The 57,671-nt window shown below is 45.8% G+C and carries 52 protein-coding genes, 1 tRNA gene and 2 pseudogenes (1 of these 55 running past the window's edge); 25 read left to right on the top strand and 30 right to left on the bottom strand.

Features of this window, described 5'->3' with window-relative positions; translation table 11 throughout:
• Together QUB52_RS15605 and QUB52_RS15600 are read right to left on the bottom strand one after the other, a co-directional pair.
• A protein-coding gene (locus QUB52_RS15605; protein WP_332973342.1) for a beta strand repeat-containing protein crosses the window boundary here: on the bottom strand, nucleotides 1-1,233 show its beginning. 1,878 nt of this gene lie to the left of the window's left edge; only the first 1,233 of its 3,111 coding nucleotides appear in the window; the start codon lies at nucleotides 1,231-1,233; its stop codon lies off the left edge, out of view.
• A gap of 1,143 nt (nucleotides 1,234-2,376) precedes the next feature.
• Complete coding sequence (locus tag QUB52_RS15600; RefSeq protein WP_265235312.1) at nucleotides 2,377-2,724, bottom strand: hypothetical protein; 348 nt, start codon at nucleotides 2,722-2,724, stop codon at nucleotides 2,377-2,379.
• Between the two features lie 540 nt (nucleotides 2,725-3,264).
• On the opposite strand from QUB52_RS15600, the gene lpdA reads away from it, so the two are divergent.
• The 3 genes from lpdA (at nucleotide 3,265) to QUB52_RS15585 (ending at nucleotide 6,098) form a co-directional block, all read left to right on the top strand.
• Complete coding sequence (lpdA, locus tag QUB52_RS15595; protein ID WP_332973341.1) at nucleotides 3,265-4,704, top strand: dihydrolipoyl dehydrogenase; 1,440 nt, start codon at nucleotides 3,265-3,267, stop codon at nucleotides 4,702-4,704.
• 345 nt (nucleotides 4,705-5,049) lie between these two features.
• The gene (locus QUB52_RS15590; protein WP_265235314.1) at nucleotides 5,050-5,541 is read left to right on the top strand and encodes a DUF4365 domain-containing protein; all 492 of its coding nucleotides are present in this window, start codon (nucleotides 5,050-5,052) and stop codon (nucleotides 5,539-5,541) included.
• Complete coding sequence (locus QUB52_RS15585; protein ID WP_332973340.1) at nucleotides 5,538-6,098, top strand: hypothetical protein; 561 nt, start codon at nucleotides 5,538-5,540, stop codon at nucleotides 6,096-6,098. The genes QUB52_RS15590 and QUB52_RS15585 overlap by 4 nt, the downstream gene beginning before the upstream one ends.
• Nucleotides 6,099-6,141: 43 nt before the next feature.
• Here QUB52_RS15585 and QUB52_RS15580 read toward each other — a convergent pair whose 3' ends face one another.
• The 4 genes from QUB52_RS15580 to QUB52_RS15565 form a co-directional block, all read right to left on the bottom strand.
• Complete coding sequence (locus QUB52_RS15580; protein WP_332973339.1) at nucleotides 6,142-7,488, bottom strand: DUF2254 domain-containing protein; 1,347 nt, start codon at nucleotides 7,486-7,488, stop codon at nucleotides 6,142-6,144.
• On the bottom strand, nucleotides 7,485-8,519 hold the full coding sequence (locus QUB52_RS15575; RefSeq protein WP_332973338.1) for a mechanosensitive ion channel family protein: 1,035 nt from the start codon (nucleotides 8,517-8,519) through the stop codon (nucleotides 7,485-7,487). Before QUB52_RS15575 ends, QUB52_RS15580 begins: the two co-directional genes overlap by 4 nt.
• 226 nt (nucleotides 8,520-8,745) lie before the next feature.
• The gene (locus tag QUB52_RS15570; RefSeq protein WP_332973337.1) at nucleotides 8,746-9,087 is read right to left on the bottom strand and encodes a helix-turn-helix transcriptional regulator; all 342 of its coding nucleotides are present in this window, start codon (nucleotides 9,085-9,087) and stop codon (nucleotides 8,746-8,748) included.
• Nucleotides 9,088-9,110: 23 nt separating this feature from the next.
• Complete coding sequence (locus QUB52_RS15565) at nucleotides 9,111-9,452, bottom strand: type II toxin-antitoxin system RelE/ParE family toxin (RefSeq protein ID WP_332973335.1); 342 nt, start codon at nucleotides 9,450-9,452, stop codon at nucleotides 9,111-9,113.
• 159 nt (nucleotides 9,453-9,611) lie between these two features.
• Here QUB52_RS15565 and QUB52_RS15560 point away from each other — a divergent pair, with 159 nt between their 5' ends.
• The gene (locus QUB52_RS15560) at nucleotides 9,612-10,001 is read left to right on the top strand and encodes an SCO4402 family protein (protein ID WP_332973334.1); all 390 of its coding nucleotides are present in this window, start codon (nucleotides 9,612-9,614) and stop codon (nucleotides 9,999-10,001) included.
• Nucleotides 10,002-10,065: 64 nt separating this feature from the next.
• On the opposite strand, the gene QUB52_RS15555 is transcribed toward QUB52_RS15560, so the two are convergent.
• The 5 genes from QUB52_RS15555 to QUB52_RS15535 all read right to left on the bottom strand — a co-directional run bounded on the left by QUB52_RS15555 (nucleotide 10,066) and on the right by QUB52_RS15535 (nucleotide 13,172).
• Nucleotides 10,066-10,512 (bottom strand): DUF7689 domain-containing protein, encoded by a 447-nt coding sequence (locus QUB52_RS15555; protein WP_332973332.1) that lies wholly within the window; start codon nucleotides 10,510-10,512, stop codon nucleotides 10,066-10,068.
• Entirely contained in the window at nucleotides 10,513-10,791 is a 279-nt protein-coding gene (locus QUB52_RS15550) for a hypothetical protein (RefSeq protein ID WP_332973331.1), read from the bottom strand.
• Between the two features lie 146 nt (nucleotides 10,792-10,937).
• The gene (locus QUB52_RS15545) at nucleotides 10,938-11,381 is read right to left on the bottom strand and encodes a hypothetical protein (protein WP_332973330.1); all 444 of its coding nucleotides are present in this window, start codon (nucleotides 11,379-11,381) and stop codon (nucleotides 10,938-10,940) included.
• Between the two features lie 982 nt (nucleotides 11,382-12,363).
• A complete protein-coding gene (locus tag QUB52_RS15540; RefSeq protein ID WP_332973329.1) occupies nucleotides 12,364-12,768 on the bottom strand; it encodes a XisI protein in 405 nt (134 codons plus the stop codon).
• Entirely contained in the window at nucleotides 12,753-13,172 is a 420-nt protein-coding gene (locus tag QUB52_RS15535) for an element excision factor XisH family protein (RefSeq protein WP_332973328.1), read from the bottom strand. Before QUB52_RS15535 ends, QUB52_RS15540 begins: the two co-directional genes overlap by 16 nt.
• Before the next feature lie 86 nt (nucleotides 13,173-13,258).
• Here QUB52_RS15535 and trpC point away from each other — a divergent pair, with 86 nt between their 5' ends.
• From trpC to QUB52_RS15515, 4 genes are all read left to right on the top strand, one after another.
• Nucleotides 13,259-14,158: an indole-3-glycerol phosphate synthase TrpC gene (gene trpC / locus QUB52_RS15530; RefSeq protein ID WP_332973327.1), complete on the top strand. Its 900-nt coding sequence runs from the start codon at nucleotides 13,259-13,261 to the stop codon at nucleotides 14,156-14,158.
• A 347-nt stretch (nucleotides 14,159-14,505) separates the two neighbouring features.
• A complete protein-coding gene (locus tag QUB52_RS15525; protein WP_106333603.1) occupies nucleotides 14,506-14,751 on the top strand; it encodes a DUF5340 domain-containing protein in 246 nt (81 codons plus the stop codon).
• 373 nt (nucleotides 14,752-15,124) lie between these two features.
• Nucleotides 15,125-16,354, top strand: coding sequence for an RNA-guided endonuclease InsQ/TnpB family protein (locus QUB52_RS15520; RefSeq protein ID WP_332976208.1), 1,230 nt, complete (start codon nucleotides 15,125-15,127; stop codon nucleotides 16,352-16,354).
• An 81-nt stretch (nucleotides 16,355-16,435) separates the two neighbouring features.
• A complete protein-coding gene (locus QUB52_RS15515; RefSeq protein WP_332973325.1) occupies nucleotides 16,436-17,593 on the top strand; it encodes a pyridoxal-phosphate-dependent aminotransferase family protein in 1,158 nt (385 codons plus the stop codon).
• A gap of 58 nt (nucleotides 17,594-17,651) precedes the next feature.
• Here the strand turns inward: QUB52_RS15515 and QUB52_RS15510 are convergent, their stop codons facing one another.
• From QUB52_RS15510 to nblR, 4 genes are all read right to left on the bottom strand, one after another.
• Nucleotides 17,652-17,864: a DUF2949 domain-containing protein gene (locus QUB52_RS15510; RefSeq protein WP_265239307.1), complete on the bottom strand. Its 213-nt coding sequence runs from the start codon at nucleotides 17,862-17,864 to the stop codon at nucleotides 17,652-17,654.
• A 449-nt stretch (nucleotides 17,865-18,313) separates the two neighbouring features.
• Entirely contained in the window at nucleotides 18,314-18,436 is a 123-nt protein-coding gene (locus QUB52_RS15505; RefSeq protein WP_332965794.1) for a hypothetical protein, read from the bottom strand.
• 302 nt (nucleotides 18,437-18,738) lie between these two features.
• Entirely contained in the window at nucleotides 18,739-19,251 is a 513-nt protein-coding gene (locus QUB52_RS15500) for a DUF192 domain-containing protein (RefSeq protein WP_332973324.1), read from the bottom strand.
• 182 nt (nucleotides 19,252-19,433) lie between these two features.
• Nucleotides 19,434-20,129, bottom strand: a complete 696-nt coding sequence (gene nblR, locus QUB52_RS15495) for a response regulator transcription factor NblR (protein ID WP_265239304.1) — start codon at nucleotides 20,127-20,129, stop codon at nucleotides 19,434-19,436.
• 206 nt (nucleotides 20,130-20,335) lie between these two features.
• Between nblR and rbsK the strand changes: the two genes are divergently transcribed.
• Nucleotides 20,336-21,304, top strand: a complete 969-nt coding sequence (gene rbsK / locus QUB52_RS15490) for a ribokinase (protein WP_332973323.1) — start codon at nucleotides 20,336-20,338, stop codon at nucleotides 21,302-21,304.
• 92 nt (nucleotides 21,305-21,396) lie between these two features.
• Here rbsK and QUB52_RS15485 read toward each other — a convergent pair whose 3' ends face one another.
• The gene (locus QUB52_RS15485; RefSeq protein ID WP_265239302.1) at nucleotides 21,397-22,668 is read right to left on the bottom strand and encodes a ribulose bisphosphate carboxylase small subunit; all 1,272 of its coding nucleotides are present in this window, start codon (nucleotides 22,666-22,668) and stop codon (nucleotides 21,397-21,399) included.
• A gap of 128 nt (nucleotides 22,669-22,796) precedes the next feature.
• Here QUB52_RS15485 and QUB52_RS15480 point away from each other — a divergent pair, with 128 nt between their 5' ends.
• Nucleotides 22,797-24,068, top strand: a complete 1,272-nt coding sequence (locus QUB52_RS15480; protein WP_265239301.1) for an aspartate aminotransferase family protein — start codon at nucleotides 22,797-22,799, stop codon at nucleotides 24,066-24,068.
• 405 nt (nucleotides 24,069-24,473) lie between these two features.
• On the top strand, nucleotides 24,474-28,103 hold the full coding sequence (locus tag QUB52_RS15475) for a CHAT domain-containing protein (RefSeq protein ID WP_332973322.1): 3,630 nt from the start codon (nucleotides 24,474-24,476) through the stop codon (nucleotides 28,101-28,103).
• A gap of 237 nt (nucleotides 28,104-28,340) precedes the next feature.
• Here the strand turns inward: QUB52_RS15475 and QUB52_RS15470 are convergent, their stop codons facing one another.
• Nucleotides 28,341-28,775, bottom strand: coding sequence for a CAAD domain-containing protein (locus tag QUB52_RS15470; protein WP_321161653.1), 435 nt, complete (start codon nucleotides 28,773-28,775; stop codon nucleotides 28,341-28,343).
• A 303-nt stretch (nucleotides 28,776-29,078) separates the two neighbouring features.
• Nucleotides 29,079-30,500, bottom strand: a pseudogene (gltX, locus tag QUB52_RS15465) (glutamate--tRNA ligase); the annotation flags it as partial.
• Between the two features lie 100 nt (nucleotides 30,501-30,600).
• On the opposite strand from gltX, the gene QUB52_RS15460 reads away from it, so the two are divergent.
• The 3 genes from QUB52_RS15460 (at nucleotide 30,601) to QUB52_RS15450 (ending at nucleotide 31,634) form a co-directional block, all read left to right on the top strand.
• Nucleotides 30,601-30,789 (top strand): hypothetical protein, encoded by a 189-nt coding sequence (locus QUB52_RS15460; protein WP_332973320.1) that lies wholly within the window; start codon nucleotides 30,601-30,603, stop codon nucleotides 30,787-30,789.
• 54 nt (nucleotides 30,790-30,843) lie between these two features.
• Nucleotides 30,844-31,320 (top strand): thiol-disulfide oxidoreductase DCC family protein, encoded by a 477-nt coding sequence (locus tag QUB52_RS15455; RefSeq protein ID WP_332973319.1) that lies wholly within the window; start codon nucleotides 30,844-30,846, stop codon nucleotides 31,318-31,320.
• Between the two features lie 104 nt (nucleotides 31,321-31,424).
• A complete protein-coding gene (locus QUB52_RS15450) occupies nucleotides 31,425-31,634 on the top strand; it encodes a hypothetical protein (protein WP_332973318.1) in 210 nt (69 codons plus the stop codon).
• Nucleotides 31,635-31,732: 98 nt separating this feature from the next.
• Here the strand turns inward: QUB52_RS15450 and QUB52_RS15445 are convergent, their stop codons facing one another.
• From QUB52_RS15445 to QUB52_RS15430, 4 genes are all read right to left on the bottom strand, one after another.
• Complete coding sequence (locus tag QUB52_RS15445; RefSeq protein ID WP_332973317.1) at nucleotides 31,733-32,419, bottom strand: Uma2 family endonuclease; 687 nt, start codon at nucleotides 32,417-32,419, stop codon at nucleotides 31,733-31,735.
• Between the two features lie 141 nt (nucleotides 32,420-32,560).
• Nucleotides 32,561-32,634, bottom strand: a tRNA-Asp gene (locus tag QUB52_RS15440).
• A gap of 56 nt (nucleotides 32,635-32,690) precedes the next feature.
• Nucleotides 32,691-33,818 carry an esterase-like activity of phytase family protein gene (locus tag QUB52_RS15435; RefSeq protein WP_332973316.1) on the bottom strand — a complete coding sequence of 376 codons (1,128 nt, stop codon included), beginning with the start codon at nucleotides 33,816-33,818 and terminating at the stop codon, nucleotides 32,691-32,693.
• A gap of 66 nt (nucleotides 33,819-33,884) precedes the next feature.
• On the bottom strand, nucleotides 33,885-35,639 hold the full coding sequence (locus tag QUB52_RS15430) for a TM0106 family RecB-like putative nuclease (RefSeq protein ID WP_332973314.1): 1,755 nt from the start codon (nucleotides 35,637-35,639) through the stop codon (nucleotides 33,885-33,887).
• Between the two features lie 228 nt (nucleotides 35,640-35,867).
• Between QUB52_RS15430 and QUB52_RS15425 the strand changes: the two genes are divergently transcribed.
• The 4 genes from QUB52_RS15425 (at nucleotide 35,868) to QUB52_RS15410 (ending at nucleotide 41,051) form a co-directional block, all read left to right on the top strand.
• The gene (locus QUB52_RS15425; protein WP_332973313.1) at nucleotides 35,868-37,082 is read left to right on the top strand and encodes an aminotransferase class V-fold PLP-dependent enzyme; all 1,215 of its coding nucleotides are present in this window, start codon (nucleotides 35,868-35,870) and stop codon (nucleotides 37,080-37,082) included.
• 127 nt (nucleotides 37,083-37,209) lie between these two features.
• Entirely contained in the window at nucleotides 37,210-37,500 is a 291-nt protein-coding gene (locus QUB52_RS15420; protein ID WP_332973312.1) for a hypothetical protein, read from the top strand.
• A gap of 137 nt (nucleotides 37,501-37,637) precedes the next feature.
• On the top strand, nucleotides 37,638-38,969 hold the full coding sequence (locus tag QUB52_RS15415) for an ATP-binding protein (protein WP_332973311.1): 1,332 nt from the start codon (nucleotides 37,638-37,640) through the stop codon (nucleotides 38,967-38,969).
• Nucleotides 38,970-41,051: a tetratricopeptide repeat protein gene (locus tag QUB52_RS15410; protein WP_332973309.1), complete on the top strand. Its 2,082-nt coding sequence runs from the start codon at nucleotides 38,970-38,972 to the stop codon at nucleotides 41,049-41,051. It begins immediately after the preceding gene.
• Nucleotides 41,052-41,237: 186 nt separating this feature from the next.
• Here the strand turns inward: QUB52_RS15410 and QUB52_RS15405 are convergent, their stop codons facing one another.
• On the bottom strand, nucleotides 41,238-42,434 hold the full coding sequence (locus tag QUB52_RS15405) for a ferrochelatase (RefSeq protein WP_332973307.1): 1,197 nt from the start codon (nucleotides 42,432-42,434) through the stop codon (nucleotides 41,238-41,240).
• Between the two features lie 294 nt (nucleotides 42,435-42,728).
• Here QUB52_RS15405 and QUB52_RS15400 point away from each other — a divergent pair, with 294 nt between their 5' ends.
• Together QUB52_RS15400 and QUB52_RS15395 are read left to right on the top strand one after the other, a co-directional pair.
• Nucleotides 42,729-43,313, top strand: coding sequence for a hypothetical protein (locus QUB52_RS15400; RefSeq protein ID WP_332973306.1), 585 nt, complete (start codon nucleotides 42,729-42,731; stop codon nucleotides 43,311-43,313).
• Nucleotides 43,306-44,031, top strand: a complete 726-nt coding sequence (locus QUB52_RS15395; RefSeq protein ID WP_265238896.1) for a DUF3120 domain-containing protein — start codon at nucleotides 43,306-43,308, stop codon at nucleotides 44,029-44,031. Before QUB52_RS15400 ends, QUB52_RS15395 begins: the two co-directional genes overlap by 8 nt.
• Before the next feature lie 176 nt (nucleotides 44,032-44,207).
• Here QUB52_RS15395 and QUB52_RS15390 read toward each other — a convergent pair whose 3' ends face one another.
• Nucleotides 44,208-44,675, bottom strand: a complete 468-nt coding sequence (locus tag QUB52_RS15390; RefSeq protein WP_332965818.1) for an aspartyl protease family protein — start codon at nucleotides 44,673-44,675, stop codon at nucleotides 44,208-44,210.
• 168 nt (nucleotides 44,676-44,843) lie between these two features.
• On the opposite strand from QUB52_RS15390, the gene QUB52_RS15385 reads away from it, so the two are divergent.
• The 3 genes from QUB52_RS15385 (at nucleotide 44,844) to QUB52_RS15375 (ending at nucleotide 48,070) form a co-directional block, all read left to right on the top strand.
• Entirely contained in the window at nucleotides 44,844-45,692 is an 849-nt protein-coding gene (locus QUB52_RS15385) for an alpha/beta fold hydrolase (protein ID WP_332965819.1), read from the top strand.
• A gap of 108 nt (nucleotides 45,693-45,800) precedes the next feature.
• Entirely contained in the window at nucleotides 45,801-46,907 is a 1,107-nt protein-coding gene (locus tag QUB52_RS15380) for a pentapeptide repeat-containing protein (RefSeq protein WP_332973304.1), read from the top strand.
• A 323-nt stretch (nucleotides 46,908-47,230) separates the two neighbouring features.
• A complete protein-coding gene (locus QUB52_RS15375; protein WP_265238900.1) occupies nucleotides 47,231-48,070 on the top strand; it encodes a Tab2/Atab2 family RNA-binding protein in 840 nt (279 codons plus the stop codon).
• A gap of 194 nt (nucleotides 48,071-48,264) precedes the next feature.
• Here the strand turns inward: QUB52_RS15375 and QUB52_RS15370 are convergent, their stop codons facing one another.
• Nucleotides 48,265-48,471 carry a hypothetical protein gene (locus QUB52_RS15370; RefSeq protein ID WP_265238901.1) on the bottom strand — a complete coding sequence of 69 codons (207 nt, stop codon included), beginning with the start codon at nucleotides 48,469-48,471 and terminating at the stop codon, nucleotides 48,265-48,267.
• Nucleotides 48,472-48,677: 206 nt separating this feature from the next.
• On the opposite strand from QUB52_RS15370, the gene QUB52_RS15365 reads away from it, so the two are divergent.
• A complete protein-coding gene (locus tag QUB52_RS15365; protein ID WP_265238902.1) occupies nucleotides 48,678-49,550 on the top strand; it encodes an S-methyl-5'-thioadenosine phosphorylase in 873 nt (290 codons plus the stop codon).
• Between the two features lie 273 nt (nucleotides 49,551-49,823).
• On the opposite strand, the gene QUB52_RS15360 is transcribed toward QUB52_RS15365, so the two are convergent.
• Nucleotides 49,824-51,029 (bottom strand): tetratricopeptide repeat protein, encoded by a 1,206-nt coding sequence (locus tag QUB52_RS15360; RefSeq protein ID WP_332973303.1) that lies wholly within the window; start codon nucleotides 51,027-51,029, stop codon nucleotides 49,824-49,826.
• Between the two features lie 96 nt (nucleotides 51,030-51,125).
• Between QUB52_RS15360 and QUB52_RS15355 the strand changes: the two genes are divergently transcribed.
• On the top strand, nucleotides 51,126-51,614 hold the full coding sequence (locus QUB52_RS15355) for a WbuC family cupin fold metalloprotein (protein ID WP_265238904.1): 489 nt from the start codon (nucleotides 51,126-51,128) through the stop codon (nucleotides 51,612-51,614).
• A gap of 134 nt (nucleotides 51,615-51,748) precedes the next feature.
• Here QUB52_RS15355 and QUB52_RS15350 read toward each other — a convergent pair whose 3' ends face one another.
• The 4 genes and pseudogenes from QUB52_RS15350 to QUB52_RS15335 all read right to left on the bottom strand — a co-directional run.
• Nucleotides 51,749-52,252 carry a hypothetical protein gene (locus QUB52_RS15350; protein ID WP_332973301.1) on the bottom strand — a complete coding sequence of 168 codons (504 nt, stop codon included), beginning with the start codon at nucleotides 52,250-52,252 and terminating at the stop codon, nucleotides 51,749-51,751.
• 223 nt (nucleotides 52,253-52,475) lie between these two features.
• A complete protein-coding gene (locus QUB52_RS15345) occupies nucleotides 52,476-54,308 on the bottom strand; it encodes a PAS domain-containing sensor histidine kinase (protein WP_332973299.1) in 1,833 nt (610 codons plus the stop codon).
• A gap of 31 nt (nucleotides 54,309-54,339) precedes the next feature.
• Nucleotides 54,340-57,354: a sensor histidine kinase gene (locus QUB52_RS15340; RefSeq protein ID WP_442923190.1), complete on the bottom strand. Its 3,015-nt coding sequence runs from the start codon at nucleotides 57,352-57,354 to the stop codon at nucleotides 54,340-54,342.
• A gap of 33 nt (nucleotides 57,355-57,387) precedes the next feature.
• Nucleotides 57,388-57,671 (bottom strand): annotated as a pseudogene (locus QUB52_RS15335) (hypothetical protein); the annotation flags it as partial.

Raw genomic sequence — 57,671 nt, 5'->3', positions numbered from 1 at the left:
GGCTGTAGCAGTACCATTGGTGAGGTTCACCGTAGCTGAGGCGGCAGCCGTGCTGCTACCTGTGCGAGTGACTGTCACGGCTGCAACCGGAGTCCCATCTTCGTTGACGCTGAAGGTGGGGGCGCTAAATTGCAGGGTGCCGACAGGGAGAGTGTCATTGTCCACTATGCTCAAACTGGCAGTACCTTGCGTCCCAATCGTTGCACCACCTGTAGGGCTTGCCAAAGTTAAGTTGACAGTTTCGTTACCTTCGACCAAGGTGTCATCGACAATGGGAATGGTAATAGTCTTGGGTGCTGTGTCCCCATCAGCAAAATTGACAGGGATGGCAGCATTGTTGTAATCACCAGGGGCTGTAGCAGTACCATTGGTCAAGTTCACTGTGGCTGAGACTGCGCCAGCGCTGCCACCCGTGCGCGTCACGGTTACGGCTGCAACCGCTGTCCCGTTTTCGTTGACGCTGAAGGTTGGGGCGCTAAACTGAAGGCTAGGTGGATTTGAAGTCCCTTGATAGTCAATCTTCCGTACCAGGTAGTCGGAACTATCGTCTTTGAAAGAGGTGGCGACGTAGGCAGCGGTGGGGCTGTCGTAGGCTTTGGTGGAGAACCGCAGTTCGTCAAAAGCAGTGTTGGTGGCAGATTCTATCTTGAATTGGAAACTGCCATCTGTGCGATCGCCAATGAAAGTCACTCCATCTGCACCGGCAGTAATCGGTTTTGGAGCGGTCGGAGCGTTGAGACGAGTGATAGTAAAATTGCTTGTCGGTACCAGAGTCCCATTATTAAAGATTTGCAGCAAACCAACTTCATTACCTTGATCGCCGACTCCTGGGCTGGTTTTGGGACTCAAGGCGCTAAGGTCGATCGTCGCGCTAGTAATGTCTTGGTTATCTGCCCATTTCAGCTTTAGCGCCTGAGATTGATTGGTATTGGGATTATAGTTGATTTCCGCCCGAATTTTAGTGGTGTCGGTGAACCAACCATCATAGGAAGATGGGACACCAATACCAGGGCTACTGCCATAACTCAACCAGCTTTTAGGATTTTCATTCGTTGGTAAGGTGAGGTTGGCGATCGCTTGAGGATTAAGGTAATCAGTTTCCACGCCATCAAAAGCTATCCCAGACAGTTTGATACCTTGATTCTGGGCAGCAGTCGGCCATTTTGTGATTAGGTCATTGACGCTGGTGAAATTAGTGGTTTGACCCAAAGAACCATTGAAAGAAGTAGGCATAGCTTTTCTTTTGCTAGTAATTAAGGATTGGAAGTGACTTAAATTTCAGCGTTGGGCTATAGTTCTCTGTCACTGTAAGAAACATTTCACGGTCAATAACTTCGATCCGGAAAAAAATCTGATATTTTTTTTATTCCTGGACGCACTCCGACAAAAAAACCGCGTTTTTTACCTTATTTGCCGATAACAACGGGTATTTTCGTAAAAACCCGGTTTCTGGCGATCAATGCGTAAGTTTTAATTTTTTTATTCCTGTAAAAAGCGGTTTTCCACATCCGTATAGGAGAGCTTAAATAATTGTCGCAATCCGTAAATTTACTGATAAGAATCATCAAAATATGTGAAGCAATACGGTGCAGATACAGACGGCGGTTGAAACCAGGTTTACACAAACGATGTCCGCCGGAGGGGACTGAATAAAATAACGTAATTTTAACTGCCCGGTTTTCAACCCGGACTCCTCGGCTGCAAGCTTGTACAGACGAGGTTTCAACCGCTTTTGTGTTATTAGCCCAAGCGTATTGATATGTGAAGGTGCAGTTGCACGCTAGCAGGGCTATTTTTCTTGCACCCTAAAGCTTTGAGGCGTTGCAGAGTAGAGGGATGAATTAAGCAGGTAAAGTAAGATCCCACAATTTGAGATAGTTAAGTAACAATCGAATAGAATGCTTTTACATTTCCTCAGATTTGGAATAATCTCGTTTCCGGTCGATTGACAACAATAAGATTAGTTCGTAGTGCGGACTTCAGTCCGCAACATGAAAGCGGACTAAAGTCCGCACTACGAACCGTTTTTGTGATTGTAATCTACGGGACATGATATTAGTGATAAAAATGCTTTGAAAAAAATTCACTATCTGTGTCTATTTTTATCACCAGTTAGATAGTTGAATGTGTTGTAGGACATTTGATCGCTAATAATAGCTGTCAGCTACTAATTCACTATCTCAAATAATAAATTATGTCGGTTGAGCCGCATTCACCGCACTCGATCGCCTATCCAAACAATTCACAGACAAAGACTAACCACAGTATAACCGCTGGCCCGATCGCACTTGAACGGCAAAATCCAACCGGGGCGATCGCCCGCCAGCATATATCATCCGTCATTTGCCGGACACGATCAATTAAAAATGTGTCGAACTATTGATTAGATTCCGGGCGTTTCTGGCGCTTATTCTGGATAAACTGTTCTAAATCTGCGATCGCATCTTCAAAATCCGACAAATTAATCTTCGTAGATTTAGCCTTCTGCGGCGGACTCGAAGGCTGACTCGCAGACTTAGCTTGAGGCTGCGGAGACTGAGGCTGTGCCACATCAGGGTTGGAAGCTTCTATATAATCAAACAATTCATCCAGGGACTGAAAAAAAGATTGAGCCGAGGCCCGGCGTGAATCTTTCAAATCATCGTCTTCCATCATAAGCCACTCCATAGACTTCAAAACTTGCCGAGAAACTCTGTCCGCCCGCGCGTGCAGATATTTAGACATCAAAACCCCAATCAGCTAAAACCCTTGAGAAATTTTGCCTTGATCCGAGGCCAGATCCCCCTAAATCCCCCTTAAGAAGGGGGACTTTGACCGCCTCTTGTTCCCCCCTTCTTAAGGGGGAGTAGGGGGGATCAGGCTTAAGAAGGGCTTAACAAGGGGAACTTTGAGCACTTCCGGTTCCCCCCTTCTTAAGGGGGGCTAGGGGGGATCAGGGACTATAGCATCAAACAGTAAACCCGCACTGCATTTGACGTGGTTGTTGACATCAATCGGCATTGTCAGCCCTCAAAGTCTATCTAACTTTACCGGCCCAGTCAGTGATTTGAAACTTGGGGCGCACCGAGATCGAAATCGTTGACGCTAAAAAAATCTCAGTTACTGTCTAATTAACCCTAGTCTAGTCGAGAATAAGGACACAGGACTTATGCAACGATTACCGCTGTTCTAAGGTTGCGATCGCAACCTACAAGCTTAAAATCACGGACAGACGGTGTTTTTTGCTTGAGTCCTAAGATTTCAAAGGCATTAGGAGATTTTAAGGTGACTCAGGGATTTGATTACGATTTAGCAATTATCGGCGCTGGCGTGGGCGGACACGGCGCGGCCATACACGCGGTTAGCTGCGGGCTGAAAGTGGCAATTATCGAAGCGGGCGATATGGGCGGAACTTGCGTCAATCGCGGCTGCATTCCCTCTAAGGCGCTGTTGGCCGCTTCCGGGCGGGTGCGGGATTTGCGAAATGCCCATCACCTCAAGATGCTGGGTATTCAGTTGGGAAGCGTGGATTTCGATCGCGGGGCGATCGCAAATCACGCTAACACAATCGTTAGCAAACTTCGCGGCGACTTAACCAACAGCCTCAAACGTTTAAACGTGGATATCATCCAAGGTTGGGGCAAAATTGCCGCTGCTCAAAAAATTACTGTCGAAACAGATAAAGGCGAGAAAACTATTACCGCCAAGGATATTATTCTCGCTCCCGGTTCGATTCCCTTCGTCCCTCCAGGGATAGAAATTGACGGCAAAACTGTATTTACTAGCGACGATGCTGTCAGATTGGAATCGCTACCGAAGTGGATCGCAATTATTGGCAGCGGTTATATCGGTTTAGAGTTTTCGGATATTTACACAGCATTAGGCTGCGAAGTTACGATGATTGAAGCTCTCGATCAATTGATGCCGACTTTTGATCCAGACATTGCTAAATTAGCAGAACGAGTGTTAATTGCACCCCGCGATATTGAAACAAAAGTGGGTTTGTTGGCTAAGAAAATTATTCCCGGTTCCCCGGTAATTATTGAATTAGCTGATTTCAAAACTAAGGAAGTTGTCGAAACTTTGGAAGTTGATGCTTGTTTGGTGGCGACTGGCCGAGTTCCGGTAAGCAAAAATTTGGGGTTAGAAACTGTTGGCGTAGAAACAATGCGCGGTTATATCCCTGTTAACGATAAGATGCAGGTTTTGGCGGCGGGAGAACCGATCGCGAATTTGTGGGCGATCGGCGATGTTAATGGCAAAATGATGTTAGCACACGCTGCATCTGCCCAGGGAATTGCAGCAGTCGAAAACATTTGCGGCCGCACTCGCGAAGTTGACTATTTGAGCATTCCGGCGGCGGCTTTTACTCACCCGGAAATTAGCTATGTGGGAATGAATGAACCTGCGGCGAAGGAGTTAGGAAAAGCCGAAGGGTTTGAGGTCGCTTCTGTCAAGAGTTATTTTAAGGGAAATTCTAAGGCTATTGCGGAGGGTGAAACCGACGGTATGGCGAAGGTGATTTACCGGAAAGATACTGGGGAATTGTTGGGAGTTCACATTTTTGGTTTGCACGCTTCGGATTTGATTCAAGAGGCGGCAAATGCGATCGCCCAGCGCGATTCTGTGAACTCTTTAGCATTCCGAGTTCACACTCACCCGACGCTTTCGGAAGTGCTGGATGAGGCTTTCAAACGGGCGGCTGGGGCGGCGGGCGGTCATTAATTTGGGCGGTGGCTTCCGAAGGCTGTCAACTCAAGTTTTAACCCTTGATACATTTCGTTTGTAGTCGAGTCTCGATCCCCCTAAATCCCCCTTAAAAAGGGGAGTAGGGGTTGACTTTGAATGTTTTGTCCCTCCCCGTAGTCCTAGGGCAACCCCCCGTGGTTGCCCGAATTCGGGGGGATGGAGGGGTTTATTGGAGCGACAGGAGGCTGATAGTTTGATGTGTTTGTTGGGAGCATCTCATTTTTGCAAAAACCATTTTTTTACAGTGCGAGCGTCCCCGCTCGCGAGCTGTATAATACTCGCTAGCGATCGCGATCGCCCCTTTTTGATAATTGTGTTTAAATGGAACTAAATCAGCGAAAAGAACAATTTAGTAAAGCTTACGTCCGCGCTGTGGCAGCAGTCGCTGGCTGTTCGGTAGATCAACCAGAAAATGATTATGATAGTGTTGACCTCTGTATCAAGGCTGTCGATCGCGATCCAGTACAGCCACACCGTCTCGAATTGCAGTTAAAATGTACGTCAAGAGATGTACTCAATGCCCAATGTGTTCGATATCCGCTCAATGTCAAAAATTATAACGACTTGAGAGTAACTGCCTTTATTCCCCGCCTGTTAGTTGTGGTGTTAGTACCGGAAAATATCGGGGAATGGATACAACAGTCAGAACAGGAAATGTTGCTCAGGCATTGTGCCTACTGGTTATCTTTGCGGGGAATGCCGGAAACTCAAAATACCAGTCGCGTGACTGTTGAGTTGCCCCGCAACAATCAGTTTACAGCAGAGGCTCTACAGTCCATTATGCAGCGCATTAGCCAAGGAGATATCCCATGAAAGTAACTGTACGGGATTTTGAAGTTTTTAAGAATTTAGATGTCAATGTAATCATAGCATATTTACAAAAACATGGCTGGCAAGAACACAGCCGAATTTATGACAATAAAGGGGCGATTTGGGTCAAGAAAAATGAGGCGGGAGAGTTGTTTGATATCGGATTGCCTCTGACGCGGGATTTTGCGGATTATCCAGCTAGGATGGGAGATGCTGTCAAAAAGCTGGAACTGACAGAAAAGCGTTCTCAATTAGAGATTTTAAGCGATTTAATTACTTGTTTAGAAAATACTGAAATTCAAGGATTTATTGTCAAAGTCGATCGCCAAGCAGGAGAGGAAATTGGTAAAGTTGCAATGATGGGATTTGTGGTGGGTAAGTTGCAGAAAATCTATCTCGAATTGCAAGACAATGATTTGATTTTGGCGCTGAAAGCTTATCAGGAAAGAATTCCGGTGACTTGCGGCGGCGATTTTGTCAAAGAAAGTGGATATTTTGTTGGGGAAAATCTGCGGAATTTTGCTTTGATGGCAGAGGAAGAAGGGAAAGTGGTAATTTGAAGGGCTTGTCATAATTACAAATTACCAAATTTTTTCTCCTAGCTTATTCCTGCTTAATAGCTTTTAATGCTGCTAAATATCGCTCTTGAATATCTTTGTGATCTAATTCATCAAAATTTGCCTGCTGGCTGGCGCGATCGGTCAAATCTGCGTGTCGCCTGAGCGCTTTTCGGTGTGTGGTTCGATCGGTGAAACGCGCCACAACTGCGATCGCCTCTAGCAAGCGCATGGTGACAGCTACATTCGATTTTCCATTCTGTCGAATTTGGTTAAAGGCTGCATCCATCACATCTGCAAAGGCGATGGGTTCAGCAATCATCCGCAACTGGTTGCTGTCGTCGTAGCGGTAGGGAGAGGGAATCTCTCTTTGGGTTAAACGACAAAGGGCTGCACTAAGTTGGTCAATACAGCGGATAGCCGTAAACGGATCGTTGATTCCTGGGGAAAGAGCCCGTACTGCAATCTCAACGAGTTGGTCGATCGAAAACTCCACATCCTGCATTTCTGTACGCTGTGAGCCAATCAGAAAGGCATCGTTAATCTTGGATACAAGTTGCTCGTTTACCTCTTTTCCGGGAAAGACTTGTGCGAGCTCAATTCCTTCGACAATAAAGCGACCGGGGCGTTGGAGAATTTGTAGCAACAGGTTATGCTCGCTCGCAATTTGCATTAGTTCGTAATTATTAATGGCTTGAATGTAACCGCCATTGATTGCTTTAATTGGACGGGCATCTCGATCGAAATTAGCTGGAATGTCAGCGGCAATATCCGATTGGTTGTCTGGCTGTTTGTTTTGGGATTTGCTGGCACCAATATTTTTGGGAAACAGTCGATCGATCGCGCGATCGAGTTCGTCACCAACTAATTTAATTACGTGATCTACCTGAATCGATGAGGCAGAATGATGAATAAAGTAAATTAATACGCCAATGCTGGCGATCGCCAAACCGATGCCGCAAGTTACCGCCAAGTGGGGGACAAACTCATTTTTTTCTGACCCATTGATGGTTCGCAGCACCATCAAGCTATACACAAATGTAGAAATGAAAGTTCCCAGGACAATTTGGTTTCCTTTGTCTTGCATGAAGTTACGCAGCAAGCGAGGGCCAAACTGGGAAGATGCAAGCTGAAGGGCAACGATCGTAATTGAAAAAGCAGTGGTTGCAACGCTCATCATTGAACTGGCGATCGCAGAAAGAATGGCGCGCGATCCGCTAGGGCCGAGAGTATAGGCCCAACCCAATTCTCCAATCAGGTTGGTTTTTTGATTTTGGTCAATCCCGATGGTGAGAAACGAAAGTGCGATCGCCAAAAAAACCATGACGGTTGGCACAAACCAGAAACTCGAATTTAAGGAATCCCAATAGTTGCTGAACTTCGTATTTTTCACCGATCGTTCCCCTCAGTATATTTATTGTTGGAAATTACTTGGCCATCCTCAGATTTATTGCGTTTAGACTCGATTGCGGCAAGTTGTCTGAGGGCGTAGCTGATACTGCGGGATTTGGGAACTTCAGCTTGTCCGGCGGGCCAGCCTTCTCGTTGACGTTTGCGATCGCCATCTGTGTCTTCTGTCTGATCGTGGAACAAAATCTGCTGAGTTGGGAAGGGCAGATCGATCCCATTTGCTACTAGCTTATTTTTAATCTTAGTTAATACGCGGTCTTGAAAATCTAAGAGTTCGGCACGGCGAGGCGGCTGCACCCACCAGCGGGCTCGAATGTTAACACTGCTACCGGCTAATTCTACGACGATCGCATCGGGAGCCGGATCTTTCAGCACTCCATCGACTTCATGAATTGCCTCTAAAATTAATTGTTTGGCAGTATCAATATCATCGCCATAGCCAATGCCAATGTCATACTGCAAACGGCGATTTTCAAAGGCTGTGTTCACGATTACAGAGTTAGTAAATAGTTCCGAGTTCGGAATTACAATCCGCCTACCATCATAGGTTTTTATTATCGTCGCCCGCGTTTGAATATTTTCTACAGTTCCCTCAAAGTCTTTGAATACAATTTGATCGTCAATGTGGAAAGGTTCAGTCAGCAGGATCAAAACACCCGCCAGAAAATTTTGCAGGATATCGCGAAACGCAAACCCGATCGCCACACCACTAATTCCCAATAGCTGAATAAGATCGTTGGCTTTGATGGAGGGAATGACCACCGACAGAGCAATAAACAATCCTGTAAGAACGGTTGCTCCTTGTGCTAGTCGTCCCAGCACTAATCCTAAATTGCGAGCTTGACGGTGAGCGCTGGTTAGTTTTCTGACTGCCCGTTTCAGGGTTCTGCCAATAAAAAAGAAAATTGCGAAAACAATCAGTGCTAGTACAATATTCGGTAATAAAATCAGGAAATCATTGGCCATTGCCTGGATTTTACTCCAAACATCGGTGATTTTTTCTGTTGTATTCACAATAGTTTTAGTCAATAGGTCAAGTCAGATTATATGTCAAAGGGATGGAATCTGCATCTACCAAAGGTTAGGAATTTGCGGAAGTGGAGCGCCCTGAATGCCTGCTATCTTGGTTGGGGGGCTGGTAGATGGGCGGCGGTTAAGGTTTAAGTTAAAGTGCAATTCCCGACGGGATAGCTACCCTAGGGGAACGCGAAAGCGAACGCTGGTGCGTACTTTTAGTAATTCAGTTAACATGAGATATTTGTGAGGAACCACTGTTAAGAATTACCTCAGCAATGTCTTGGCGTGTAGCACCGAAGGTAAGCAAGGTGCGAATCAGGAGATCGAGGGAAGCGGAAGGATCGCCAGCTTCTATTTTAGCAACTCTTGACTGGCTAGACTTTATTTTTTGGGCAAGATCGTGCTGAGTCATCTGTTGGTTAATCCGGTTTTGTTTGATGGCTTTACTCAGTGCAAGTTTCATTTCTATGAAGGCTGTTTCTTCTGCTGAAAGTCCTAGAAATTCCTCTGCTGTTCCGATAGTCCATCCTGCTGCTTGTAGGCGTTGGCGTTTAGCTGTGTCCATAAAAATACCTTCCTGATATCAATTCAAATTTGGTCGTATTGTTTCAACCGTTTTTTACATTTTTCAATGATAAAATCCGGTGTTTTGTTCGTAGTTTTGTTAAAGACATCGAGTATAATGATAGCATCTACGTCTATTCGATAAATGATGCGCCAATCCTTGCTTGTCCCTGAATCGGCTAGACGGATCTCGTGACAATGAGCTCCGATGCTTGGCATAGGGCGAGAGAAAGGCATGGATAGGCTTTCGCCATCCTGTAGCTTTCGCAGGAAAAATCCGGCTTGAATACGCGCCTCACTAGAAAAAGGCGGTGTTTTTACTTCCCCACTAAGCCAGACAAGGGGTGTGCTTTCCAAATCTACCATCTATATTTTAGGTTTTTTTAGATTATATGTCAAATCAGACATATGGATAATATAGCTTGTCTTATCAAAAAATATTAAGGTGATAAAAATTACCTATGGTCTTAGATGAATGGTTGCAGTGGCAAACCTGGTACGCACCTTAGTACAGGAGAAAGTTGTATGGTACAATATCCGAAAATGAGAGAAGAGTTATTAGATACTCTCCGCAGTTTGAGCGATCGAGAATATCAGCATAAAGCTTGGCTAGAGGGCGATTATCCGCCAGGAATCGAGTACGATAGTTTTGATGAGGCGGTTCATTTTCTGTATGACGATACAGTATTGGCAGAAAATCCTGATGCGGCAATCGGAGTAATTATTGAAAATGAAAAAGAAGCCCGTTTGATGGCAGCAGTTTGTCAGGCTATAGATTTAGTTTTTGAGGTGTTGGGGACAGAAGCTTCTGATGAGGATTATATTAACTCTTCTGGGTGGATAAGCGTAGTTGAGGCGGCATCGAAAGCGTGGCAGGCTATGGAAACTAAATCGCAGCAAGCGGTTAAGGTTTAAGTGAGAGGGCGATTCCTTGCGGGATAGCTACAGCGCGTACTTTATAGTAATTCAGTAATAACTACTATTTTACCAATATTGGTCTTTTCATTACACAAGCCACTTTTCCATAGGCTTGATATGAACCCTCTAGCCCTTCTAGAGTATGAATGATGTCCTCCAAATCTCCACATTTACTTGTCCAATCTCCCGAAGAAATCTGCCTAGCCATGTGTGTTGGGATTTCATCTTCATCTACATAAATTGCTACTTTTTCAAAAGCGACTTCGGGATTACTGCTCTCACAAATCTGATATCCTAAAGTTTGAAAAGCACTTATGAAAGCTGGTAAAGATTCAATTGGCGGTTCTTCAGGCCAGTAATAAGGACGTTGAGAGATGGGCCACCAAGGGCGATCGCACACGCCAGCAGCCCAAGCAACACAGTTATAATCAGGTGTTCTTGGACTTTCTACGCTGTATGTAGTGTTTCGGAGGTTGGGGAAACGGATTTCTAATGAAACAGACTGCATCTAAATTAATTTTTGCTCCCTACCCCACTGCAACCAAGCTTCAACGGCTTGTTTAAAGTTATCTTCAGGGCCAACTGGATCTTGCTTTGCGATCGCGGTAAGGGCCATAAACCAATGATCGGGTTGTCGCTCAAGTTCACGCAGAATCAGCGGGATAACGGGTTTACCGATGCTAATAATTTTTTGGTAAGCAGGATGATTTAATTTTTTGGTGGGTGAAGAGAACATTTCTGTGTCATAACGCCATTTTTCTGCAAGTTCTAAAAATGTTTCTTCCAATGGCTGCTGAGTTTGTAAGTCGGAATGCTCTAGTTTATCCATGAGCTGTAATCGCGCTGTTGATTGGCTTTATGGGATTATAGCATTGTATTGGGATCTGGTGAAAAGGGCGATTAATGCTCAGGATAGCTTCCCTCGCGCGTACTTTAAGCAGAATGCTGCAAATCCGGCTGACTTTTGGCAACAACAAAGGGAGATTCGACATCAATCAGCCAGTTTTCATCAATAACTGTCTGATTCGTATCTAAAATCAGAGTTAATTCGCCAATTTCCTCATCGTCATCATCGCTAACTAAGTTGTTTTCGCCAGCAGATAAATCAGCTTTGAGTAAAAATTTAAGCTTGATCCAGTGAGAAGTGGAATGGTTGTCGATCATGTTTGTGCCGAGCGATCGCCCGATCAACTCAGCACAGATGGGATAAATAAAAGCAATCTCTTCATAGAACTTATTATTGTTATCCCAGTAGCCTTTTATTTTGTAATTACAGGATTCTAAATGTTGGGTGACGAGGTGATTTATATCAATCGGTGCTAATAGTTTGTCGATCTCATCCCCAACTTGGTGATTTTCCCAATTGACTACACTCATCTGCCATAACTAAACATTACTAGGATAAGCCCGATCTCTGCTTTTCTGGGCTAACCGTAAAAACTTATATATTCCTCTTCACATTTCCCCGTACTAATGGGGCTTTTTTTATTTTTATTTTTATTTAATAACTAATTAAAAAACTTAACCATCAAAGTTGGTTTTTTATTTACAGCTTTTTATCTCATTTAAAACTTAGGCTTTCTCCACTCACAAAAGCCTCGAAGTTTTTAATTTATTTCTGCGGTGCGGGTGGAAGTCGGAGCCCTCGTTCTGATTTCCGCATTAGTAGAAAGCTCCAACTAGGTTTGCTTTAGTTCCTATTTGCCTTAGATCCTATTTCTAGGAATTGCCGTTAACCCTGCGGCGCGGTGGTGGAATGCCTTTGCTGCACAAGCAGCAAGCTTGACTTAATTCTTGCGGTTAGAATGGTCTCCCAATCATCTAAGACAGGAATACTTAGCGCCCTTAACCTTGCGGCGCGGGGGGTGAGGGTTTTGCCTTTGCTGCTGGAACGTCATGCAATGACGTTATCCAAGCGGGAGGCATCTCCCAAAAATAGTCTAGGAAAAATCTGCTCTTTTGTCAAGGGCTAAAATTCAAGGTTTCCCGGTGACTGGTTCATTAATAGAAAGCTCCAACTAATTTTGCTTTGGCGTTTCCATTCAATTGGTTTCCCCACAAGTGGGAAGATGTACCGTTTTGATTATAGCTGGGACTATATCACAAATCTAGAAATCTCTCTACATTCTCAAATAAATTGTAAATACGCTATTAAAAGTCGGTTGAGAAATTGCCCGATCGCCATTTACGCACTCCCACGCCTAGAAACCGGGTTTTTATCAATGTTAAACGCATCAACCTAGAAATTTCTGAAAAAACCCGGTTTCTGCCTCAGCGCCCGATCGCCCGTTAAGCGCCCTAAAAGACGCACAAGCCAGAATTGTCAAACCTCAGACTGTCAGAGAATTAGGCCAAGAAGTCAACGAGTAACTGAGACTGACTCCACAGCAGCCGATTCAGCAAAATTTCCTTCATCTTTGTCACTAAAACCCGTTCCAAATTCAGTATATTCACGTATTCTAGGATGGCGAAAACCGAGTACAATATCTTCTTTCGGAATTCCTGCTGCTAGTAAATCGGTAGCCACTCCTTCTTCGGTATCATCATATTGAATCCAGATTTTACCATCGATTAAATTGATGTGGATTGGTGTAGCGTGAAGGTACTTGTTCTCATTCCAACCAATATCCAAGACTAAGTAGCCTCCTCGTTCATCATCAAATAAAAGTTGAGATTGATATCCGTCAGGTATAGTATTGCGAAAGTTAGCGTGTTCTTGAAGTATGGTTTTGATGATTTTTTGGTATCTCAATCGGGTATCCATTGAAGTATTGCCTCACTTTTTTTATCAAAAACAAGCAGTTTAACAAGATTATTTTTTAATAATACTTGCCCTAATTCTATGGTAAATACGCTATTAAAAATTTCCTCAGAAATGGCTAGATATAAATTTCGATTTATCTGCATTTCATTAAGCACTTGGCGGTAAAGAATGTACTGTCCTAAAGCCTGCTCCAAATCTTTTACATCCGATCGCCCTACAAAACTCTTAACCTCAACAACAATTTTTTCCGTTCCTTTTTCAGCATTAATTAGACGTTCTGCACCCAAGTCGGCCGATAAACGCTTGCGACCAATTTGAAGGGGAAATGGATCGTGAGTAATCGTCCAGCCATCCTTTTGTAGGGCACGCTTAACTGTATCGTGATAAATATCTTTAGCTGACACGCATTAGCACTCAGATTAGGAGGATTCACTGCAACCATTATATAATACGTTGAAACTTGTTGCGATCGCCCTTTATCCCCCTTACCATGCTTCAAATCCGCCGCCGTCCGCCCAGCACCTCAGTCTCCGTACTCTACCTCAGCTACGAAATCGCCGTACCCGACTCCGAGCCCCGCCACATCCTCGAAGAAATCGTCTGGCAAAAAGAAGCAGAAGTGGCCCAAAAGCGCGATCGCACGCCCTTAGCCGAACTTCACAAAAGACTCCCCTTTGCACCGCCCATCCGCGACTTCCTCGGCGCGCTCAAAAACGGTAAAACTACACCCGCAATCATCGCCGAAGTCAAAAAAGCTTCCCCCAGCAAAGGCGTAATTCGTGAAGATTTCGACCCCGTGGCGATCGCCCAAGCATACGAACAAAACGGCGCTAGCTGCATCTCCGTACTCACCGATGAAAAGTTCTTTCAAGGTAGCTTCGACAACCTCTCTAAAATCCGTGCCGCCGTCGAATTGCCGCTACTTTGCAAAGAGTTTATTATCTATCCCTACCAAATCTATCTCGCTCGGATTCACGGCGCAGATGCTGTATTATTAATTGCCAGCATTCTATCTGACAAAGACTTACAATACTTTGTAAAAATTGTCAAGACATTGGGCATGACTGCTTTAATCGAAGTTCACACACTCGAAGAACTCGATCGAGTATTAACCCTACAAGGCGTCGAACTAATCGGCATCAACAACCGCAACCTAGAAAACTTTTCCGTCAGCCTAGAAACCACCGGTCAACTATTAGCCGATCGCCAAACCGACATCCAAGGAAAAAATATCCTCACCGTCAGCGAGTCAGGAATCCACACAGCAGACGACCTCAACCGAGTGGCCAGCGCCGGAGTCCAAGCCGTCCTCATCGGCGAATCCCTAGTCAAACAGCCAGATCCGGGCGCTGCTTTAGCCTCCCTAGCCAAGGCTCATCCGCAAATCTAAAAGGCCAGACCGCTTGACAAATACCCCTGAATTCTGATAGAAATTGATTAAGTATGTAAATAATCAGCATTTCTAGCCTGTATCGACTCAGGCGCTTAATTTATGAAAAATTAGCGTCCCCAGCTAGATTTCATAGAAATAGCTGGCAAAAAACCAATTAAATCTACTCACTCTGGTTAGTCGATCGCCAAATTTAGCGCTACCAACGCACCCAGCCCCGAAAAATCGGCAAAGCTGGGGTTTTTGTACGGCTAGCAAACCGATAAAAAATCAGGCATCTAATGTCCACCTGTGATGCCCCATGCAATTGCAATGGGGTGTCTATTCGCTGAGGTATGTTAGCTTTCATGGAGCCAATTCCCCTGCCTTCCTACATTCATTATGAATTGCTACTTCAATTGTTAGAACGCAAAACAATGTTTGCTGTCAGTCCACAATCACCGCAGCAGCAACAAGTTCACCAACTTATTATTACACTGCGTAAAGCCCTTGCCATTCAAAAGCAATTAGAACAAAGCTGCCAGCGATCGAACTTAGCGGTAGAATACCGCTGGTCTCTAAATGAAACTAACTCTACGGGAGTTAAAAATTAAAAGTTAAAAAACTTAGCTAGCCAGACGGGAATCCCCACACGCTTGTCGCTTCGATTAGTGTGGGATGAAAGGCGCGGTGACGCGCTTGATTCCACTCGTCAACCAATTCAAAACTATGTTTTGATTGGTGAACGGGTGGATGACGAGACGAACAAATTATTTTATTCGACGGGTCTATTTTGTTTTTAAATAGACTTTTTTAAACATTTCTGTCACCAGTTGAGATTTGGCAATAAAAATTGAAACTTGAGGATAGAAACCTCGCTACTTGTATGAATAAAATATTCACTCAGGCACTTGACATCAAGTAACGTATTCAAGTATATTAACACTAATTAATAAATGGCGACTGCGATTAAATATTTATCACGCAATGAGAACTTCTTACCAGTATCGATTACGTCCAACAAAGTTACAAGCCATTGAGATTGACAGATGGTTGTCAATGTTATGTGCACAATACAACTATTTGTTGGCAGATCGATTCAACTGGTACGAACAAAATCGGTGTTCCATCAATGCGTGTCCGCTAATTTGCTATTTGCCCCAAGTGCGGGACAATCCAGATTACTACACCCAGAAAAAAACGTTACCTCAACTCAAGAAAACTCATCCTTGGTATGCCGAGATTTATTCTCAAGTCCTCCAAGATGCAGTTAAGCGAGTCAAGGTAACGTTTGAGCGTTTTTTAAAAGGTGATAGCAATGGAAAGCGTAGTGGTAGACCTAGATTTAAACCAGGTAGTCGTTACCGCACATTTACTTATCCTCAAGTTAAAGACGGCTGTCTACAAAATAACTTAATCAACTTGCCGATGCTCGGAAAAGTTAAAGTTGTTTTACACCGTTCGATACCTGATGGATTCAAGATTAAAACCGTCTCTGTTACCAAAAAAGCTGATGGGTACTATGTGACTCTCAGCTTGGAAGATTCCACAGTCCCTGAGATCAAACCAGATTTCAATCCTCAAAAGATTGTTGGAATTGATGTTGGGCTGAAGGATTTTTTGACAACATCAGAAAACGAGACTGTGGCAATTCCTCAACATTACCGCAAAGCTCAAAAGCGCCTGCGAACCATTCAGAAGCGAGTCTCGCGTCGCAAAAACGGCAGCAACCGCAGGCAAAAAGCGGTTAAACAGCTAGGGAATTGTCACAAAAAAGTAGCTGATAAACGTAAAGACTTTCATTTTAAAACTGCCAACAATCTCTTGAAAAAATATGACGTTGTTGCGGTTGAAGATTTGAATATTAAAGGACTTGCTCGTACAAAGCTAGCTAAATCTGTGTTAGACGCTGGGTGGTCAAGCTTTCTGTCGATTCTAACAAATAAAGCCGTAAATGCTGGTTTGTTGGTAGTCCCAGTAAGCGCTCATAACACTTCACAAGATTGTTCTAGTTGCGGTGAAAAAGTACCAAAAAAACTGCATGAAAGATGGCACGACTGTCCGAATTGTGGATGCAGTCTTGACCGCGACCATAATGCAGCTATCGTGATTAAAAATAGGGCGGTGGGTCATCCCGTCTTTAAAGCTCAGTTAATGTCCGAAGCAATAGCTGGAGTCGCTGAGAAGCCTACACCATACTGTACTCAGTTGGCGTAGGAGTATGTCACAGTGCAGACTTTAAAGTTTCAATTTTTGATTTATTCTATTAACTCCCACCGAAAAAGTTAGGACAGAATTATGGACAACAAATTAATGCTGATGATTCCCGGCCCGACACCGGTGCCCGAAGCGGCTTTGCTGGCGATGGCTAAACACCCGATGGGCCACCGCAGCAAGGAATTTGACGCGATTTTTGCAGAATGTACCGAAAACCTCAAATGGCTGCACCAAACCAAAAGTGACGTGTTGAGTTTGACCGTTTCTGGTACCGGCGCGATGGAAGCTGGGATAATTAATTTCTTGAGTGCGGGCGATCGAGTTTTAGTCGGCACCAATGGTAAATTTGGCGAACGCTGGGCCGAAGTCGCAGAAGCCTACGGTTTAAATGTCGAAATCATCAAAGCCGAGTGGGGCCAACAATTAGACCCCGAAAATTTCCGCGAAAAACTGGAAGCTGATAAAGAGAAGCAAATCAAAGCTGTCATCATCACCCACTCGGAAACCTCCACGGGCGTTCTCAACGACCTCGAAACCATCAACCGCCATGTCAAAGCCCACGGCGAAGCTTTAATCATGGTCGATGCTGTCACCAGTTTAGGTGCTGCGAATGTACCGATGGACGCTTGGGGAATTGACGTGATTGCTTCTGGTTCTCAGAAAGCTTACATGATTCCCCCTGGTTTGGGTTTTGTGGCCGTCAGCCCGAAAGCTTGGAAAGCTTACAAAACTGCGACGCTACCTCGCTATTATTTGGATTTGGGCAAATATAGCAAAGACGCTGCCAAAAATACCACTCCTTTTACTCCGCCGGTCAATATGTTTTTTGGACTGCAAGTAACTTTGCAGATGATGAAAGCCGAAGGGTTAGAAAACGTTTTCGCGCGGCACAAACGGTTGATGACAACTACTCGCGCGGCAATGAAAGCTTTAGGTTTGCCATTATTCGCTGCTGACGGTTGCGCCAGCCCTGCGATTACTTCGGTGATGCCGCCTGAATCTGTAGATGCTCAAAAAGTGCGGACTTTGATGAGTAAGAAGTTTGATATTGCTCTAGCCGACGGACAAGACCATTTGAAAGGTAAAATCTTCCGAATCGGTCATTTGGGCTTTGTGTGCGATCGCGATATTCTAGCAGCTATTTCCGCCTTGGAAGTCGTATTGCAAGAATTGGGCCATGAAGGCTATACTCCTAGTGCCGGCGTTGCCGCTGCTGCGAAACTTTTGGCTGGATCTTAATCTAAGTTATTAAAGGATTTTGGATTTTGGATTTTATTATCTAAAATCTAAAATCCTTTTAATATGCTTCGGACAACCAATCAAAGATTTTATCCAACTGGTCTAGAGTGACTAAACCGTACTGCCACAGAACCATCGGCAACGAATTCGGGTCTTTATCGCGCTGCCGCTGTTTGTCGCCGCGACGTTCGGCTACGGCTATTGAAGCGGGAGAAATTGCCAAATCTTCTTGTAAAAATCGAATTAATTTAGTGTAAGTAGCGGGTGCCATGTCATTTTGTCTCCAAGTATAGGACACCATTTTCTGATGTGAACCTGATGTTTGTGATTAGTAATAAGCCAGTTTTAAATCTGTCTTTTAACCGTGGATAGCTGTTAAAACAGTATTAGCGGTTGTTGAAAATGTGAACTTAGTGCTGGGTGGGACTTGAAAGCCCACCTTTCCCAAAAAGCGAAAGGTTTTGCACTTTTGCGGATGGCCCGATCGCTCGATAGATCGCGATCAAAACCTAAACTGAATACCTCGGCATCTGTGCAGCGCGAATCTGAAATAAATTCTGCTACTTAAAACTAATAAACCAGGTTCAGAGTTTAGCTTCATCTGCGAAAATGCAGAATCCGCAAATTTACTGCTGCAATATTGGTCAGATATTTTGCTCGAACCCGAATCTGCTACCTTAGATCAACTTTGCCAATTAATTTAGCGCGTCGCATCTTACTTCAGATAGGTTTAGTAGATAGAGGTCGATCGCCTAAAGTTCCAGAAAATTGCCTTTCGCGATCGAGGTCTTGGAGACCACCACCGTCTCTCAGGATTGATAACGAGTCGCTGACTCGTCTCATACCTGCGACCCACAATTTACAGATTCTGCAAACAAGCTCAAGCCCAGCCTGACTGAGATTGACATCGTAGCAAATCTTTTCCTGTTTGTGCTGAATCTTACATTAATAATCTAACAAATTTTGTAAATTTTTGTAAACTTTATTAATTTTTGCGGGTTTTGCGAATCCGAACTCAACCGGATCTGAAGAGGGGAGTTACCTCAGAAACCCGGTTGCTAGGAAATTTTGCGTTTCATTAGAGAAATATGGGAAGAAACCGGGTTTCTAGTCCCGATGGGTAAGCCATGAAAATATCCGAAGTTTTAGTTTAAAAACTCGATTTCAATCCGATCGCCCACTTTGACACCGAGTTCAGCAGCCCGCCCGCCACGAAGTTCAATCACTCGATCGACAGGAGTATCAGGCCCGTAGGTAGGACAAGGATCGGCTGTACAGGGAGGCGCCTCGGCTGCGATAGCTGTGACTACTCCATCCCGCAGAAAAATCATATCCAGAGAAATCTGGCAATTTTTCATCCAAAAATTGACCCACCGCGCCGGTTTAAACTCAAACAGCATTCCTCTGTCATCGGCCAGAGAAGTTCTGTACATTAAACCCATAGCCTGTTGTTCCGGTGTTTTAGCGACTTCGAGTTCGATTGGGCGATCGGCTATCCGAGATCTAGCAGAAACAGGCAAAACTTGACCGGATGTTGTCGCCGTTGGAGACTGCGAGGCCAAAATGCCAGTAACAGCATTCGCGACAGGTAAAGCCGGCGAACATCCCAGCAAAAATATAATTACCCCAATATTTAGGAAAGTAGCGAAATAACTCATAATGATTTAAGATTTTAGATTGGCAATGGGAAATTGGTAATGGGGAATTGGTAATTTTTAACCAATGTCAACTCACAACTGTCAACCGTCAACTGACAACCGTCAACTGACAACCGTCAACCGTCAACTGTCAACTGACAACTGTCAACTGACAACTGTCAACTGTCAACTGTCAACTGACTTCAAGCTTCGCGCATCACGTAGCCAACACCTCGCACCGTCTGAATCAAGCGCTTTTCGCCTTCATCTTCAATCTTGAGGCGCAGATAGCGGATGTAAACCTCAATCACATTCGACTCGCCCAGAAAGTCGTAACCCCAAACATTCTCTAGAATTTGTTCCCGAGTCAAAACCTCGCGGGGATGTTCCATCAAATACTTTAGCAGCTCAAATTCTTTCATCGTCAGGTCGATCGTCCGTCCGTTGCGCAGGGCCCGCCTAGAGGCTAAATCCAAGACTAAATCGCCAAACCTCAATTGCTGGTTGCTGCTAGTATCGGGCTGCAAATACAAGCGCACCAACTGCAAAAACTCCTCAGTGCGATAAGGTTTGAGAAAATAATCATCCGCCCCAGCTTCCAGACAAGCCACGCGATCGTCCACTGTATCACGACCGATCAATAGTAGCACGGGCGATCGATTGCCGATACTTCTGAGATGAGAACATAGCGTCAGTCCCGACTCAGAGCCAAGTATGCGATCGATTACAATCAAAGCTGGCTGCAATTCATGGGCTAAATGTTGGCCGGTGGCGATATTAGATGCTATTACCGGTTCGTAGCCGGAGGATTTTAAGTCTAGACTCAAGTGTCCGGCGAGAACTTCGTCTGTTTCTACTAGCAGAACACAGGGATTGCGATCGAGAGAAATTGCAGCCATTGAATTGACCGGTGAATGACCATAACTGTTCTAGCACGTATCGAGGGACAGTTGACAGTTGTCAGTTGACAGTTGACAGTTGACGGTTGTCAGTTGACAGTTGACAGTTGTCAGTTGACAGTTGTCAGTTGTCAGTTGTCAGTTGTCATTGGTTGAAAATTCCCAATTCCCCATTACCGATTACCAATTACCAAATTCAATAATCCATGACCATAATCGTATTCGGCAGTATCAACATCGACCTAGTAGCAAGAACTCCCAGATTGCCACAGCCAGGGGAAACTATCATCGGTAGCAATTTTTTCACGGCCGGCGGTGGTAAAGGAGCAAATCAAGCAGTTGCGGCCGCCCGTCTCGGCACTTTTACCAACATCATCGGCCGCGTTGGTAATGATAAATTTGCTGAAGAATTATTGACAAATTTACAATTTTATGGTTTAAATACAAACAATATATTAATTGATAAAAGCACTCATTCAGGTGTGGCAATTATCGCCGTAGACGAGACTGGTCAAAATAATATTATTGTGATTCCTGGTGCAAATCACAATGTCGGTGAAGCAGAGATAGAACGTCTCAAAAAACTGTTGCTGTCAGCTACATCGTTGCTGTTACAGTTAGAAATTCCCCTGGAAGTTGTGATCAAAGCCGCCCAAGCTGCGGGTGAAGCGGGGGTGCGAGTGATTCTCGATCCAGCGCCTATGGCGGATTTGCCACTCGCACTTTATCCATTAATCGACATCATCACGCCGAATGAAGTGGAGGCCAGTCAGCTAGTGGGTTTTCGGGTGCATGATACTGAAACAGCGATTATGGCTGCTAAACAGTTGCAGCAGCGCGGTGTCCAGAATGTTATTGTCAAATTGGGCGATCGCGGGGCTGTTGCTGTGACTGAGGATGAGAGCTTTTTTGTGCCGGCTTTTGCTGTGGAAGCGATCGACACTGTAGCTGCTGGTGATGCTTTTAACGGCGGGTTGGCTGCTGCGTTAGATGGCGGGCGATCGCTGTCAGAGGCAGTGGTGTGGGGCTGTGCAGCGGGCGCTCTGTGTACAACTAAGGTGGGTGCTCAGGTTGCTATGTGCGATCGGGCAACCTTTGATAATTTTTTGCAGAATTTAGATCAGACGGCCGTTGAAACCGCGCCTACACAAACGATGTCCGCCTCCGCGGACTAAGAGAGGATCACGTAATTTTCACCGCCTGTGTCTTCAACCCGCGGAGGCGGGTTTTGCTTGTATAGACGCGGTTTCAACCGCCCGGTCTTCTTTTATGGCCGCTGAATAATTGTTTCAACTACTCGGCGCTTGACTTTTGGATCGATACCAATCAGCCGCACGTATTCCCCGCCATGTTCGGATAAACAAGTTTCCAAAGATGCAACTACATCTTTTTCCTGTGTTGTTTTAATTGTCGCACAACTTTGCCAAGAACCAGTCTTAAATCGGCGATTGTCTGCATATTCCATGCCAATTTTGCAGCCTCTTGCTAACAACTGCTGCACTTGTTCCAATACCTCGGAACTTAGCCGCGCCGCATGACCGTTACCACCTTCAGAACCTGGCTCGACGTAAGCCTTATAATATTTGGATGACGGATCGTTTAACTGATTTTGCGTTGGGGCGGCTGCGGGAACATTGGCGGTTCCTTGAACGTTGAAAAGTCGCGATTGGTTGTATTCATCCACTAAGCGCATTTCCTGAATCCGCTTTTGTTGACCCACCATCAAACCGCCCATTTCTACTAAACGAGCGAGGCTGAAATCTGGGTTATGGAAATCGGGCGGTGCTTCTGTACTGTTTACCAAACGTTTGGAAACTCGCTCGATTCCTATTTTGTGAATGAATGTGCGGACTTGTTCGTCGTAAATGCGCGATCGCAAAGCGCTAAAAAAGTCGAGCGACTGATCGGGAAAATTATCTACCAAAGCGACAATTTCGGTTTTGGACAATTTGTCCGAATCAAAAATTCCGCCGACAACCCCAATTTTATCATCGCGGCTGGGTTCCCAATAAAACTTTTCCATCCGCCCGTCGCGAATCAGCGGCGCGTACAGCGTTGAAAAGTCATTTCCGGTGACAATAATCGGCACTCGGTGCAGCGGCGTGCTGTCATAACTTCCCGGTAACTGCACGTTAGTTGGATTGTCGGCAATATTCATCAGAGTGGCATTCACCATCTGAGTATTGACGGTATATTGAGTATTAGAATCGAACCGGCCAGCACCGGCATCCAAATCGTTAATAAAAATGGCGCACATCTCGCCCCGCACCCGAATTTGCTCCGCAGCTTCCCGGTAGCGCAAGCGAATTAAACGCGACGGATCTCCCGCATCTGGACTTTCTAATTCTCCGCCAGAGATCATCACGGGTTCAAAGCCCATCCGCCGAAAAACCAGTTCGGTTTGAAAAGTTTTACCTTCTCCTTTGCGGCCGTGAATTCCCAAAATTAAGGGAACTCTTATCCCAGGCAAATTTAAAAAGTTTTTAGTGATGTGTACTGCAACTCGATCGAGAAAGCTAGGAGAAATGTAATAACTCATCAGTAGATTTTTGAGGGATTAATTGATGTTACTGTTATGATTTTATGACAAAACTAACAGCCTGCACCGCTAACCTGGATTTTTACCGTACAATCGAGGTCTACATATGATCTTTTAAGGAGCGATGCGTGAGTCAAGAAACCTTACTAAAAGAACCAACCGTGCAAGCCGAAGCCAGTCCCTTCAGTTCTGAGAGCTTCGACAGCTATGTAATGTCAACCTACGGGCGTTTTGCGATCGCCCTAGAACGAGGCCTCGGCTGCCGCGTTTGGGATACCGAGGGCCGCGAATATCTCGATTTTGTGGCGGGTATTGCTACCTGCACTCTGGGACACGCTCACCCGGCGATGATTGCAGCGGTAACTCAGCAAATTCAGACGCTGCACCACGTTTCTAATCTTTATTACATCCCCGTACAGGGCGAGCTGGCAAAGTGGCTTGTAGACCATTCTTGCGCGGACAGAGCTTTCTTTTGCAACTCCGGCGCGGAAGCTAATGAAGCGGCAATTAAACTAGCGCGCAAGTACGCTCACGAAAAATTAAATATCTCGAATCCGACAATTATCACCGCTGTTGCTAGTTTCCACGGGCGGACTTTGGCGACGATTACGGCGACGGGACAGCCTAAATATCAGAAGGGTTTTAGTCCGTTGGTTCCCGGATTTCACTATGTGCCCTATAACGATATCAGTGCGATCGAACTTGCGATCGACGAACTCGACAAAGATGAACGCCAAGTAGCTGCAATTATGATGGAAGCGCTGCAAGGTGAAGGCGGAGTTCGCCCCGGAGATATCGCCTATTTCCAACGGATTCGGGAAATTTGCGACGAAAAAGGCATTTTGCTGATTCTCGACGAAGTGCAAGTCGGGATGGGACGCAGTGGCAAATATTGGGGTTACGAAAACCTCGGTATTGAACCGGATATCTTTACCTCTGCGAAGGGCTTGGGCGGTGGTATCCCGATCGGCGCTATGTTGTGTAAGTCGAACTGCGATGTATTTGAACCGGGAAGTCACGCTAGCACTTTCGGTGGTAATCCTTTTGTCTGCGCTGTTGCTTTGTGCGTGTGCCAAACTTTGGAACGGGAAAACCTGCTGGAAAACGTCCAGCAGCGCGGGGAACAGTTGAAAGCTGGCCTCAACAAGCTGGCGGCCACATTTCCGCATTTGATTGCTGAGGTGCGCGGCTGGGGCTTGATTGTCGGGCTGGAATTGCAGGCTGACATCGAACTGACATCGGCTGATATTGTCAAATCTGCGATCGCCGCTGGTGTGCTTTTGGTTCCCGCCGGGCCGAAAGTGCTGAGGTTTGTGCCGCCTCTGATTGTTTCTGCGGCTGAAGTCGATCGGGCTTTGTTGGCAGTTGAGTCAGCGCTGCGTTCTCAAGCGTTACACTAAAATCGACTGAGTTGATTTTAGTTCGCTTTAGGGCTGCAACTGGCGATCGCAATACTGTAGACGTGCTATTGCTCAGAAACCCGGTTTCTTATCGAGATTTCTCGTTACCAAACCCCGTAGTTTGCAAGAAACTGGGTTTCTGAGTCTAAAATCTATCAGGGTAAAAATTAAACCCGCCCCGCTGCAAATCTGTGGGGGCGGGTTTGTCAAGTTTTAGGACTTGCGCGGAAACCTGTTTTTTTAGGCAAATACGTTGTGGCGATAGTTATGGTAGAAAAAGCTAGTTTCTTTAATCTCCCTCGGCGACTCCTACCTCCGGTTAGAGATTGAAATTTAAACCAGGAAGTGATTTAATTGCTGCACAGAAGCAGTGATCGTATCGTTAATAGTTCGGCGGAATGCACGATGGACGAACAGCGTCGCGAAACTGATGTTAATATGCTCCGAGCGCTGCTGGAACATCCTGTGGACTCAGGAATAGATTTGATTTTGAGGGCTGACTCAAAGTTGATCGACTTTGGGTTCGTACAAACGCTTTATTTGGAAGATCCCGCACTGACGCGAGACAGTTTGCTCAGGGCTGCCAAATTCTTCCAAAAAGTGATCGCACCCTTAGAGTCTGCAAAGGGCAATTCTCAATTATCCGTAACTGGGCTATCATATCTCACTTTTTTAGCAGAAGTATTGCAGGCGGTGGCGCGCAGCACTGATTCGCAGCATCTATACTCGCTGCTGAGAACCAATTTAGACAAACTTGACCATAATTTTGCAGAACTGCTGCGCCGCTGGGGAAGTTTGGTAATCCCTGCTGTTAAAGAATCGGAGACGACACGCATTGCAGCCCTCATCGGCAATCTGAGCAACAAAATTGGGGGGTTTCCCCTCGGTAGCAAGGCGAATAACTTAGAAATCGAAATTGCCGGTTACGAAACAGTTGCTAAGGTTTTTACCCGCAAAGACTTTCCGCAAGAGTGGGCGGTGATGCAAAACAATCTGGGCAACGCTTACAGCGGTTATCCTAAAGGTGATAAGGCTCACAATCTCGAACAGGCGATAGCTTGCTTTGAAAATGCCCTGCAAGTGCGCACTCGCCAACAGTACCCATCCCAGTGGGCGACACTACAAAATAATCTCGGAAGCGCTTACAGCGATCGCCTCAGAGGAGATCCGGCAGACAATCTCGAACAGGCGATCGCTTGCTATCAAAACGCGCTGGAAGTGCGTACCCGCGAGGCTTTCGGGGGAGATTGGGCGAGCACTCAACACAATCTCGGCCGCGCTTACAGCCGCCGACTGCGGGGCGACAAAGCCCAAAATCTCGAACTGGCAGTCGCTTGCTACCAAAATGCTTTGCAAGTCTACAACCGCAAGGCGTTTCCCCGACGCTGGGCCACGACTCAAAATAATTTGGCAAATGCTTACTATGAGTTCCTGCGGGGCAATCGAGCCGCAAATCTCGAATACGCTGTCAACTGCTACCAGAGAGCTTTGCAAGTGCGGACTAAGGAAGCTTTTCCGGTGCAATGGGCGACGACTCAAAGGAATTTGGGCCGGGTGTTTATCGATCGGATTAAAGGCGATCCAGTGGAAAATGTGGAAATGGCACTCGCCTGCTTTCAAAATGCTTTGCAAGTCTACAGTCGCATCAAATTTCCCGAAGCCTGGGGTTCGATCCAAACTTACCTCGGCAGGATCTACAGTCTGCGGGTGAAAGGGGAAAAAGCCGAAAATATCGAAATGGCGATCGCCTGCTATCAAAATGCTTTGCTCTTTTGCAACCGCCAAAAAACTCCCGAACGCTGGGCAATGCTCTGTGCCTACCTCGGACGCGCTTTCAGCCAACACGTGAAAGGGGAAAAAAACCGCAACCTCAAAAGCGCGATCGCCTGTTATCAAAATGCAGCCCAAGTCTACACCAAGCAGCGATCTCCCAACCGCTGGGCAATGCTGCAAATTTATCTGGGCCGGGCTTTTTCGGAACTGACGGAGACGGAAAACTCGTCTTACCTGGAAACTGCGATCGCCTGCTATCACAGTGCCGGCGAAATCTACACTCGCGAAACCTATCCCCACAGATGGGCGCAAATTTTAGTTTATTTGGGCCAAGCTTACCGAGTTCGAGGCGAGTTGCTGCGCGCCTACGGGGTTTTTACTACTGCTGTTGATACTGTTGAATTCTTGCGCAGCGAAGTTGGGGTTGATGCGGCCGATTTGGGCGATCGGGCGAGTACCGCAACAGTCAAATTAGCCAGCACCTGGAATGGACTCTATAAATGTCTAATCCAAGTTTGTCTAGAACTCGGCCGCAGCCAGCCGGAATATTTCGCTAGAGCCCTGGAATACGCCGAACGTCACAAAAATCGGAATTTGGTAGCACTGCTGGTTAAATGCCCTCTGACGCCGAAAGGCGACATTCCGGCAGCGGTGCGCAGCCAGTTGGAGTCGCTGCAACTGGAAATAGGGAGGGAACAGCGGCAGCAACAACAGCGAGAACCTGAGCCGAACACTACCTTGATTTCTGAGGGCGACAGCCACGATTTGAACAGCGGTTCTCTGCTGCCGAATTCAGATTTCATCCACTTAAATCAATTGTGGCGGCAGTTTGATGAGTTGATTGCTCGTGAGGTGCAGGCAAACGACCCTTTCTTCAGCTTAGCTCGCAAAGTTGAACCGATCGCTTTTGAGCAAATTCTCCAATTGTTGCCCGATGCCAATTGCGCTGCTGTGGTGTGGGCGAGTTTGGGGGATTTGTTGGTGGCTTTTGTGGTGGTGAAGAGTGCACAATATCCCGCCGTTCACCTGTGTTCGCCGAAAAATGCTTTGGCTGCCGAAAGTTGGGCCGGGGAGTACCTCAGCGCTTATTCTGAGCAAAAAGGTCGCTGGATCAATCATCTCCCGGCTCGCCTCAAACGCTTGGCGTCGCTGTTGGAAATAGATCGAGTGGTGGCGCTGATTCCCCAAAATTGCGATCGGCTGATTGTTGTGCCGCACCGATTTTTGCACGCTTTGCCGCTCCATGCTTTGCCTCTGGGGGTGAGAGACGGGTTTGAGGATACCGGGGCAGTTTTTAGGTCTCACTGGGGCGATCGCAGCGGTTGCGATCTGCTGGATACGCACAACGGTTCGGATTTTTCTCAAAGTTCGGCTTTTGGGGATATTTCACCCCCTGCTGCTTATTTGATCGATCGATTTGCCGGAGGAATTCGCTATGCTCCTAGCTGTCAGATCTTGCGGTTGAGACAAATCGCGCGCAGCGCAGCTATTGGCCGATACAGACCGAATTTACAGCACCTGTTGGCAGTTCCCACTTTCAGCAAAGATGCGCTTTACAGCAACCTTGAAATCGGAAATATTTCCCAGTATTTTTCCAGTGCAGAAGTTTTGCGCCACAAGCCAACGATTAAACAGGCTTTTTCCCGATCGATATCTGTTAATGATGGGGATTCATCCATAAAAATAGGACAGTTGCAGCAGAAAAAATGCGCTCACTTTGCTTGTTTGAGTGTGCTTGATTGCGATTTTCCACTCAAATCTGGCGTGTTTTTGAGAAATGACTATATGAGTTTGGAGGAAATTTTTAATCTCGATTTTCGGCAATATTTTTTAGTTACTTTATCGGCTTGCGAAATTACTGCCGGCTCTCGAGGCGGTGCTGAAGATTTTGTCGGTTTGTCGGCGGGTTTGTTGTATGCTGGCACGTCTAGTGTTGTCAGCACTCTGTGGAAGGTGAATGATGTTTCGACGCTGCTGCTGACGAGCAAGTTTTATGAAAATTTAGGGCGGTTTCCTCGGTTGCAGGTGGGAGATGTGGCCCTAGCGCTTTCGGAGGCTCAAAGGTGGCTGCGGGATTTGACTGGCGAGGAATTGGAGGTGTTGCTGGCGGATTTTCAGCCTCAAATTTCGCAAACGTTCGATCGGCTTTCTCAAAGTTCTCGCGTTATTGCTGAGGCTTCTTTGCAGCAAATTCGCAACCGCAAACCCTATCCTTTTGCTAATCCGTATCACTGGGCGGCTTTTACGGCTGCTGGGGTTTAGTCATTGGTCATTGGTCATTGGTCATTGGTTATACAAAATCATGTTTAAATACCCCGTTGATTTCTTAGTCCGCGGAGGCGGACATCGTTTATGTAGGTGCGATTTCAATCGTACGTCCGCTCTTTAAGGCGGATTTAACGCGGATTTGAGAGCGTTAAATCATAAAAAAACCCGACACTGACAATATATTTAAAATTGTCAGTGTTGGGTACAATTCAACTAATTACCAGCAAGAATTTAGGACTTTTTGCCAAAAACTTGTTCTTTCAAAGCTTGAATTTCTTGGCCTAATTGTTGGCGGTTGGAAGAGCGCAACAAATAGCGGTAGACAAACCATGCGGCGTATCCAATACCAATTAGCTCAAATGTGGGTGCTAGCAGGGGGATGTCATTGAGTTCGTCTACAATGCCCAAAAGCACTTTCAAAGAAACAATTGAGGCTAAAATTAAACCAACAACTGTCAGAGGACTTTTGTACTGCTCGTAAAAGCTGCCGATGTAAGCAGGAAACTCGGACAAAATTGAGATAATTTGTTCTTTGATCTGCTGGGTCTGACTTGGCGGTTCTTCGGTAATTATGACTTTTGTTGTACCGCTCGAACTGTCTGCTTCATTTCCGGCAGGAATTTCGGTGATGATAACGGTTGTTTCTGGTTCGTTTGATGAAGTCATTTCTCCACTCGCAATAGTTTTTTGCTGGTTGGCGGCAGGTATTTCCACTGCTGCTGCGGTTGTTTCAACTGCCGAAATATCGACTGCTGAAACCTCCGTTCCGACTGTTGAAACAGCCGGCGTTTCGACTGATGTAACTTCCGCTGCTGTTTCAATAGTCGGTGTTTCGACTGTTGAAACCTCGACTGCTGGCTGTTCCGGCGCGGGAGTTTCGGCGGGAGTTTCGGCTTTGGGTTGTTCTGGGGTAGGAGTTTCTACCGCGACACCAACTGCCGGCAAATTCAAGTTGCTAATGGCATCAAGCAAACGGGTTTTAGCTGTCCCGCGCTGGTGAAGGATTACCCAAGATTCTATCAGGTCGGGGCCGTGCATTGCACCTGTCAGAGCTGCTCTGAGCGATCGCATAATTAGCCCTTTGTTCAGATTTTTCTCTTTACTGAGCTTTTTAGTGATTTTCTGAGCTTCGGCTGACTCCAAGGTGGAATGACTTTCCAGAACTTCTAAAACTGCTTGCAAAGCCTGTGCAGCCCCTGGCTGTTGCAACTGTGCGAGTGCTTCTTCTTCGTATTCCACAGTGGGAGAGAAGAACAACTTGCACATATCGACAGCATCGGTTAAGCGAACGAGACTCGGGCCGATTAAAGCAGCTATTTGTTCGAGCCAGGGGCGTGAGGCCTCGGAGTCAAACTCATAACCGGCTTTCTGCCAATAAGGTATCAGCAAATCTGTCAGTTGCGGTACTGGCATTTTGTGGAGATATTGACTGTTGAGCCAGTTGAGTTTATCCCAGTCAAATTTTGCACCAGCTTTGTTGACTCGATAGAATGTAAATAATTCTGCTGCTTCCGACAGTGTAAATATTTCCTGCGTTGAATCCGGCGGAGTCCAACCGAGCAAAGTCATATAGTTGACTAAAGCTTCGGGGAGGTAGCCCATATCTTTGAAGTCAAAAATCGAGGTTACGCCGTCGCGTTTAGAAAGCTTTTGCCCTTGGGAGTTTAAAATCAGCGGCGTGTGGCCAAATTCTGGGAGTGTCGCGCCCAAAGCTTCGTAGAGCAATATTTGTTTGGGAGTATTGCCGATGTGATCTTCGCCGCGGATGACGTGGGTGATGGTCATGTCGATGTCATCGACAACTACGGCGAGGTTGTAGAGTGGTTGGCCGATGACGCCGCCGCTGGATGCGCGGGCAATTACCATATCGCCGCCGAGGTCGCTACCTTTCCAGGTTACGGTGTCGCGCACCATGTCGTTCCAAGAAATTGTGCGATCGTCGTCGATGATAAACCGAATCACAGCTTGTCGCCCTTCGCCTTCAAAAGCTGCGCGCTCTTTGCTTGTCAAGTTGCGGTGGCGGTTGTCGTAGCGGGGGGCTTGTTTGTTGGCTTTTTGTGTTTCCCGCATTTCGTCGAGTTCTTCCGACGTGGTGTAACAGCGGTAGGCGAGTCCATTGTCTAGAAGGGTTTGGACTGCTTGGCGGTATATTTCCAGACGCTCGGACTGAAAACTCGGGCCTTCGTCCCAGTTCATCCCCAGCCATGCGAGTCCTTCGAGGATGTTATCGGTGTATTCGCTTTTAGAACGTTCGACATCTGTGTCTTCTACCCGCAGGATGAATGTGCCGCCTTGGTTGCGGGCAAACAGCCAGTTAAATACGGCGGTTCTGGCGGTACCGATGTGTAGGTTTCCGGTGGGACTGGGGGCTAGACGGACTCTGACGTTCATTTATCTTTTTGCTTTTAGATTAAGGGCAATTTACTGGTTGGGGGATTTGCTGTGGCTGTGACTACAAATTTTAATATAGTTTGTTGCAGGCTTGACATTTGTGCTTGACTGTGGGTTTGCCTGGATCGAAGGGGTCGATCGTCCGCTATTGAGCGGTTGGGCGAAAGTCTCTGGTTTTAATGCAGCAGAGAGCATCTTGATGATATTAACATTGCGGGCGGCCAAGACAGAATTATTCTTTGGGACTATTTTTTCGATCGCCAATGACTACCGCTGGGGCGATCGGTAATTAATAATTCTTGTAAAATATTTGGGTGCGATCGCTCTTAAAACATATTTCCCTATGTCTGCTGCTAAAACCGAGTTTTCCAATTTTGTTGAGGTTAACCCCTCTTGGCAAATCGAATTGCTGTACGACGGTGAATGCCCGCTGTGCGTGCGAGAGGTGAATTTTTTGAAGAAACGGGATGCAGGGCGAGGTTTGGTGTCGTTTGTGGATATCGCGGAGGATGACTACAACCCGGAAGCCCACGGCGGAGTTGACTATGAAACGGCGATGGGCCGGATTCACGCGGTGTTACCCGACGGTACGACGGTTAAAAATGTGGAGGTTTTCCGCCGTATTTATGAGATTTTGGGGATGGGATGGATTTATGCTGTTACTAAGTTGCCGGTGATTGGGGCGATCGCTAATTGGCTGTACGGAATTTGGGCAGATTGGCGGCTGAGGTTGACCCGAAGGCAGGATTTAGCAAGTATTATGAGCGATCGAACTGCGCGGGTTGAGTGCGATGTTCAAGGTCGCTGCCGGTCTAACTGAAAATGAGTCATATTGAGTAAGTGCGATCGACCGATTTGCAGATTTCCGCAGGAACCAACTGCAACTAACATTAAAGATTGATTGATCGAAAGCAGGTAAAAACAATGCAAGATGCAGGATATACAGTTTTCATGGGCTTTGGCGGCCTCTGGGTAGTCATGGGAATTGTCGCTGTGATTTTCCTGTTCAAATCGGACGGTCAAAAGCTGAGGTTTGGCAAATGGGGATTGTTGGTTGCTATTCCGATCCTAGTGCCGATCGTCCTGGTTTTGACATATCAGATCGCCCGACCTTTTCTGAACTCGTATCTGTGAGTCTGAAATATTTGATTGGGAAACCGCAGATTTAAGGCAGATAGACACAGATTAACGCAGATGGTTTCAAGAAGATCGAGGGGGCTAGAGTTTAACTATTATTGTTCTGTTTCTGCGGGCGATCGCAACTGCTCCCTTGCCCATTGACGCAAAGACCGAATTATGGCATTATCATCTTGAGTTTCTGCCATCTGCAAAAATTGATTGAGCATTGCGACAGAAAGGATGGGAAATGTCGGACTGCGATCGCAGATAATATATTCCCGATTTTGCCATTGATAAATTTGTACGCCGTCTCCCCTATACCGCCAAATTTCAGGAATTTCTAGCTGTGTATAAACTACAAACCGATTAGAAGAAGGACTGGTAATATCCACTTCAATCACCAAGTCTGGCGGCGGATCTGTTGAGATGTCAAGCCTTCTACCTAGAATGCGATCGACATTTTGGATATAAAAACACGAATCAGGTTCTGCACCTTGTTTTAAATCTTCACGGTTGAGAGTCGTCGAACCAAATCCTTTAATTTTCAAGTCCAACTCTTCAGTCAAAGCTGTAACAATCCGTTTTAGCAAACAGTTAATAGTTTCATGCAAGTCTGATGGCATGATAATTTCTAAGACTCCTTGAGAATAAGAAAATCGCGAGGATCTCTTGTCCCCCGCTTCTGCTAATAAGCTTTCGTAAGTCTGCCAACTGATATTAGATAATACTACGAGTTGTGTATTTTTTTCCGGTGAGGGCTTAATGGGCGTAACGAGCATATTTTCCCACTCCTTAATCATGTCCGGTTATTTAACTATCATAAGTTCGCACTCAGGACTTTAGTCCTTGTTTACATTTTTGAGGACTAAAATCGTTACTACAAACGAACTTAATCCACAAACAGGTTTATTAAAGCCTTAAACTTGCGATTTACGAGAGAACGGGACAGACGGGGCTCGAACCCGCAACTTCCGCCGTGACAGGGCGGTGCTCTAACCAATTGAACTACTGTCCCTCGTTTTGCCGTTTTTTCAGGCACAATTTCTATTATGCCTATAACCTCACCTTTTGTCAAGAGGTTTTTTGAACTTTTATTTGGAAGCCCAAAATCTGAGTCTCTTGCAGCGGACTGAAGTTGTTGTCACTAACCAAAATCAGACCTCTGCTACCATCCGCCAATTCGGGGCCAAATGTCAACCCCTCAATGTTGTCTAGGGGAATTTTTAGGGTTTCCAAATCCAGCAGCAGCCGTTTTTGAGCGGGAGAAATCTCGCCCAGACGGTTTTTGAGGCTTTCGATCCCTTCTATGCGATCGCCCTTTTCCAAGGAAACCTCAAATAGTTTAACAGTAACTCCGGTTTCCAGGGAGAAAGCACGCTCTAAACTCAGCAAACGGTTATCGTCGATCGCCAACAAATCCGCTAAACCGTTGGTAGTTAATTTTCCCACAGGATTTGCACCAGAAGGTAGCGGTTCGGTGATGTAGGCAAAGGAGGCATCTGGATTGCCGCTGGCAGCATCGTAGCGCAAAATCCGGCACGGGCTGCCTTTTTCCAAGGAAGGCACGGCGCCATCCTGTACCATAGCGTTTTCGGTGGCGGTGAATAGGTATTTGCGATCGGCTGTTAAGGTCAAACTTTCAAAAGCGAAATTGTTGCGGATGCCTTTGGTACCTTTGTCGTCTGGCAAAAATAGATCGGGAATTGGCAGCGTTTTGAGCAGTTTACCGTCGAGGGAGAATTCTTTGATGAAAGGATTGATTTGGCGATCGACATCTCCCTCCGAAGAAACAAACACGCTATTGCCGGTAAAAGTTATCCCTTCGGTATCTAAACTTAATTCTGGAAAGCTTTTACCGTTTTCATCTAATAAAGTCGTGACACCAGTAAATTCAATCTTTTCTTTTTCCAGTTTACCAGATGCCAAGTTAATTTTGAGAGAATAAAAGCGAGCCGGAGCTTTGCTGCTGCGGTCATCGGAAATGGCATAATAAACTTGTTTTTCGGCATCGTAAGTAATCCCCGAAAGTCCGCCAATTTCTGTTCCTTGAAACGGAGAACCTGTCGGAAATATTGCTCTTCCGATAAAATCTATTTTGGTGAGGGCAAAAGATTGTACTGACAAATTTATCAAAATTGCCACAGTTGCTGCTATCAAAAAACAGGCAATAAATATAGTTGCCTTTGCTAAATTTCGCATTTTACTATCTTCTTCTCTTTCTGACTTCGTGCCCTTTGCGCCTTCGCGGTTCGTTTAATCATAAATTCACTGTTTCTGACTCAGCAAAAAATTAGTCAACCAATCTTTAACTATATATGTAGCGCGACAGTCGTCCTCATTGTAGCGGACGATCGCCTCCAAGATCGATCGATCGCCAGTTTGGAGCCAATCATCGTACCAACAGACACACTGAGCCCCATTAGCCTTAGCGTCACGCCAGTCAAAACCCAACCAACGGGCGATGGGTTTTAGCGCGTAACTTTCCACCGGCATAATCGCCTTTTGCGTCACTTGTTTGTGAATATCTACAAACCGTTTCAGCACTGGTTTCCACAAATAAGCTGGAGTATGGTAAAGTTTAGCTAGGCGTTTGAAAGTCTTGACTTCGTAGTCGCAAAAGTGGAAAATCGGAGCAATGGGATAAGCCCACATTAATTCTAAAAATTGCTCCCAAATTGCACCTTCCTCTGCTGCTGATTCTGCCAGAAAACCGTGGAATTTTTCAGTTTTGTTGTACCTATCGACAACTAAGACTCCGTGGAGATAATCTAAATTCATCTCCGGTTCCGCTTCAATGTCAAAATAGAGTTCGATTGGGGCGATCGGCAAAAACACCGATTGAGAATAAGGAATTGGCTTGCTGCGAAGAATTGGCGCAGGCTTGGAAGGTGCAGCAGATTTATTTTCTGTAGTTTTGACAGCCTCAATATTAGCTATTACTAAACGATTCTTTCCATTTTCCGGTATTATAATAAACTGATTAACCGCAGCCACAACCGAACCGACATCCGCTACATCCGTTACAAAATCCGCTGCCGAACTTCCTTCTTCCCGCAACAGCGGTTGATTTAACAAGTGAGATTGAGCTTGACGCACCACATCAAAAGCAACTCCGTCGGGAAATTCTGGATAATCTGCCAGCAATTCGTAATTAGCATTAGCGAGAGATTCTACATCGGTAATTTCGAGAGTTTTTAGTCTAGCATAGCGGCCAGCAGTAACTCCGGGCAATAGTGAAAGATGTTTAATAGATTCTGCTTCCCCATGACAAGTAGTATACCAACCGCAAAGATTGCATTTTTGGCGGGAAATGAAAACTTCTGGTTTATCCCGATTTTCTATCATCTCAATACAGCGATCTAATATCTCGAACATCTGAGGATTTCGCTGGTCGAGATCCACTTGCCAAAACCCTTTTGTTCGCAGCATCAGCCACGCTGAATCGGGGATTTTTCCCTGCACTGCTGCTAATATTCGGGCGTGAAAAGCGGCAATAATTTGATAATCGAGTTTTGGCCGCTTGCTGAGCCAAATATCGGCAGTAACGTAACTCCAATCGCCAAATTTGGATTCTCCGGGCTGTTTGATTAATAAATGCGGGCGGCTGACGAGGGTACTATTTGAAGGGTGCGGAGTGGAGGATGAAAGATGAATATTATTTTGGGAAACTTCCCCGGTATCTGAGAAATATTGACCGTCAATTCCTACCAGAGAAGTTGAGTTACCGTTGGTTTTGTCCAATTCGCCTTGGATTAGAACTCCTCGGTAAATGCGATCGACTCCTTGCTGCATTAAACTCAAAGTAGCGATCGCGCCAGCTTCCCAATCCCCTCTAGGATATGATGGTTGTTGGTAAGTCTCGTGTTCCAAAACTTGCTGCTGGTATGCGGCGCTGTCGCGCATCAGTTTCAACAAAAAGTCGCTGGGGGGGTCTAGTTGTTTCCAGTCTCCGCAGGTGTCTAAAAATGCTCGGAGATTGCATCGTTGATAGGAAAGTAGCAGTTTGTCAGTTATTAACATTTAGTATTCGCAAGGGCATAGAATAATTAGAAGGAAGAAGAAGGAAGAAGGAAGAAGGAAGAAGGAAGAAGGAAGAAGGAAGAAGGAAGAAGGAAGAAGGAGGAAAGCCTTTCGACTTCGCTCAAGGTAAAAGGAAGAAGGAAGAAGGAAGAAGAAGCCTTTGTTAGTGAGGTTTTGGACGATCGACATTTATGCAATATTAACGTTATCAACAATTCCCCAGAAAAAATGACAAAGGACAATCACCGGCAACAATTTCCAGCTTTGGCCAATAAAGCTTATTTTAACTACGGCGGACAAGGGCCGCTGCCTGAGTCTGCTTTAGAGGCGATTTATGAGGCTTACAAGCGGGTGCAGCTTGGGGGGCCGTTTTCGGGGGAGGTGGGGGCTTGGGTGGTTCAGGAGGCGATGCTGACGCGACGTGCGATCGCATCTGAGTTGGCCGTACCTGCTGAAACCATCGCCCTGACTGAGGATGTCACCGTGGGCTGCAATATTGCGCTGTGGGGCATTGACTGGAAAGCAGGCGATCGATTGCTGCTTTCTGATTGCGAACATCCGGGCATTGTAGCTAGTGTAATGGAACTTCAGCGCCGTTTCAAGATTGAGGTTGATGTTTGTCCATTGGCGGCAACTTTGAATGAAGGATCTCCTGTTCAGGTAATTGCTGATAGTTTGCGGCCAAATACTCGGTTGTTGGTAATCAGTCACATTTTGTGGAATACCGGTCAAGTTTTGCCTCTTAATGAGATTGTGAAAGTGTGTCATGAACCCCCCCTAACCCCCCCTTGGCAAGGGGGGGTACAAGAGAGTTTTAATGCTAAAAGTCGTAAAGTTCGAGTGTTAGTTGATGCTGCTCAATCTGTGGGGGTTTTGCCTTTGAATTTGATTGAGTCTGGGGTTGACTTTTATGCTTTTACTGGTCATAAATGGTGGTGCGGCCCGGAAGGTTTGGGCGGACTGTATGTAAGTGCGGCGGCTTTGGCAGATTTGCATCCGGTATTTATCGGTTGGCGGGGAATTGTCACTGATTCTAGTGCTAAAGTCCTTGGATGGAAGGCTGGATCTCAACGCTACGAGATTGCGACTTCGGCTTATCCTTTGTATGCGGGTTTGCGAAGTGCGATCGCCCTTCAGCACGAATGGGGAACAATTGAGCAAAGGTATGCAGAAATTTGTCGTTTGAGCAAGTATCTTTGGGAGCGTTTGTCGGAACTTCCCCATGTGGAATGTTTGCGAACATCTGCGCCGGAAGCTGGTTTAGTTTCGTTTCGGTTGATGAATGGGATGCCGCACAACCAGTTGGTTAATTTGTTGGAGAAGCAGGGGATTATGGTGAGGACAATTCTTTCTCCTGACTGCGTGCGGGCTTGCGTTCACTATTTTACAACTGAGGCGGAGATCGATCGGTTGGTTGAGGGTATTTTGCGTCAAGTTAGGTAGAAATTCCTGATAATAGTCGGCGGTTTTAACCGCCCCTAGACAAACAAAGTCCGCTTCCACGGACTAAGAAATTGGGATAGTTGTAGCAAATATGCTAAAATATAATTACCAGTCATAACAAATCAATATGAGTGGAATCGACCGCGAACTTACTCTAGAAACCAGAACCAGTCTCATTGACAAACATCTCCCCGGAACTCAAAAAGCCGAAACTGAGTGGGAGTTTGCAGAAATCTGGGCTGATACTCTGATCTCTCCTCCTTATAACCTGATGTTAGTTAAGGAAAAGTCAGGTATTTTTTGTATCCACAATCCAGCAAAAAACTATAAAACTATATTTGCCAGTGATAATTACGAATCTGCTAAAATGTGGCTACTCGAAGATGAATACGAGCGTTTGAATAGTCGCATTTTATAAGAAGTATGAAGAGATTTAACTAAAATGTTGCCGACCAACTCAAGTGGGACTTACGTCCAAGCGAAGATTTAGCAGTAGAGGGGTGAGATTACAAGGCATTGTGATAAACTAATAGTTATAGTCTATATATATTCCCTATGACTAACCAGCGCCTAGAAGCCTTCCAAACAGCCTTCCAGAATCTTCAGTTACTTCCTTTGGTCACAGTAGAGCAACTGAATAAATTTCATGTGGAATATGGCACTGAGATTTTAGAAGAATTGGAGCATTTGGTTGAAGATTGCTCGCCAGACAATAACAAAATCATTTTTACGGGGCATCGTGGGTCAGGCAAATCGACATTGCTGGGTCAATTTTGCCAGAACACGCAGAATCGCTACTTTGTCGTGTTCTTTTCAATCTCTGACCTGATTGAAATGTCAGATGTGAATCATGTCAACATTTTGTTTGCTATGGCAGTAAAGCTTATGGAAGCAGCAGAAGAACGCCATATCAGAATCGGTTCTAAAACAAAAAAAGCTTTTTATCAGTGGTTTAGTAAACATACTCGAACAGAGGGAAGTTCAATTGATTCGAGCATTGAGCTAGAAACGAGTGGAGAAGCTGGTGTAAATGCTTGGTTTGTGAAATTCTTTGCCAAGTTGAAAGCAACTTTGAAAGCCAACTCTGTGATTCGTGAGGAAATTACGATTGAGTTTTCGAGACGTATTTCCGACTTAATTGATCGGATTAACGATATCGCTAGCGCGATTCAAGCGGGGTGCGGACAAGAAATTATGGTCGTGATTGATGATCTTGATAAACTCGATCTAGAGATTGTCGATCGTGTTTATCGAAATAATATCAGTGCGTTGTTTCAGCCTCAATTTCGGATTATTTATACAATGCCAATGGCAGCGACACGAGATCTGTCCTTGCGAGGAATTATTCATAATGCCACCAATAATAAGATTCAATCCATGTGGGCGACAAAGTTGTTTCCGCGTGGAGAAGATAGAGTTCCAAATGCCTCTCCTGTCGCAGAAGCGGTAAAAGTATTTGAGGAAATTCTTTACAAGCGAATCCCCAAGCAGTTGATTGAACCGGAAGCAACTCAGATGATGATCGTCAAAAGTGGTGGTGCATTGCGAGAATTTATTCGTTTGGCTAGTCAGTGCTGTGGGTTATGTTTGAAGCAGTTACGTCGCACACCAGACAAGCAAGATTTGATAATTACGTCTGAGATTTTGAAAAACGCTATTAAAGAATATCGGATTAATTTAACAGAACCCCTTGGAGAAAACCGCTATCAAATTCTAGTGAATGTCTACGAAAATTATTTACCCAAAGATGGGATGGATCAGGATTTCCTAGATTTATTGCACACGCTCTATATCTTAGAATATCGCAACGACGATTTGTGGTTTGGAGTCCATCCAGTAGTTCAGGAAATATTGCAGCGGCGTGGACTCATTGGATCGGAGGGGTAAATGCTCAACACTGAGATCGTGGACGATAAATCAATCAATGAGGATAGTTACGATGGCCTTGTCTCTTTAATTGAAGCAAGTCAAGGTGTATTGTCATTGTTGATTGCCTCCTGTAAACCGGGAGATTTTCAAACCCAGATTATTAATCGTTACGAGGCAGAACTTGCTCCCCATATCCCCAGTTATCGCGTGGTTTTGAATCAAAAAGAACCTAGCCTGAGATCGGGGTTGGAGCAACTTGTCAAAGATAACCCAGAGTTAAAAGCGCCCCAGGCATTAGCCGCAATTACTGTAACGGGAACTGAGGCTTTGAGGGAGTTTGTGTCACAAGCTGACTCTAATCATCGGTCGGAGTTAAGCCGTTTTTTCGGTTATTTGCAATGGACGCGGGAGGGGTTGCGGGAGTTTCCTTTTCCCATTGTACTTTGGGTAACACCAAATATTCTGAGTCGCTTGAGTCTGGAAGCACCGGATTTTTGGAGTTGGCGGAGTGGCGTATTTCGATTTGTGTCGCCTGCGGTGCAAGAAACGGATGTAGTTAACCAGACTGGGGAAAGTTCTCTGCTGATTGAGCCAGAGAGAAGACTGAGTTTACCCCTAGATGAACTGTTAGAACAGGTGGAAAATCTGGAGCAACAAGCTATGGAAACTCCTGCATTAGCAACCCTATACAATCGAGTTGCTAATGCTTATGCAAATCGGGTAAAGACGCGCCAAGCACAGGATTATTCACAGGAGATCGATCGGGCAATTCATTTCTTTGACAAGTCACTTGCTTTGCAAAGAAAATTGAACTTACCCCAGGCGGAGTCTGACACTTTGTTAGAGTTAGGTGATATTTACCGTGACTTAGGATTGTGGGAACTGGTATTTGATCTATATCAGAAGTCTTTAGAAATTGCTAGGAGTTTGAAAGATAGCCTACGAGAGGCGGCTGCTTTGGGGCGACTGGGGAATCTTTACCAACAATATCCTGTACGCGATCGTGCGAGTAACTTGGAAAGGGCGATCGCATTTTACACTGCTGCATTATCCGTCTACACCCGCGATGCCTTTCCCGAATATTGGGCTAAGACGCAAAATAATCTAGCAACAGCCTACAGTAACAGAATCAGGGGAGAGACGGCTGATAATATCGAAATGGCGATCGCATATTTCACTGCTGCATTAACCGTCTACACCCGCGATGCCTTTCCCGAAAATTGGGCAGCGACGCAAAATAATCTGGCAATTGCCTACAGTAACAGAATCAGGGGAGAGAGGGCTGATGATATAGAAGTTGCGATCGCATCTTACACCAATGCTTTAGAAGTTTACACCCGCGATGCTTTTCCCGAATATTGGGCTATGACGCAAAATAATCTGGGAGAAGCCTACCGTAAAAGAATTAGGGGAGATAAAGCACAGAATATCGAACTGGCGATCGCATATTTCACTGCTGCATTATCCGTCCGCACCCGTGATGCTTTTCGCGAATATTGGGCTATTACGCAAAATAATCTAGCAACAGCCTACCGTAACAGAATTAGGGGAGATAAAGCAGAGAATATTGAACTGGCGATCGCATCTTACACTGCTGCATTATCCGTCCTCACGCGCGATGCCTTTCCCGAATATTGGGCTGCGACGCAAAATAATCTGGCAACAGCCTACAGTGAGAGAATCAGGGGAGAGAAAGCTCAGAATATCGAAATGGCGATCGCATCTTACACCAATGCTTTATCCGTTTACACCCGCGATGCCTTTTCCGAAAATTGGGCCGGCACGCAAAACAATCTGGCAATTGCCTACAGTAACAGAATCAGGGGAGATAAAACTGACAATATCGAACGGGCGATCGCATCTTACACTGCTGCATTATCCGTCCTCCCCCGCGATGCCTTTCCCGAATATTGGGCTGCGACGCAAAATAATCTGGCAACAGCCTACGGTGAGAGAATCAGGGGAGACAAAGCAGAGAATATCGAACTGGCGAAAAAGTGTTATGAAAATGCTTTAACTGTCAGAAATCTTGAGGCTTTCCCGCAAGAGTATACAGAAACTTTGTTTAATTTAGGTAATCTTGATCGAAGCAACCAGTAAGGGCAATTAGATGATGATACCTACCCCCCTGCCATTCAAACAGTAGAATTTTTAAAGGGTTAAATTTATTAATCAATCTCGATTTACCCACTCCCACAAAGAAACCGGGTTTTTCACTAAATCTGCCATTTCAACGCAGTATCTTCGCAAAAAACCCGGTTTCTGATCTCTCAGACCCAAGCCCTATTAGTGGCTGTGCCCGTGATCACCGTGAGAATGGCCGCCGTGAGAATGACCGTGATCTCCATGAGAATGCCCATGATCTCCATGAGAATGTGCATGATCCCGAACAGCCAAACTCGGATTCACCGCCATCGCACTTTCACTCAACAACGCTTCAATCTGCGGATTTGCCCACTCAGCCGCCATTTTCAGAAACTCAGGACGATCGTTCACGCAAGGCAATTTGCGGTAAGTTACACCTTTACGCTGTTTCTGCAAAGACTCAATAATGTGATCAACATCTAACAAAGTTTCGTGATTTTCCGTCGCAAATCCGATCGGCATAAACACGATCGCAGTTGCACCCAAATCAATCAAATTCTTCGCAGCCAACGTCGCATCCGGCTGAGTCCACTCAATCAGAGGCGTGTCATGATTCAGCCAACCCACCGAAATCAAAGGATAGCGATACATCAAACGTTCCCGCACGCGATCGTACAAAGCCTGACTTTCCACAATTCCCGAAGTAAAACCCTTCGCCTTGTGCGGACAACCGTGATTCATCAGCACAATCCCAATCTGAGAAGGCAAATGCGCCACAGCCAAATCGTTCTTAATTTCCTCTTCCACCATATCAGCCATTAGCTGAATGTAAGCCGGTTCATCGTAAAAAGAAGGAATGTAGCGCTGTCCTTTTACCCAATGTTCGCCGCCATCAGTCGTTTTGACTAAAGCATTATTCACCTGTTCCACTGCAATGCCGCTAGTGAAAATAGAATCAACTACCAACAGCGGATAAATCAGGATTTTATCAAATCCTTCCGATTTAATTTCAGCAATTACTTGTTCCGGCAAAAACGGCGCGCAAAAGTTAAAAGCTTTGAAAACTTTTACTTTATCGCCCCATTTTTCCTGCAAATTCTTTTCAATCCCGGCGCGCTGCTGTTCAAAAATAGCATTGTGTGGCGAAACAAATTGACCGTGTTGGTGACTCCACTCGTGCAAGTCAAAGATTGCTAAAATCTTTGCCAGCGGCGGATAAATCCAAGTCGGTACGGGCGCGAATTTGGCGGTAAGTAAATTTAAAGCTTGTTCGTTGTAGTTGGCAAAATCGTCGTAGCTTTCGACTTCGCCGTAACCCATCAGCAAGACTGCAACGCGATCGTTACTTGCCGGTGCAGCAGATGTTTTTAACTCAATTTTTTCTGGAGAAGCAACCACTTTGTATTCCTCAATTTGAATGTTTTTGACTTAACCGGCAATACCGCAAGGGGTTTAAACCTCTGCCGGACTGCCGGACAGGTCTGTTAAGTTTTATGTTTTCTTAAGACTTTCTCACTTTGTCTCAGATACCAGCGGTTTGGAGCGTTCCCAGCGTTAAATTTGGGGGGATAACCTTCAAACAGCACTCTATTCTTAGTTTAACATCCTATCCCCCCGCATGGTATATAATTTATTAGGTATACAAATAACGTAAAGTTATGTTAAGCTTGTAACTAATATTATTGAAGTACGATGAGACTGGTAATTTGCCCCGGAGTTCACGAACCAAAACTCACTGATTGTTTCCTAGCGGGACTTTCGGAGGTTTGGGAAGACGAATATCCTCGGCAAAATCCGCAAATAGTCGATCGACCCAAAATTTTTCCCGCTCATAAACATCCGCCTTTTTCAGCCCTTGACATATTGCACTTTTTGTGCAGCCAAGACTTAGCCGGAGAAAGTTTAGTATTTGTCAGCTTTTCGGCAGGAGTAGCTGGGGCGATCGGGGCGGCTTGGATGTGGCAGCAACTAGGCGGCCAAGTCGGGGCATTTTTTGCCCTAGACGGCTGGGGAGTACCCCTGGGGGGCACTTTTCCCATCCACCGCATCAGCCACGATAGCTTCACGCACTGGAGTTCAGCCATTCTCGGCAGCCGTGGAGACAGCTTTTATGCAGATCCAATGATCGCACATTTAGATTTATGGCGATCGCCCCAAACGGCAAAAGGCTGGCACATCAGCCACACAGCCGCCGGCACTGAGACAGCCGCACCCACAACCGCAGCAAAATTTTTAGTCCACCTATTGAAACAGTACGGAGTCCAATCAGTTGTTTAATTTAGATTTAGTATCATCTGCGATCGCACCTATTGTCACCGTTTCCCGCCTAGAAAATTCTGTCACTTCTGACAAAACCAACAGCATCAAACAGTGGCTAATATTTAGCGCCTCAGCATTCTTAGTCTCAATTCCCGTCTTCGTGCAAGCACCTTTAGTTAGATTATATCCAACTATCAGCTTGCTTTCCACAATTCCCTGGTTCGTCCTCAGTTTAGTGCTAATTTTTCGCCCCAAAACCCAACTGTGGGGAGATTTATTATTAGGATTTGCCGGATGTTGGCTGGCAGGTTCCATCTATTGGGGCTGGTTTAGATGGGAACCTATTTTACATCTACCTATAGAAGCAATTGGCTTGCCTTTTGCTGTTTGGTGCTTGAACAAATCCTGGGGAAAAGTTGGCAGTTATTTTTACTTGGGCTCCCTATTTGGCACGGCTATTACTGATTTATATTTTTATTTAACTGGGTTGATGCCTTACTGGCGCAAAGTCATGCACGCAGAACCGGAATTCGCGATGCCGATTTTTCAAAGTGCGATCGGGCAAATTGACACTCCTTGGGGCATAAGTTGCGCTTTAGTTTTAATCGCTGTGTTGCTAACAGTGGGTTTGGTGAGTTTGCGCGACAAGCAATTGCACTGGCGCGCCTTCAGCGGAGCCGTTTTGAGCACGCTTTTGGTGGATGGTTTGTTTTGGCTGGCTGCTTCTGCTGTTTGAGATTTTTGGATATTTTTGACCGCAGATGTGGGCGGATTGACGCTGATTGACGCTGATTTTTTGATGAATCATTTGTAGTTCTGTTGTAGAGTGCGTCAGTTTTCGGTTTTGTAGAAAAAATTTTGGTTTCTCAACTGACGTACCTTACTTGTTGTGGCTAGGTATTATATTTTTTATTATCCCCCTGTTCGCTTGATATAAGTCACAGGATAATCAGGATTAGTTGGATTCCTGATTAACTGCTGATTCTTACAATCCACGAGCAAATCTAACTTCTCCAAAACCACCTGACCAATTAATACCTCATCACCTGTCACCAGAGCATCCTCCGTAGTCCTGCGTCCATCAATTTCAATTAATATAGCCTCCGTTACTCCTACTGTGTCTTGACGACCATCGGCATACTTAACAGCCTGCTGTCCTATAATCCGCAAACCTAGCTGCTGCAAAATTTCTGCTGAAATTACTAGGTAAACCGATCCTGTATCGACTAGAGCTTCTGTTTCACACTCGCGCAACAGCCGAGGCGCGAGCAATCCGCGACTAATTAGAGCTTCATCTATGGCATTTGTCAGCTTTACCTGAGTCTTAACTGCCCCCATATTCTTGATTCCATCCAATTCTAATTTATTTAATTCTTTCATAATAAATTGTCGGTGAATCTTTTTATGCTTACATTATACGAATTCTGCTAACCCAGACGCGATCGCCCCTGATTAACCCAGATTTTTTGAGATGAGTATTTAGCTTTAACAATTATGAGTTACAATCTAAAATCTAAAATCTAAAATCTAAAATCTAAAATTAAGCTCATGGCTTTTCTTTCAATTGGCGGTGTAGAACATTATTACGAGTGGATAACCGCAGACAACAGCGCCCAACCCAGCGGCAAACCAGTAATGGTATTTCTCCACGGCTGGGCAGGCTCGGCGCGCTACTGGGAAAGCACGGCGCGGGCTATTGCTGATGATTTTGATTGTTTGCTGTATGATATGAGAGGTTTTGGTCGATCGCCCTTACCGCCATCACCTCCTGAGTCCAGCTACGAACTCGAAACCTACGCCCACGACTTAGCGGAATTATTAACATCTCTGAATTTAAGCCGAGTCTTTCTGAATGCTCACTCCACAGGAGCATCTATTGCGACTTTATTTCTCAACCTTTACCCCGAAAAAGTAGAAAAAGCCATACTCACTTGCAGCGGTATTTTTGAATATGACGAGAAATCCTTCACCACCTTTCACAAATTCGGCGGCTATGTGGTCAAATTTCGCCCGTCTTGGCTGGCTTCTATCCCGTTTGCCGATCGCATCTTTATGGCCAGATTTCTCCGCCGTTCCCTCCCCACAGCGGTCAGTTTAGCATTTCTCAAGGATTTCTTAATGGCTGACGAGGAAGCTGCGATCGGTACAATGGTGACAGCAGTCAGCAAGAGAGCAGCCGAGGAAATGCCCCAAGAATTCGCACGGTTGAGTGTTCCCACGCTGCTTGTAGCCGGAGAGTTCGATCAAATTATCCCCGCCGTCATGGCAGAGCAAGCAGCCTCCCTCAGCAAAAAAGTAGAATTTGTTATAATTCCCAATACAGCTCACTTCCCAATGCTGGAGGATGCCACCACATATTTGCAGCTAATCCGAGACTTTTTGCCAGCAGTAGCTTAGCTGAGTTATAGTGCATCCAATGTACGATCGGACAAACAAGCTTTTATAGCCGTTTTTGCTCCGATCTTAATTTTTAGTTAATAATTTCTTAAAGCGAAAGGTGGTAATATGAACGACCTCGACCAATATTATAAAGTGCTGGGAATCTTGCCGGGAGCTTCCCGAGAAGAAATTACTCAAGCCTACAAGGATTTAGCGTTCATTTGGCACCCCGATCGCATCCCCAAAGATAATCCTAGACTACTACATAAAGCTGAAGAAAAGATTAAGGAAATTAATCAAGCTCGCGAACAATTGCGATCGATTCATCCCAGAGGTGATAATCAGAACGTTCAGCACAGAAATACTCAGCACAAACACACCCAGCCACAAAATACTCAGCAGCAAAAAACCCAGCAGCAAAATACTCAGCAGCAAAACACCCAGCAGCAAAATACTCAGTACAGAAACACCCAGCAGCAAAACACCCAGCAGCAAAATACTCAGTACAGAAACACTCAGCAGCAAAACACCCAGCAGCAAAATACTCAATACAGAAATACTCAGTACCAAGACAGTCAGCAACAAAACACTCAGTACAGAAATACTCAGTACCAAGACAGTCAGCAACAAAACACTCAGTACAGAAATACTCAGTATCAAGACAGTCAGCAACAAAACACCCAGCCGTCGCCAGCAACACCAAAAGAGCCCCGCTACTATTCCGAGCCCTCTTCAGGAAAATATGCTGGCAATTATGCGGGAAATTATGGTGGAAACTCTTCTGCAAATCCGACGGGGCCCTATTCAGATACCTCCCGCTACCAATCGCCGCAGCCATCTCCGTCTTACCGCCAAGCTGCGCCACAAGCCCCCGATTTAAGCGGTTCCAACTTCAAAGGAGCTGCGTTAAAAGAAAAGGATTTTTCAGGGAGAAACTTGAGCAATGCCAACCTGAGTGAAGCTGATTTAAGCGATACTTTTCTGCACAACATCAACCTCACAGGTGCGAATTTACAAAAAGCTAACTTGTTTAGAGCTAACCTGTTAGGAGCTTGTTTGATCAATGCCAATTTGAGAGAAACTAATTTAATCGGAGCCGATTTGAGTGGTGCAGACTTGAGCGGTGCGGATTTAACAGGTGCTAAAATCGGTTATGGCGATCGGGTTATGGTAAAACTCACGGGAGCTAGATTAACAGGTACAATCTTGCCCGACGGTACGGTGCACAATTAAAGGATTAAGTTTTTTGTCACTTCTACAGGCAAAAATCTGCCCAGGGCGAATTTCCCCTCCAAAATTATATTATGTCCCCTAGAACAACCGCAATAAAATTGGTTTGTAGCGAGGAATGCAAGTCCTCTGAACTTGAAGAGGACTGGCATTCCTCACTACAAACTTATAGCGTTTACGTTACTTGACATAATAAAATTTTCCACATTTAACTTTTGCACGCTTCAGTATTACCTTACAACGTAAGCCCGGCGAGAAAACCGCTAAAACCCGATCGCAGATCGAAACCAGATTAAAATTAGGTTGACATTAACTCTTAAATTCCCATGCGTATTTGGCAAGCCGATTTCTACCGCCGCCCTCTCCGAGACGAAACCGGCAAACCATTGTGGGAACTCCTCATCTGCGACTGGGCACAAACATTTCAATTTAGCGCCCTTTGTCGCCAGTCAGAAGCAAACTCTAATTGGCTAGCCGCCCAATTCCAGCAGCAAGCGCTAACCCAGAAATTGCCCGACATAATTCAAGTATTTAGGCCTCAGTCTCTCGGTTTAATCGAAGCTGCGGGCAAAGTTTTGGGTGTCAAAGTAGAAGCGACTCGACGCACTGCGGCTTTGAAAACCCTGCTGCAACAACGCGCCCAAGAATATTCCAGTCTGCCTAATTATACAGGTGAAGCTTATCGGGCGATCGCCCTTGACACACCACCACCCCTTCCCCTACCCGAAAACCTGTGGGGCGATAGCTGGCGTTTTGCATCCCTACCCGCCGGCGACATCGCAGAAGCCTTCGCAGGGCGTCCCCTGCCAATATTAGAAATGCCAGAATTGTTGTTACCGCTGAATTTGGGCTTAGCCTCCACAGTACCCGTACCGGGAGTTGTGATTGACGGCGGGCGACAGTCAATGCGGTTGGCTAGATGGCTTCAGGATGCCAAACCCTTCGCATTGAACTATATCGCCGGAGCTCCCGACGGATTAATTTTGGAAGCTGGATTAGCCGATAGATGGGTTGTCGCGACTTTTGAAGATAGCGAAGTAAAAGCCTCCGCCGAAGTTTACCAACAGCGCAAGCAATTAAGTAAAGGATTGCATTTCTTATTAGTCCAGCCCGATGATACTGGCATGACTTATACAGGCTTTTGGCTGCTAAATTTTAATTCCTAATAGTTAATGCCGAATCCTAGACATCCGCAGCTAGTAAAACTTTAACAAAACGATCGCCCTTTCTAGCTGTGGACAAATGAAACTATCGGAGATTATCTTATTTTTTATTTCAAAACTCGATCGCCGAAAACAGATTACCGCCCGAACTTTCGTCGCAGCAGATACAGACTCAAACACAAATTTTTAAAGTTAATCTATTCCACAACCAGAATCAATCCATCTTGGATTCCCTGATGCACTCGGTTAATCTGACACCTATCCTTCTCGTTGAGACGGGTTGTCGAAAGCATTGCAGACTTCAGCAGCCGCCTGTCGAGAGGCGTAATTTGGCGGAAAGCAAAAATTCGTTGGACGATCGCCTCGATCGCGATTTTGGGTACACTAGCAGAACTGACTGTCATTCTTTTAACACCTTAAAAATAGATCACAGAACTCTGTACCTTTATTTTTAAAGATTTCGTAAAGATACGTTGTGATTAAGATCATACTTATTTTGTGACAATACAGTGTGTTTACCGTAACAATTGCCATAAAAATTAAATTATCTTTACGCAAACTTAACAATGGCCCGATAGAATCACTAAGTAAAACTCAAGCAGAGAGTCAAATGGCACAGGCAAAAATCGGCATTATCGGCGGCAGCGGTTTATACAAGATGGAGGCCCTCAAGGATGTTGAAGAGGTGAAAATCGATACACCTTTTGGCGCGCCATCTGATGCAGCCATTGTGGGAACATTAGACGGTACGCCCGTCGCATTTCTGGCAAGACATGGCCGCAACCACACCTTTTTGCCCTCAGAAGTCCCTTATCGGGCAAATATTTATGCGATGAAGAGTCTGGGAGTTGAGTATTTAATCTCAGCGTCGGCGGTTGGTTCCCTCAAGGTAGAAGCCAAACCTTTAGATATGGTAGTACCAGATCAGTTTATCGATCGCACAAAAAATCGAGCTTCTACATTTTTCGGAGAAGGAATAGTCGGTCATATCACCTTTGGCGATCCGATTTGCGGGGAATTGGCTAAAGTGTTAGTAAGTGCGATCGAATCCTTGAACCTGCCCGACGTTTCCTTGCATCGCGGCGGCACCTACGTCTGCATGGAAGGCCCCGCATTTTCCACCAAAGCAGAATCAAATCTTTACCGCAGTTGGGATGCAACAGTCATCGGGATGACAAATTTGCCCGAAGCAAAATTAGCCAGAGAAGCCGAAATTGCCTACGCAACTTTAGCATTAGTCACCGATTACGACTGCTGGCATACCGAACACGACAGCGTAACAGTAGAAATGGTAATTGCCAATTTGCACCGCAATGCTGAAAATGCTCAAAAAGTAATTCAAGAAACTGTGCGGAGGCTAACCGAAAATCCTCCTGTTTCTGACGCACATTCAGCTTTGAAATATGCAATTCTGACTCCGCTGGACAAAGTGCCGGCCGCAACTAAGGAGAAAATGGGTTTGTTGTTGCAGAAATATTTGTAAGTTCCTAAAAGTTCTACGAAACCTGGTTTCTCGCTACTTACAAAGTCTGGGTACACGCTAATCTCAGAAACCGGGTTTCTTGCTAGATTTTTCATACTCCAGCGAAATCATTCGGAGAAACCCGGTTTCTAGCTACTTACAAAGTCTGGGTGTACGCTAATCTTAGAAGCCTGGTTTCTTACACCTAATCTCAGAAACCGGGTTTCTTTCTAAATTTCTTGTACTGAACCGAAATTATTCGTAGAAACCCGGTTTCTTACTATCCACCATGTATTAACTTATCAACTGCTTAAAGGCATCGTGTTCGCGAAGTTTTTCTAAATCAGCTTCAGTTTTTGCCAACTCTTTGCACAAATTAGGATTGAGATTCACTGCGCGGTTTAAATTTTCAATTGCTAAATCAATTTTGCCTTGGAGCGCATAACATCGGGCTTTATTGTACCATATTCTGTAAAAGTCAGGTCGAATTTTAGCAGCATTGTCGTAGGACTCGATCGCCGCTTCGTACTTTTGCAATTTGGAGAGTGCCACGCCTCGATTGTTCCAAGCGTCAGTATAATCGTTTTTGACTTGTAGCGCTTGATTGTAAGAAATGACTGCTTGTTCGTACTCCTGCATTTTGGAAAAGGCAACGCCTCGGTTGTTCCAAGCGTCGGCATAATCGGGTTTGGCTTGAATTGCTTGTTCGTAACAGCCGATCGCCTCCGGGTACTTCTGCAACTCCAATAATACCACGCCTCGGTTGTTCCAAGCGTCGGGATAAGTCGGGCGAATTGTGGTAGCTTGTTCGTAGGATGCGATCGCCTCTGGATACCGCTGCATTCTAGTCAGCACAACTCCCCGGTTGTTCCAAGTATCGGCTAAATCCGGCTGAATTTGCAGTGCTTGATTGTAAGCACTGATCGCATCTTCATAGCGGTTTTCAAAGAAACAAGCATCTCCCTGTTTAGCATAGTCATCCGCCGTCAATAACTGTTGATAATTGCCGTAGTTAACCGGAGCAAATTCTTGAATTTGAGCATCCGGCAACAAAAGGTCTGTTTCTACATCCGCTGGGTGACTTTGGTGTTGAATTTCGCCTAAGATACTTTCAGCATCAGAAATTAATAGTTTTAATTGAGAGATGGTATCATAGTGGAGACTTTCGATTTCTTGGCGAGCAATTGTTGTCTGCTTTGACAGTTTGCTCCACAGAAACCAAACACCGACTCCGGCTGCTGTCGGCAACAAAGTTAAGGCAATTACCAACCCGTTGAGTAGTACCGCCGTGCGCCCAAAAGCGATGTCAACTTCTTCTTGAACTTGATCGCGAATTTCGTCTTTCAGTTGCTGCTGGGGCAATTCCTGCGTAACCAAGAGTGCCGCCCTCGGTTCTGACGCAGAAACGGCACTGGCGCAGACTAGAATAGTCAAAAGGGCGATCGAGCTAATACTTGTTCTAAAAATACTTGACAAACGCATTGCCTTAGTGATACGCACCTGATTTGCGATTTTCATATGTCAAGAGAGATGCTGGTAAACATGATCTCAGCCTAGCCGATTTGTTCAAAAACTATTAAATACAGGATATCTGTTGTGCAGCCTGCTCCGATTAAGTGTTTGACGCAAGAATTGCTAGACGAAGTTGCAGCTTCCTCCCGCAGCAGTCCCCGCGGGCGACAAAACTACAATTTCCACGATTTGACGGAAAAGGTGCAGCGGTTTGTCAACGTGCTGCAAATGGGTACTTACGTGCGCCCTCACCGACACCTGCGCGCGCCCTCCGTTAACGGTTTTGAGTTTTTTGTGGTGATTCAAGGAGAAGTGGGTATTCTGATTTTGAACGAAAATGGTCAAATATTGCGATCGTTGCGAGTTAGCGCTAGCGGGCCCACTCGCGCTGTGGAACTTCCAGAGGGTACTATTCACACCCTGGTAGCCTTGGTACCGGATACCGTGATTTTGGAGTTCAAGGAAGGGCCTTATGAGGTGGCGGCGGATAAAGACTTTTTGCCCGATTTTCCGGCTGAGGGTACTGCGGCGGCGGGGGAATTAGTCCTGATTTGGGAAGCAAAATTTAAATAAGAAGGAAGAAGGAAGAAGGAAGAAGGAAGAAGGAAGAAGGAAGGAAGAAGAAAGAAGAAAGAAAATTAAGGGTTTCAACAATTAAGAACTTGCTCACCCTCGGTTGCAGTTGACTAACTGTCAACTGTCAACTGTCAACTGTTAACTGTCAACTGACTAATGAATCTAATTGTTGTCATCCGATTGTATAAATCTGGGGCGGTGCGGATGATTTTTCTCAGAATTTCATCCGTCACCCAAAAGACGACGGGAAAGGCAAATTTTTTGCTGAATTCGCTGCATACTAGGTTGGTAGAAAGCAAAAGTCTATCGATCGACTCCACTGACTCCAAACCGAGGATCATTAAAGCTGGAGGCGGTTCGTCGTCTACGAATGCTGCGATTGTCGTGTAGAGAGATGTCGCCGATTTTGGCACAAATAGTGGCTGCGGTTTCTGGGTACAAGTTGCTTGTAGTCGATCGACTATTTGCTGCCGCAAAGCCAGGGAGTTGCAGTTGACTAAAACGAAAGAAAAGTAACCTTGGGAAAGACGGAGCGCCCGAATTAACGTTGAGAACGACCGCTCGTTATATTTGGCTAAGTCGTACCTCGCTGCATCGTTTTTATCTGTATTTTCTGAGCTGTTTTCGACAAACATAAATTGCAGGTCTGTTCTCTAGTTTTAGGGGTTTTCTATCTTAAATGCTGTTTATAAAGAAAATATGAAGGTGGAACAAAAAAAAATGATAAATATTCCGGCGATTGTAGCACTGTTTGAAATTAACATCAATAGTGCGATCGACTAATTTTGCTGCACCTGTACGCAACCCACCTGTTACGCTTAAACTGAATGATCAAATCTAGTTAAGAATACAAACAACTCACCGGGAATTTTCAGCCAGCGGCAAAGTAAACCAAAAAATTGCCCCAGCACCGGGACTGCTAATTACCCCAATTTCCCCGCCGTGAGCATTAATAATTTGCCGACAAAGATATAAACCCAAACCCAAACCGACGGAGTGTCTGGATCGATCGCCCCTAACGTAAAGGTCAAACAGATGTTCGCACTGTTCCGGCAATATTCCCACGCCGTCATCTTCTACTGTACAGTAAATCATACTACTTGGGAAATTGGGGATTGGGAATTGGGAATTGGGAATTGGTAATCGGTAATCTTGCCCTGAGCGAAGCCGAAGGGTGGTAATCGGTAATTTCTCTATGTCCTGTTTCGCTTCCTTTTGATTTATAATTAATTTTTCCGCATTTATAACTTGAGCGGAAACCGTTAAATTCAATCCAGGCAGATTGTGCTTCAAAGCATTAGCAATTAAATTAGAAAACACGCGCCACAACTGAGTCGTGTCAGCGTTCACGGCGGGCAAATTATCAGGCAATAAATTTGTAAAAGTAGCTTGCGCCTCATTGATTAAAGGCTCCAAATCTGTGACCGTAGCTTCAACTAATGCCCTCAAATCTACCCGATCGCAGTGCAGAACCAAACCGCGCAATTCCCCGGCGTGAACTTCCAACAGCGAATTTATCAACCGCAATTGCTGCTCGCTACCTTGAATCATCCGCTCCAAAATAGAACGGGGAATTGCGATCGAATCCCCTGTTTTCGTCTGCCAATTTTTCAGCACCATTAACATTCCCGCTACCGGGTTGCGCAAGTCGTGAGAAAGAGCGTGAATAAACACCCGCAGCGATTCTTGTGCCTGTTTGCGCTGCGTGATATCCTCAATCAAACCCTCATAATAAAGCACGGAACCGCTGCTATCTCGTACCGCCCGCGCTTTCTCGGAAATCCAGACAATACTGCCGTCTGAGCGATAAATTTGCGACTCAAAATCCGAGACTGTGTTACTTCCGGCGATCGATCGCAAAAACTCATTTCTGCGAACCGGATCGACATACAACTGCCGCTCGATATCAGTAAACTTTGCGGTCACTTCTTCCGGGGAATCGCAGCCGTAAATCCGTGCCAAAGCTGGATTAGCCGTAATATAGCGGCCGTCGGGAGTGCTTTGAAAAATTCCCTCGCCAGCATTCTCAAAAATGCTGCGGTACTTCGCCTCCGCCACCTCCAACTGCTGGTAAGCAGATTCCAACTCACGCCTGGTACTAAACTCTTTCCGTTGCAGACATTCGTACCAATAAACCGACAAATCGCAAATCAAACAAAACCAAAACAAATATAAGTACAACCCGGTCAACTTAAAAGGAGTATACTTAGCAAAACTTAGATTTAAAACCAAATTTATGCCGACATGGCAGCACAAAACGCCTAGTTGAGAAATTAGGTGAAGTCGCCAGCGGACGGGCATCAGCGTAGCTTGGATCAGAAACGCTAAACTCCAGGTAAAAATTGGTAATTCCCCGGCTTGTGCGACAGCTAGCCCAAGCTGTACAACCAGCGTCAGCGACCACGAAAAACCCAAAAATAGCAAACCGGGATAGCGCTGTCCGAAGGAGGTTTTTTGCAACACAAAACAGGTCAATAAACCCAATTCTACAGCAGCGCTCGTGTACAAATAAACACTTTTAAACTCTTGGTGAGCGAAGAATCTTTCGCCCAGAAAATAGACAGTTATTGTGAAGGCAAAAAAGATGGCAATTGCGACAGCAGGGCGCAGCCGATCTCGGAGGAAGCGATCGCGCCACACTTCGTAAACCGTTAACGCCTGAACTGATTTTTCATGGCCTGGATAGTTCATAACTTAATGTAGGGTGCGCAGCACGTTAGCCCTAGATGTTGACAGCAGGTAGCGAAAACCAGAAAGTCGAGCCACCTCCGGGAGTGCTTTCTACACCGATTTCGCCGCCATGAGCTTTGATAATTTGCTTGGAGAGGTACAATCCCAAACCCAGCCCTGTTAATTGTGGGCTATTGGGGTCTTGAACGTAAAGTTCAAACAGAGATTCCCGCTGTTTGGCGCTGATTCCCACTCCATTGTCTGTTACAGTGCAGCGAACCATTTTTACGGTGACACCGGGCAATTTGCTGCCGATATTGCCAATTTGACTCTGATAGCGGGGCATTTGGCAACTGCCATCGAGGTGAAATTTGGCGCGGATTTTCTGTTTTTTCTGGTCGAGTATCGAAGTGCGATCGCCCTTTTCAAATATCCGGTTAGCGATACAGCGGGCGACGGGATTATTTTGGGATGTTAAAACCTGTAAATTCTCTTGAGCAATTAGCGCTTTTTCAACTTCAATCACCTCGGCTTTAAAAATTATATTGACTCCCGGATGATTGTGTTTGATCGCATTAGTCAGCAGATTTTCTAACACCCGTTGTAAGAGTTTACTGTCGGCATTAATTCGCGGCAAATTCGTCGGTATTTCCTGAGTTAAAGTTGCTTGGTTTTTTTCCAATATCGGATCTAAATCGGCAATAATTGCTGAAGTTAAAGACTGCAAATGCAGCGGTTCGGGATGGATGAAAATACCTTTGACTTCGCTAGCATGAGCGTCGAGGAGGGAATTAACCATAGTCAATTGGTGTTCGCTAGCCTGCACGATGCGCTCCAAGATCGATCGCGAAACCGGAACATCCTGTGGACAATCAGATGCCGATTTGTTGAGCAAATTTTTCAGCAGGATTAACATTCCCATAACTGGAGTGCGGAGATTGTGAGAAACTGCGTGCAAAAATAGGTCTTTCAGGCGGTTGCTTTCTTGCAATTCGTGCATTTTTTGCTGTAGTTGGCTGGTGCGTTCCTCCACTTGAGATTCCAAGTTGGCATTGAGATCTTTTACCTGCTGCAAAAGTTGGGCTTGCTGGAGGGCGATCGCGACTTGGGTAGCCAGTTTTTCTAATAAATCAATTTCAAATTCCTGCCACTGGCGGGGCCCAGAACACTGGTTGACGGCCAAGATTCCGAAAAGTTCATCGCCGAGGACGATCGGCACATTTAACGTCGCCCGAATTTGATAGTCGCTGTATAATTGGACAACTCGATCGCCCCTTTGCACCGTAGCAGTATCGGAGACAATTCGGACGCGGTTGTTAGCATAAAAAGTTTTCTGCTTTTCGAGGTGATTCTCGTCAGTGAGCAACAACCCCAAAATAGAACGGTATTGGACGACAGACTCAGCGACAATTTTACCGTACACCGGGCTAGGAAGATTTGCCCCGCCCGCGTCCATAATACCGATGAAAGCGCGATCGGCCTTGAAAAATTGCCGGACTTCGGCAACAGTAGTATTGAGAATTGCTTCGAGATCGAGGGATTGGCGAATTCGCAGGGCCATTTCTGAGAGCAGCCGATCGCGCTCGGAGGAAGCCCGCAAAGCAGCTTCCGCGCGGTGGCGTTCGGTAACATCTTGGACTGTGGCGGCGATGACGTTGGAGTTAATTGCCGACTGTTCGCAGACAGTGCGCTCGGAGCCGTCGGTGAGTACAATTCGATAGTTAATGGAATAGGGTTGGCGATCGAACATCGCTTGAGATTGCGATCGCGCCACCAATTCTCGGTCTTCTGGATGTACCGTCTGCAAAAAAACTTCTGGTGTTGGTTTAACAGTTCCCGGAGTCAAACCCAAGAGGCGATAAAGTTCATCCGACCACCGCAATTCGATATTAGATATATGATGTTCTGGGGATTCTGCGCAGTTTTCAATTGTGGCGACGGCGGCGCAATTTAAATCCCAATTTCCCAACTGAGCGATGCGCTGAGCGTTAGCTAAACTGGCTTCGCGATCGCGCAACAGAGCGGCCGTGCGGCGCACGAACTCCAGCGCTTGCTCGCGTTCAGCCACGGCGGCAGCCAACATCAGGGCCACAAGGGCGATCGTACCGGTAAAAGCTTGTAAGAATAAAACCGCCTGTTGCAAATTTTCGCTTTTGACCAGAAACGGGCCGCCTCCCTGCACAGCTCCCCAAATTGCGATATAAGAGACGATCGAATAAGCAAAAATTGCTCCCGGCTGACGAAATCGCAAAGCGGCCCAAACTATCAGAGGAAAAGGCAAATACTCCAGCGGATACAGAGCGCTCGCAGCTTGTGTTTTCGAGCAAAAAACCAGCCAGCTTACGCTTAGCAATAAAGTCAGCCATAGAGCTATTTCTGAATAATTTAAAAGTAAATTTTGCAGGTTATAGCGATTTTTAATTCCCTGAAATTTGGATAAATAATTAGTAATTGGCAAGCGGTAATTTGCCCAGTTTAAAAATGCTAAAAAATTTGAAATAATTCGATCTTTTCTTGAAACATGAAAACTTTTAAAGGCGTAATTTAAAGTCAGCAGCACCGGTGTGACGATCAAGATTCCCATACCGTCTCCGAGCCACGTAGTCCACCAATTCCGAGAGAAATTGCTCCACTGATCCCAACCAAAAATGCACGTACCCAAATTGCCGAGGGTAGAACCGACCAAAGTAGACCCGATGACAGCGCCCGCCACCAAACCCACAACATCTCGCAGTCGATCGAGCTTAGTACAAAATCCGATGCGCCTCAACGCGGATTCCCCCACCAGCGCTTGCATGGTGACGCTAAAGGCCGATGTGACCACGACAGCCGAGGGTATACCGGAAGTAGAGTTTAACAGCACCGAACCGAGGGCAATTCCCGGCCACATCCGTCGCCCTTGTAGCAGCACTGCCGCCAAAGCAATGCCTGCGGGCGGCCACACGGGCGAGGCTTCGGCTTTCACCAGTCCCAGTACGGACGCTGCGAGTTTTCCGGTGACAAAGTAGGCCAGGGCCAGGATGCCGGCGGAAAGAAAGGGTCGAGTGCGGTGGTTGAGCAGTTTCATGGTTTGTGCGATCGAATCCTCCATTGCTACTCTTTAATTTAGGTGGCGAAAGGGCGATCGAGCTTCCTCCAGAGGAATCACCTGACTGGGGGAAGGGGAGAGGGGGAGATTGGGGGAGTGGGAGGGTCGGAAGAGGGGGGAGAGGGGGAGATTGGGAGAGGGGGAGATTGGGAGATTGGAAGAGGGGGAGATTGGGAGAGGGGGAGATTGGGAGATTGGGAGAGGGGGAGATTGGGAAAATCTTCCTTCTTCCTTCTTCCTTCTTCCTTCTTCCTTCTTCCTTCTTCCTTCTTCCTTCTTCCTTCTTCCTTCTTCCT

Origin of the sequence: Microcoleus sp. A6-C6 (genome assembly GCF_036705955.1) — a bacterium.
GTDB lineage: Bacteria > Cyanobacteriota > Cyanobacteriia > Cyanobacteriales > Microcoleaceae > Microcoleus.
This window is presented reverse-complemented; position numbering and strand designations above follow the sequence as displayed.

What these genes read in the sequence shown, in the direction of transcription:
- QUB52_RS15600 (WP_265235312.1), bottom strand. Translation starts at nt 2,724, where the DNA reads ATGTCTAAATATCTGCACGCGCGGGCGGACAGAGTTTCTCGGCAAGTT.
- QUB52_RS15590 (WP_265235314.1), top strand. Translation starts at nt 5,050, where the DNA reads ATGGAACTAAATCAGCGAAAAGAACAATTTAGTAAAGCTTACGTCCGC.
- QUB52_RS15585 (WP_332973340.1), top strand. Translation starts at nt 5,538, where the DNA reads ATGAAAGTAACTGTACGGGATTTTGAAGTTTTTAAGAATTTAGATGTC.
- QUB52_RS15570 (WP_332973337.1), bottom strand. Translation starts at nt 9,087, where the DNA reads ATGGACACAGCTAAACGCCAACGCCTACAAGCAGCAGGATGGACTATC.
- QUB52_RS15565 (WP_332973335.1), bottom strand. Translation starts at nt 9,452, where the DNA reads ATGGTAGATTTGGAAAGCACACCCCTTGTCTGGCTTAGTGGGGAAGTA.
- QUB52_RS15560 (WP_332973334.1), top strand. Translation starts at nt 9,612, where the DNA reads ATGGTACAATATCCGAAAATGAGAGAAGAGTTATTAGATACTCTCCGC.
- QUB52_RS15555 (WP_332973332.1), bottom strand. Translation starts at nt 10,512, where the DNA reads ATGCAGTCTGTTTCATTAGAAATCCGTTTCCCCAACCTCCGAAACACT.
- QUB52_RS15545 (WP_332973330.1), bottom strand. Translation starts at nt 11,381, where the DNA reads ATGAGTGTAGTCAATTGGGAAAATCACCAAGTTGGGGATGAGATCGAC.
- QUB52_RS15540 (WP_332973329.1), bottom strand. Translation starts at nt 12,768, where the DNA reads ATGGATACCCGATTGAGATACCAAAAAATCATCAAAACCATACTTCAA.
- trpC (WP_332973327.1), top strand. Translation starts at nt 13,259, where the DNA reads ATGCTTCAAATCCGCCGCCGTCCGCCCAGCACCTCAGTCTCCGTACTC.
- QUB52_RS15525 (WP_106333603.1), top strand. Translation starts at nt 14,506, where the DNA reads ATGGAGCCAATTCCCCTGCCTTCCTACATTCATTATGAATTGCTACTT.
- QUB52_RS15520 (WP_332976208.1), top strand. Translation starts at nt 15,125, where the DNA reads ATGAGAACTTCTTACCAGTATCGATTACGTCCAACAAAGTTACAAGCC.
- QUB52_RS15515 (WP_332973325.1), top strand. Translation starts at nt 16,436, where the DNA reads ATGGACAACAAATTAATGCTGATGATTCCCGGCCCGACACCGGTGCCC.
- QUB52_RS15510 (WP_265239307.1), bottom strand. Translation starts at nt 17,864, where the DNA reads ATGGCACCCGCTACTTACACTAAATTAATTCGATTTTTACAAGAAGAT.
- QUB52_RS15505 (WP_332965794.1), bottom strand. Translation starts at nt 18,436, where the DNA reads ATGAGACGAGTCAGCGACTCGTTATCAATCCTGAGAGACGGTGGTGGT.
- QUB52_RS15500 (WP_332973324.1), bottom strand. Translation starts at nt 19,251, where the DNA reads ATGAGTTATTTCGCTACTTTCCTAAATATTGGGGTAATTATATTTTTG.
- nblR (WP_265239304.1), bottom strand. Translation starts at nt 20,129, where the DNA reads ATGGCTGCAATTTCTCTCGATCGCAATCCCTGTGTTCTGCTAGTAGAA.
- rbsK (WP_332973323.1), top strand. Translation starts at nt 20,336, where the DNA reads ATGACCATAATCGTATTCGGCAGTATCAACATCGACCTAGTAGCAAGA.
- QUB52_RS15485 (WP_265239302.1), bottom strand. Translation starts at nt 22,668, where the DNA reads ATGAGTTATTACATTTCTCCTAGCTTTCTCGATCGAGTTGCAGTACAC.
- QUB52_RS15475 (WP_332973322.1), top strand. Translation starts at nt 24,474, where the DNA reads ATGGACGAACAGCGTCGCGAAACTGATGTTAATATGCTCCGAGCGCTG.
- QUB52_RS15470 (WP_321161653.1), bottom strand. Translation starts at nt 28,775, where the DNA reads ATGACTTCATCAAACGAACCAGAAACAACCGTTATCATCACCGAAATT.
- QUB52_RS15455 (WP_332973319.1), top strand. Translation starts at nt 30,844, where the DNA reads ATGTCTGCTGCTAAAACCGAGTTTTCCAATTTTGTTGAGGTTAACCCC.
- QUB52_RS15450 (WP_332973318.1), top strand. Translation starts at nt 31,425, where the DNA reads ATGCAAGATGCAGGATATACAGTTTTCATGGGCTTTGGCGGCCTCTGG.
- QUB52_RS15445 (WP_332973317.1), bottom strand. Translation starts at nt 32,419, where the DNA reads ATGATTAAGGAGTGGGAAAATATGCTCGTTACGCCCATTAAGCCCTCA.
- QUB52_RS15435 (WP_332973316.1), bottom strand. Translation starts at nt 33,818, where the DNA reads ATGCGAAATTTAGCAAAGGCAACTATATTTATTGCCTGTTTTTTGATA.
- QUB52_RS15430 (WP_332973314.1), bottom strand. Translation starts at nt 35,639, where the DNA reads ATGTTAATAACTGACAAACTGCTACTTTCCTATCAACGATGCAATCTC.
- QUB52_RS15425 (WP_332973313.1), top strand. Translation starts at nt 35,868, where the DNA reads ATGACAAAGGACAATCACCGGCAACAATTTCCAGCTTTGGCCAATAAA.
- QUB52_RS15420 (WP_332973312.1), top strand. Translation starts at nt 37,210, where the DNA reads ATGAGTGGAATCGACCGCGAACTTACTCTAGAAACCAGAACCAGTCTC.
- QUB52_RS15415 (WP_332973311.1), top strand. Translation starts at nt 37,638, where the DNA reads ATGACTAACCAGCGCCTAGAAGCCTTCCAAACAGCCTTCCAGAATCTT.
- QUB52_RS15410 (WP_332973309.1), top strand. Translation starts at nt 38,970, where the DNA reads ATGCTCAACACTGAGATCGTGGACGATAAATCAATCAATGAGGATAGT.
- QUB52_RS15400 (WP_332973306.1), top strand. Translation starts at nt 42,729, where the DNA reads ATGAGACTGGTAATTTGCCCCGGAGTTCACGAACCAAAACTCACTGAT.
- QUB52_RS15390 (WP_332965818.1), bottom strand. Translation starts at nt 44,675, where the DNA reads ATGAAAGAATTAAATAAATTAGAATTGGATGGAATCAAGAATATGGGG.
- QUB52_RS15385 (WP_332965819.1), top strand. Translation starts at nt 44,844, where the DNA reads ATGGCTTTTCTTTCAATTGGCGGTGTAGAACATTATTACGAGTGGATA.
- QUB52_RS15380 (WP_332973304.1), top strand. Translation starts at nt 45,801, where the DNA reads ATGAACGACCTCGACCAATATTATAAAGTGCTGGGAATCTTGCCGGGA.
- QUB52_RS15375 (WP_265238900.1), top strand. Translation starts at nt 47,231, where the DNA reads ATGCGTATTTGGCAAGCCGATTTCTACCGCCGCCCTCTCCGAGACGAA.
- QUB52_RS15370 (WP_265238901.1), bottom strand. Translation starts at nt 48,471, where the DNA reads ATGACAGTCAGTTCTGCTAGTGTACCCAAAATCGCGATCGAGGCGATC.
- QUB52_RS15365 (WP_265238902.1), top strand. Translation starts at nt 48,678, where the DNA reads ATGGCACAGGCAAAAATCGGCATTATCGGCGGCAGCGGTTTATACAAG.
- QUB52_RS15350 (WP_332973301.1), bottom strand. Translation starts at nt 52,252, where the DNA reads ATGTTTGTCGAAAACAGCTCAGAAAATACAGATAAAAACGATGCAGCG.
- QUB52_RS15345 (WP_332973299.1), bottom strand. Translation starts at nt 54,308, where the DNA reads ATGAACTATCCAGGCCATGAAAAATCAGTTCAGGCGTTAACGGTTTAC.
- QUB52_RS15340 (WP_442923190.1), bottom strand. Translation starts at nt 57,354, where the DNA reads ATGAAACTGCTCAACCACCGCACTCGACCCTTTCTTTCCGCCGGCATC.